Annotated in this window: 45 protein-coding genes and 3 tRNA genes (1 of these 48 running past the window's edge); 36 read left to right on the forward strand and 12 right to left on the reverse strand. The window is 42.6% G+C overall.

Features of this window, described 5'->3' with window-relative positions; all coding sequences use genetic code 11:
* Positions 1 to 109: 109 nt before the first annotated feature.
* The 18 genes from ACS8FB_RS00970 to ACS8FB_RS01055 all read left to right on the forward strand — a co-directional run bounded on the left by ACS8FB_RS00970 (position 110) and on the right by ACS8FB_RS01055 (position 20,898).
* Entirely contained in the window at positions 110 to 772 is a 663-nt protein-coding gene (locus ACS8FB_RS00970; protein WP_439260602.1) for a tetratricopeptide repeat protein, read from the forward strand.
* A gap of 21 nt (positions 773 to 793) precedes the next feature.
* Positions 794 to 1,306, forward strand: coding sequence for a type VI secretion system contractile sheath small subunit (gene tssB, locus ACS8FB_RS00975; protein ID WP_439260603.1), 513 nt, complete (start codon positions 794 to 796; stop codon positions 1,304 to 1,306).
* A gap of 3 nt (positions 1,307 to 1,309) precedes the next feature.
* Complete coding sequence (gene tssC, locus ACS8FB_RS00980) at positions 1,310 to 2,800, forward strand: type VI secretion system contractile sheath large subunit (RefSeq protein WP_439260604.1); 1,491 nt, start codon at positions 1,310 to 1,312, stop codon at positions 2,798 to 2,800.
* Between the two features lie 54 nt (positions 2,801 to 2,854).
* A complete protein-coding gene (locus ACS8FB_RS00985; RefSeq protein WP_025651832.1) occupies positions 2,855 to 3,358 on the forward strand; it encodes an Hcp family type VI secretion system effector in 504 nt (167 codons plus the stop codon).
* An 89-nt stretch (positions 3,359 to 3,447) separates the two neighbouring features.
* A complete protein-coding gene (gene tssE / locus ACS8FB_RS00990) occupies positions 3,448 to 3,951 on the forward strand; it encodes a type VI secretion system baseplate subunit TssE (RefSeq protein WP_439260605.1) in 504 nt (167 codons plus the stop codon).
* Between the two features lie 77 nt (positions 3,952 to 4,028).
* Positions 4,029 to 5,852: a type VI secretion system baseplate subunit TssF gene (gene tssF / locus ACS8FB_RS00995; RefSeq protein ID WP_439260606.1), complete on the forward strand. Its 1,824-nt coding sequence runs from the start codon at positions 4,029 to 4,031 to the stop codon at positions 5,850 to 5,852.
* A complete protein-coding gene (gene tssG / locus ACS8FB_RS01000) occupies positions 5,816 to 6,856 on the forward strand; it encodes a type VI secretion system baseplate subunit TssG (protein ID WP_439260607.1) in 1,041 nt (346 codons plus the stop codon). Before tssF ends, tssG begins: the two co-directional genes overlap by 37 nt.
* A 161-nt stretch (positions 6,857 to 7,017) precedes the next feature.
* Positions 7,018 to 10,047 (forward strand): type VI secretion system ATPase TssH, encoded by a 3,030-nt coding sequence (tssH, locus tag ACS8FB_RS01005; RefSeq protein WP_439260608.1) that lies wholly within the window; start codon positions 7,018 to 7,020, stop codon positions 10,045 to 10,047.
* Positions 10,047 to 11,201 (forward strand): type VI secretion system protein TssA, encoded by a 1,155-nt coding sequence (tssA, locus tag ACS8FB_RS01010; RefSeq protein ID WP_439260609.1) that lies wholly within the window; start codon positions 10,047 to 10,049, stop codon positions 11,199 to 11,201. The genes tssH and tssA overlap by 1 nt, the downstream gene beginning before the upstream one ends.
* 132 nt (positions 11,202 to 11,333) lie before the next feature.
* Positions 11,334 to 14,276, forward strand: a complete 2,943-nt coding sequence (locus ACS8FB_RS01015; protein WP_439260610.1) for a contractile injection system protein, VgrG/Pvc8 family — start codon at positions 11,334 to 11,336, stop codon at positions 14,274 to 14,276.
* A gap of 2 nt (positions 14,277 to 14,278) precedes the next feature.
* Positions 14,279 to 16,105: a hypothetical protein gene (locus ACS8FB_RS01020; RefSeq protein WP_439260611.1), complete on the forward strand. Its 1,827-nt coding sequence runs from the start codon at positions 14,279 to 14,281 to the stop codon at positions 16,103 to 16,105.
* Positions 16,102 to 16,848: a hypothetical protein gene (locus ACS8FB_RS01025; protein ID WP_439260612.1), complete on the forward strand. Its 747-nt coding sequence runs from the start codon at positions 16,102 to 16,104 to the stop codon at positions 16,846 to 16,848. Before ACS8FB_RS01020 ends, ACS8FB_RS01025 begins: the two co-directional genes overlap by 4 nt.
* Before the next feature lie 60 nt (positions 16,849 to 16,908).
* On the forward strand, positions 16,909 to 17,619 hold the full coding sequence (locus ACS8FB_RS01030; RefSeq protein ID WP_439260613.1) for a hypothetical protein: 711 nt from the start codon (positions 16,909 to 16,911) through the stop codon (positions 17,617 to 17,619).
* 68 nt (positions 17,620 to 17,687) lie between these two features.
* Positions 17,688 to 18,134: a hypothetical protein gene (locus tag ACS8FB_RS01035; protein WP_439260614.1), complete on the forward strand. Its 447-nt coding sequence runs from the start codon at positions 17,688 to 17,690 to the stop codon at positions 18,132 to 18,134.
* A 172-nt stretch (positions 18,135 to 18,306) separates the two neighbouring features.
* Positions 18,307 to 18,753, forward strand: coding sequence for a hypothetical protein (locus ACS8FB_RS01040; RefSeq protein ID WP_439260615.1), 447 nt, complete (start codon positions 18,307 to 18,309; stop codon positions 18,751 to 18,753).
* Between the two features lie 3 nt (positions 18,754 to 18,756).
* The gene (locus tag ACS8FB_RS01045; RefSeq protein WP_439260616.1) at positions 18,757 to 19,245 is read left to right on the forward strand and encodes a hypothetical protein; all 489 of its coding nucleotides are present in this window, start codon (positions 18,757 to 18,759) and stop codon (positions 19,243 to 19,245) included.
* Positions 19,242 to 19,817, forward strand: coding sequence for a hypothetical protein (locus ACS8FB_RS01050; protein WP_439260617.1), 576 nt, complete (start codon positions 19,242 to 19,244; stop codon positions 19,815 to 19,817). The genes ACS8FB_RS01045 and ACS8FB_RS01050 overlap by 4 nt, the downstream gene beginning before the upstream one ends.
* A 16-nt stretch (positions 19,818 to 19,833) precedes the next feature.
* The gene (locus ACS8FB_RS01055; protein WP_439260618.1) at positions 19,834 to 20,898 is read left to right on the forward strand and encodes a hypothetical protein; all 1,065 of its coding nucleotides are present in this window, start codon (positions 19,834 to 19,836) and stop codon (positions 20,896 to 20,898) included.
* Positions 20,899 to 21,296: 398 nt separating this feature from the next.
* On the opposite strand, the gene ACS8FB_RS01060 is transcribed toward ACS8FB_RS01055, so the two are convergent.
* The 3 genes from ACS8FB_RS01060 to ACS8FB_RS01070 all read right to left on the reverse strand — a co-directional run bounded on the left by ACS8FB_RS01060 (position 21,297) and on the right by ACS8FB_RS01070 (position 25,101).
* The gene (locus tag ACS8FB_RS01060; RefSeq protein ID WP_439260619.1) at positions 21,297 to 22,604 is read right to left on the reverse strand and encodes a lytic murein transglycosylase; all 1,308 of its coding nucleotides are present in this window, start codon (positions 22,602 to 22,604) and stop codon (positions 21,297 to 21,299) included.
* 358 nt (positions 22,605 to 22,962) lie between these two features.
* A complete protein-coding gene (locus ACS8FB_RS01065; RefSeq protein ID WP_439260620.1) occupies positions 22,963 to 23,862 on the reverse strand; it encodes an SMP-30/gluconolactonase/LRE family protein in 900 nt (299 codons plus the stop codon).
* A 75-nt stretch (positions 23,863 to 23,937) separates the two neighbouring features.
* Positions 23,938 to 25,101, reverse strand: a complete 1,164-nt coding sequence (locus ACS8FB_RS01070; protein ID WP_439260621.1) for an iron-containing alcohol dehydrogenase — start codon at positions 25,099 to 25,101, stop codon at positions 23,938 to 23,940.
* A 456-nt stretch (positions 25,102 to 25,557) separates the two neighbouring features.
* Here ACS8FB_RS01070 and ACS8FB_RS01075 point away from each other — a divergent pair, with 456 nt between their 5' ends.
* Positions 25,558 to 26,610: a TRAP transporter substrate-binding protein gene (locus tag ACS8FB_RS01075; RefSeq protein ID WP_439260622.1), complete on the forward strand. Its 1,053-nt coding sequence runs from the start codon at positions 25,558 to 25,560 to the stop codon at positions 26,608 to 26,610.
* A 102-nt stretch (positions 26,611 to 26,712) separates the two neighbouring features.
* On the opposite strand, the gene ACS8FB_RS01080 is transcribed toward ACS8FB_RS01075, so the two are convergent.
* From ACS8FB_RS01080 to ACS8FB_RS01090, 3 genes are all read right to left on the reverse strand, one after another.
* Positions 26,713 to 27,075: a DedA family protein gene (locus ACS8FB_RS01080; protein ID WP_439260623.1), complete on the reverse strand. Its 363-nt coding sequence runs from the start codon at positions 27,073 to 27,075 to the stop codon at positions 26,713 to 26,715.
* Between the two features lie 155 nt (positions 27,076 to 27,230).
* Positions 27,231 to 27,307: transfer RNA gene (locus ACS8FB_RS01085), tRNA-Asp, on the reverse strand.
* 50 nt (positions 27,308 to 27,357) lie between these two features.
* Positions 27,358 to 27,433, reverse strand: a tRNA-Val gene (locus ACS8FB_RS01090).
* Between the two features lie 457 nt (positions 27,434 to 27,890).
* On the opposite strand from ACS8FB_RS01090, the gene ACS8FB_RS01095 reads away from it, so the two are divergent.
* The 7 genes from ACS8FB_RS01095 (at position 27,891) to ACS8FB_RS01125 (ending at position 38,196) form a co-directional block, all read left to right on the forward strand.
* Positions 27,891 to 29,531 (forward strand): cardiolipin synthase, encoded by a 1,641-nt coding sequence (locus tag ACS8FB_RS01095; protein ID WP_439260624.1) that lies wholly within the window; start codon positions 27,891 to 27,893, stop codon positions 29,529 to 29,531.
* A gap of 91 nt (positions 29,532 to 29,622) precedes the next feature.
* On the forward strand, positions 29,623 to 31,101 hold the full coding sequence (locus ACS8FB_RS01100) for a tetratricopeptide repeat protein (RefSeq protein WP_439260625.1): 1,479 nt from the start codon (positions 29,623 to 29,625) through the stop codon (positions 31,099 to 31,101).
* A gap of 212 nt (positions 31,102 to 31,313) precedes the next feature.
* Positions 31,314 to 32,915: a 3-deoxy-D-manno-octulosonic acid transferase gene (locus ACS8FB_RS01105; RefSeq protein WP_439260626.1), complete on the forward strand. Its 1,602-nt coding sequence runs from the start codon at positions 31,314 to 31,316 to the stop codon at positions 32,913 to 32,915.
* Positions 32,916 to 32,953: 38 nt separating this feature from the next.
* On the forward strand, positions 32,954 to 33,694 hold the full coding sequence (locus tag ACS8FB_RS01110) for a 16S rRNA (uracil(1498)-N(3))-methyltransferase (protein WP_439260627.1): 741 nt from the start codon (positions 32,954 to 32,956) through the stop codon (positions 33,692 to 33,694).
* 197 nt (positions 33,695 to 33,891) lie between these two features.
* Positions 33,892 to 35,022 (forward strand): Fe(3+) ABC transporter substrate-binding protein, encoded by a 1,131-nt coding sequence (locus tag ACS8FB_RS01115; protein ID WP_439260628.1) that lies wholly within the window; start codon positions 33,892 to 33,894, stop codon positions 35,020 to 35,022.
* Positions 35,023 to 35,072: 50 nt separating this feature from the next.
* Positions 35,073 to 36,749: an ABC transporter permease gene (locus ACS8FB_RS01120; RefSeq protein WP_439260629.1), complete on the forward strand. Its 1,677-nt coding sequence runs from the start codon at positions 35,073 to 35,075 to the stop codon at positions 36,747 to 36,749.
* A gap of 268 nt (positions 36,750 to 37,017) precedes the next feature.
* On the forward strand, positions 37,018 to 38,196 hold the full coding sequence (locus tag ACS8FB_RS01125; RefSeq protein ID WP_439260828.1) for an ABC transporter ATP-binding protein: 1,179 nt from the start codon (positions 37,018 to 37,020) through the stop codon (positions 38,194 to 38,196).
* A gap of 90 nt (positions 38,197 to 38,286) precedes the next feature.
* On the opposite strand, the gene ACS8FB_RS01130 is transcribed toward ACS8FB_RS01125, so the two are convergent.
* On the reverse strand, positions 38,287 to 39,150 hold the full coding sequence (locus ACS8FB_RS01130; RefSeq protein WP_439260630.1) for a methyltransferase domain-containing protein: 864 nt from the start codon (positions 39,148 to 39,150) through the stop codon (positions 38,287 to 38,289).
* 68 nt (positions 39,151 to 39,218) lie between these two features.
* A complete protein-coding gene (locus ACS8FB_RS01135) occupies positions 39,219 to 39,494 on the reverse strand; it encodes a hypothetical protein (RefSeq protein WP_299216460.1) in 276 nt (91 codons plus the stop codon).
* A 346-nt stretch (positions 39,495 to 39,840) separates the two neighbouring features.
* Between ACS8FB_RS01135 and ACS8FB_RS01140 the strand changes: the two genes are divergently transcribed.
* From ACS8FB_RS01140 to ACS8FB_RS01170, 7 genes are all read left to right on the forward strand, one after another.
* Positions 39,841 to 41,583, forward strand: coding sequence for an alpha/beta hydrolase family protein (locus ACS8FB_RS01140; RefSeq protein WP_439260631.1), 1,743 nt, complete (start codon positions 39,841 to 39,843; stop codon positions 41,581 to 41,583).
* Positions 41,584 to 41,966: 383 nt separating this feature from the next.
* The gene (gene gyrA, locus ACS8FB_RS01145; RefSeq protein WP_439260632.1) at positions 41,967 to 44,732 is read left to right on the forward strand and encodes a DNA gyrase subunit A; all 2,766 of its coding nucleotides are present in this window, start codon (positions 41,967 to 41,969) and stop codon (positions 44,730 to 44,732) included.
* 169 nt (positions 44,733 to 44,901) lie between these two features.
* Entirely contained in the window at positions 44,902 to 45,972 is a 1,071-nt protein-coding gene (rarD, locus tag ACS8FB_RS01150; RefSeq protein ID WP_299216451.1) for an EamA family transporter RarD, read from the forward strand.
* Positions 45,973 to 46,203: 231 nt separating this feature from the next.
* Positions 46,204 to 47,274: an EamA family transporter RarD gene (gene rarD / locus ACS8FB_RS01155; RefSeq protein ID WP_299216448.1), complete on the forward strand. Its 1,071-nt coding sequence runs from the start codon at positions 46,204 to 46,206 to the stop codon at positions 47,272 to 47,274.
* 157 nt (positions 47,275 to 47,431) lie between these two features.
* Positions 47,432 to 48,100 carry a glutathione S-transferase gene (locus ACS8FB_RS01160; RefSeq protein ID WP_299216445.1) on the forward strand — a complete coding sequence of 223 codons (669 nt, stop codon included), beginning with the start codon at positions 47,432 to 47,434 and terminating at the stop codon, positions 48,098 to 48,100.
* Positions 48,101 to 48,216: 116 nt separating this feature from the next.
* Positions 48,217 to 48,462 carry a hypothetical protein gene (locus ACS8FB_RS01165; RefSeq protein WP_439260633.1) on the forward strand — a complete coding sequence of 82 codons (246 nt, stop codon included), beginning with the start codon at positions 48,217 to 48,219 and terminating at the stop codon, positions 48,460 to 48,462.
* A gap of 40 nt (positions 48,463 to 48,502) precedes the next feature.
* On the forward strand, positions 48,503 to 49,618 hold the full coding sequence (locus ACS8FB_RS01170) for a ribonuclease Z (RefSeq protein ID WP_439260634.1): 1,116 nt from the start codon (positions 48,503 to 48,505) through the stop codon (positions 49,616 to 49,618).
* Position 49,619: 1 nt separating this feature from the next.
* On the opposite strand, the gene ACS8FB_RS01175 is transcribed toward ACS8FB_RS01170, so the two are convergent.
* Positions 49,620 to 50,594 carry an ATP-binding protein gene (locus ACS8FB_RS01175; protein WP_439260635.1) on the reverse strand — a complete coding sequence of 325 codons (975 nt, stop codon included), beginning with the start codon at positions 50,592 to 50,594 and terminating at the stop codon, positions 49,620 to 49,622.
* Positions 50,595 to 50,662: 68 nt separating this feature from the next.
* Between ACS8FB_RS01175 and ACS8FB_RS01180 the strand changes: the two genes are divergently transcribed.
* The gene (locus ACS8FB_RS01180; RefSeq protein ID WP_439260636.1) at positions 50,663 to 51,676 is read left to right on the forward strand and encodes a serine/threonine-protein kinase; all 1,014 of its coding nucleotides are present in this window, start codon (positions 50,663 to 50,665) and stop codon (positions 51,674 to 51,676) included.
* A gap of 81 nt (positions 51,677 to 51,757) precedes the next feature.
* Here the strand turns inward: ACS8FB_RS01180 and ACS8FB_RS01185 are convergent.
* The 3 genes from ACS8FB_RS01185 to ACS8FB_RS01195 all read right to left on the reverse strand — a co-directional run bounded on the left by ACS8FB_RS01185 (position 51,758) and on the right by ACS8FB_RS01195 (position 55,270).
* Positions 51,758 to 51,842, reverse strand: a tRNA-Leu gene (locus tag ACS8FB_RS01185).
* A gap of 248 nt (positions 51,843 to 52,090) precedes the next feature.
* Positions 52,091 to 53,806 (reverse strand): sigma 54-interacting transcriptional regulator, encoded by a 1,716-nt coding sequence (locus ACS8FB_RS01190; protein WP_439260829.1) that lies wholly within the window; start codon positions 53,804 to 53,806, stop codon positions 52,091 to 52,093.
* 141 nt (positions 53,807 to 53,947) lie between these two features.
* Positions 53,948 to 55,270: a two-component system sensor histidine kinase NtrB gene (locus ACS8FB_RS01195; RefSeq protein WP_439260637.1), complete on the reverse strand. Its 1,323-nt coding sequence runs from the start codon at positions 55,268 to 55,270 to the stop codon at positions 53,948 to 53,950.
* Positions 55,271 to 55,409: 139 nt separating this feature from the next.
* Between ACS8FB_RS01195 and rimO the strand changes: the two genes are divergently transcribed.
* Both rimO and pyrH read left to right on the forward strand, forming a co-directional pair.
* The gene (gene rimO, locus ACS8FB_RS01200; protein ID WP_439260638.1) at positions 55,410 to 57,032 is read left to right on the forward strand and encodes a 30S ribosomal protein S12 methylthiotransferase RimO; all 1,623 of its coding nucleotides are present in this window, start codon (positions 55,410 to 55,412) and stop codon (positions 57,030 to 57,032) included.
* 233 nt (positions 57,033 to 57,265) lie between these two features.
* Positions 57,266 to 57,671: the 5' portion of a UMP kinase gene (gene pyrH / locus ACS8FB_RS01205; RefSeq protein ID WP_058369103.1), read on the forward strand. Its footprint extends 320 nt past the window's final position; only the first 406 of its 726 coding nucleotides appear in the window; the start codon lies at positions 57,266 to 57,268; its stop codon lies off the right edge, out of view.

Genomic DNA, 57,671 nt, shown 5'->3' on the forward strand with positions numbered 1-57,671 from the left:
TCAATCCAATACTAATAATAGCGAGTAACGACTTACAATGAACAGTATCAAAAGCAGGATAAAAGTTAGTTTCAAGCTGCCTAAAGCTGTCTTTTCGGGTCTGCTTATTATGGGTACTGCTATAGGTACAGCACATAGTGAGCTTGTCATACAAGAAAAAGATCCGAGCTCAAGCGTTATTAATCAATTCGCTAAGCTTAAAAATGCTGATGCAAGATCACCGCAGCTGCATCAATTAGTTTCAGACCTAAATCACAGACTGTCAGTCAACCCAAATGACTCTTTAGCATGGGAGATTTTGGCACAGATTTATTACAATAATGGCTATACTGCTTATGCTGTCTATACAGCAAGCGAAGCAATCAATCTGGGTCACAGCACCGCCAAGCTTAAAAAGATACTCTTAAATAGCAGTGCTATCGTCTCTCAAAAGCAATTGCAATCAGACTACTTAACTGATGAGGTTGATGCAGACTTTTTAAAAGAATATCAGCACGCTCTTAGCAAAATCTACGGTGAGATCTACGGTTTTAATTACGATGAGTCTTTACCAAAACCTCCAGCGCCTGTCATAAAGCCAAGAGCGGTAAAAAACAAGACTAAATCGAGAAAACAGCGCCGTACATCCGTCAAGAAAAAAGCTTCTCCTGTCAAAAGACAAGCAGCAGTGAAACAAAGGCGCGCTCCTACCAAACCCGTCAAAAAGCAGTCTCCCTCTAAAAGTAGTCTTTCTATAGCTACTGACCCATTTAAAAATGTACGTTCAAAATAGCAATTGCTGAGGTAACTTATTATGGCAAAGCAAGACAGTGTGCAAAAGAAACTCGCAAAAGTACGTGCTCCTCGGGTACATCTTACTTATGACGTCGAAGTTGGCGATGCGATCGAAACCAAGGAAATTCCCTTTGTCGTTGGCGTGCTGGGTGAGTTCTCAGGTGACTCTATGCTTGAACAACCGCGCTTTAAAGACAAGAAGTTTGTTGAAGTAGATTTGGATACTTTCGACGAGGTAATGTCAGGACTAGCGCCGCGCGCGACCTTTAGAGTTCAGAATGATTTGAGTGACACAGGTGGCGAATTTGCGGTTGATTTAGCATTTAATAGTATCGACGATTTTCGTCCTGAAGCTGTGGCCGATCAGATTGAGCCGTTAAAACAGTTGGTACAAGCGCGAGATCGATTAGCAGATTTACGCAATAAGATTTCGGCTAATGAAAAGCTTGAAGATTTACTGGACGATGTGCTTAAAAGTACTGAGCAAGTCAAAAAAATGGCCGAACAAAATCAAACTGACGGTGAGGATTAAATGATGAGTGCTCAAGCCCAGCAGAACATAGCAACCGATTCGTTGAATAATGAAAGCTACGACTTACTCGAAGAAATCGTCAATAAAAGTAACGTTGCCAAGTCCGATGATGAAAAGAACCGCGCGAAGTCGCAAATCGCAGAGCTGGCCAATGAAGTTATGCAAGGCACAGTAACATTATCAGATAATCTATCGGCATCAATTGACGCGCGTATTGCTCAGATTGATGCGCTGATCTCTAAGCAGTTGACTACGGTTATGCATGCTCCTGAGTTTCAGAAGCTAGAGTCTAGCTGGCGCGGTCTACATTATCTATGTAGCCAAACGCCATCAGAATCCATGCTTAAGATACGCATGATGAACACCACCAAGCGCGAGCTTACCAAAGACTTTCAATCTTCGATAGATTTTGATCAAAGCACGTTGTTCAAAAAGATATATGAAGAAGAGTTCGGTAGTTTTGGCGGCGAACCCTATGCAGCAATCGTTGGCGATTTTGAGTTTACTCGCCAAAACTCCGATATGTATCTGCTTGAGCAATTGTCTCATGTGGCAGCAGCTTCTCATGCACCATTTGTATCGGCTGCATCAGCTGAGATGTTTGGATTAGATTCATTTACTGACATCGGACGCCCTAGAGATTTATCCAAAATATTTGAAACGGCAGAATACATACGCTGGCGTGCTTTTAGACAGTCAGAAGATGCACGTTACGTGGCTCTTATGGTGCCTAGATTTTTAGGGCGTCTGCCTTATGACCCAAAAGAAGGGACAGTGGTTGAAGGTTTTAATTTTACAGAAGAAGTCTCGGGTAATGATCATAGCGACTATCTATGGGTGAATGCCGCTTATGCATTTGCATCGCGTCTGACTGCTGCCTTCTCAGATTATCGCTGGTGCGCAGCTATCCGCGGCGTTGAAGGCGGTGGCTTAGTTGAAGGGTTACCTGTCCACACTTTTAAAACCGATGATGGTGATTTGGCACTTAAATGTCCCACCGAGATATCTATCACTGATCGCCGTGAAAAAGAGCTGAGCGATTTAGGTTTTATTCCATTAGTCCATTGCAAAAATACCAATTATGCGGCCTTTTTTGGCGCGCAATCAGTACAAAAAGCCAAAACTTATCAAAACGATGATGCTAATGCCAACGCTGTGTTATCGACCCAACTACAATATATCATGGCAGTATCACGTATTGCCCATTACCTAAAAGCGATGATGCGCGATAAGGTTGGTAGCTTTTTATCGCCTGGTAATGTTGAGTCGTTTTTAAACGACTGGATTTCTCGTTATGTCTTGCTAGACGACGGCGCCTCTCAAGAAGCAAAAGCCCAGTACCCACTGCGCGAAGCTTCTGTACAAGTTGTAGAAGTGCCAGGTAAGCCTGGCGTCTACAAGTCAGTGGTCTTTTTGAGACCACACTTTCAGCTTGACGAATTATCTGTTTCTTTGCGTTTAGTCACTCAACTGCCGCAGTCTAGCAACAGCTAATCGTTTATTAAAATCCAACGTTAAATTTAAACTTCTCAAAACAAGGTATGTGATATGAAAGATATTTATATTCAGTTCCGTGGTAAATATAAGATTGACGGCGAGTCTCGTGATAGCGAGCATAAAGGCTGGCTTGAAGTAAATACATGGGACCATTTAATCCGTCAACCAAAGTCAGCGACAGCAAGTAGCGTTGGTGGTCACACCTCTGAGCGTTGTGAGCATGCTGACATGACGTTTATGAAAGATTTGGATTCTACTAGCCCTAAGCTATGGGAAGCTTGTTCAGCTGGTTATACTTTTGATGAAATTCAAATTGATTTCTATCGTGCCAACGGTGATAAGCGCGTTAAATATCTTGAAGTTAAACTTAAGCATGCGCTTATCGCTAGTGTTGAGCCTACTGTACGTTCAGAAGGCGTGCCAATCGAAAAAGTCGGTATCAAATATGCAGCAGTTGAGTGGACTTACACGCAACAAGATATCGATGGTACTGCTAAAGGCGCTGTGACTAAGAAGTGGTCGCTAGCTAATAACACTGCCACGTATACTGCTTAAGATCGGTAGTCTTACGTGATATGTATATATTGTGATTAGAAAGAAAGGTTTATATTTAGGCCTTTCTTTTTTTATTTTCTAAGATGGGAATGACTATATTAATGAATTACGCTGCTAAAGCATCTAATAAAGAAATCGGGTTTCGTCCAAACTTGTTTGAGCAGTTATTTGATGACCAGCCTCGTCAATTAGCGCATGAGCTTGTTGTGCGTCGTCTAAATATTGAGGAGTTAAAATCTTCTGTTGCACGAGACTTGGAGTCTTTATTGAATACGCGCTGTGTAGTGTCCGATAAGCTGCAAGAATATAAACATGTGCGCTCATCTATTTTGAATTTTGGAATACTAGACTTTGTAGGGCTAAGTAGTGCTAATCCAGCGGATTGCGATTACATTTGTCGTCAAATAGCACAAACAGTGGAGCAACAAGACACCCGTTTAAAAAACGTTAGAGTTTCACTGGATATTGGTGCCGTAGATGTTAATCAGCTTTGTTTTTCTATTGAAGCCTTACTGAAAGTTTACCCAGCACAAGAGCTGGTCAGTTTCGATGCTTTCTTTGAGCCAAGCTCTCAACGTTACTTAATAAAATAATCATTATTAACTTAATGAAATAACTACTATTACCGCTCAATCTATACAGTTAGCAGTGATAAATATATTGAGGCACCATGGACAGTCTACTTCCTTATTTTGAGCATGAACTTAGCTTGTTCAATAAGCAGTCGAAAGAGTTTGCCAAAAAGTACCCAAAAATTGCCAATCGGCTATTGATGGGACACGATACGGTAGATGATCCGCATATCGAACGGTTGATACAGGCTTTTTCGCTGATTAGTGCGCGCATTAATAAAAAGCTGGATGATTCATATGCAGACTTTACCGAGTCGTTATTGGAAGTTGTGTATCCCGACTACCTTAAACCTTTCCCTTCAGTATCCATCGCCCAATTTAATCTAGGTGTACAGGGCAATGCGATGAGTGAAGTTGTCTTGGTACCTAAACATACCGCGTTCTCTACCCAAAAAATAAATGGCACGCCTTGTCAGTTTCAATCAACCCAAGACGTTACCTTGCTACCACTAGAAATCGATGCTGTTAGTTTTGAGACTCATCAAGAAGTGTATGACAATCAGCATGGACTGCTCAATGGTTGTATTAGTATTAAGTTTAAAGTTCTTAACCCAAGCTTTAATTATCAAGCGTTACAGGATCACCCGCTGGATTTATATATAGATGAAGATGCCAGTCAAGGTACTAGCCTATGGGACTTGCTATGGTGTGATGTCAGACAAACTCATCTCCACGGTAGTCAAGTTAATAAAGTCGTTGGCAGTCCGTTTGAGATTATTGGCTTCGACCCTGAGCAGCAGATTTTGCCGACCCACAGAGTGAGTAATGCTGCTTCCGCTTTATTAAAAGAATATTTTTATTTTCCAGAAAAATTTAACTTTCTACGCTTAAATCTTGGTCATGCTTGCCCTGAACTAAAAATTGATAGCAGTGGTTTTGAGATTCGTTGTTATTTTAAGTTTGATAAAAAGAACACTATTCGCCTAAAAAACCTGCAACAGCTGAGTGCAAGCAGTATCAAATTATTTTGTACGCCAGTCGTAAACCTATTCAAAGCAGCAGCCAAGCCCATTCAAGTGACTCATCGTTCCATCTATTATGATTTAGTGCCCGATACCCGCGCGCTCTTTCAGCATGAAATTTATGAGGTCAATAAAGTTATAGAATCCAAACAAAATGATAATCGTTTAGTACAGCGTGAGTATCATCCATTTTATGCGCTGAATCATTATGAGCAGCAAGATGACGGTCGTTATTATCATATTAAGCGTGATAAGGATATGGCTGAATTTAAGCAGGGTTTTGAATATCAGATCATGTTTGTAGAAAAGAGCCGCGAAGATTTATCAGGTGCGGTCAGTATGAGTGCTTCTTTGCTATGCACCAATAGAGACTTGCCTGCCCAAGTGGTGTTCGGTCAAAGTCGTGGTGATCTGTTTAGTGAAGGGATGACTGGCTTTAGTAGTCTGTCATTGTTGAAGCAACCAACCAGAACCGCACGTTTTGAATACACCGGTGAAGAGCGCTGGCGACTGATATCACTCATTAGTTTAAATTTTTTATCACTTGCCGCCCAAGACGCTGAGCTGATGAAAGAGTATCTATCACTGTACGACATTACGCAATCAGCCTCAAATAAACTTTTGGTCGAAGGCATTGTCTCTGTTGCGACCAGTATTAAAGCTCGGCGTATTCAACGTTTGCCACAACCAGGATTTGTGCGTGGAACCGAGATTGATATTCGCATTAATCAAAAAAACTTTGCTGGTGTTAGTATCCGTCAGTTTGCCCATTTATTGGCTCATGTTTTTGGTTATCACGCCAGCTTAAATAGTTTTGTTGAAGTGGTCGTTAGTGATGCCGTAACCAAAGAGGAGATTTATAGATGTCAGCCACGCAGTGGTCTCAGTCCTCTTATTTAACGGATTTAATCGCGACGCCGCAAGCCTACGATCTATTGCAGGCACTGCGTTTGATTCGTCATGAAGCCTGTATGGGGCATGCATCTATTGAGGTGCGCTACCGTGCATCATTGTCTTTGGCGTATCCACAAGCTGAGATTGAGTCGATGTCACTAATCGCACAAGACAATATGGACGACAATGCTAATCAAATAGATGCCAGTCAAATAAAGACCAGTCAAGTAAAGGTTAGGCAATTAGAGTTGTGCCCAGCGGTCATCGGACTGACTGGCCCAATGTCTGTCTTACCAGCGATGTATACCGATCAGCTAGCATCGCGAGTGCATCATGCAAAAGATAAAGCGGCACCTGCGTTTTTAGACTTGTTTAACCATCGTCTGACGGATTTATATGTTCAAGCGAGCTGGTTTTATAATTTGCCGTTGCAGTATGAATTAAACGATAAAAAGGACAGCTACCTTTTAAGCCTGCGAGCGCTTGCGCGTCAGCCCAAGAAATTGACGGCAATAGACAGCTTGATTGCCTATGCTGGCATGATTGCCCCAGGGCGTCTGACTGCCGATCAATTAGCACATGTATTGTCACATTTTTTGGATAGCACAGTCAGTGTTCAGCAGTTCGTTCCTGAGTGGTTTGATCTACCAGCTACCGAGCAGACAGCGCTTGGTGGACAGTATGCAGCGCTTGGTGTGTCAGCATTTTGCGGCGCGCGTGCCGTGCAGTTCGACAGTAAGATTAGGATAGTATTTCATCAATTGGATGCTAAGCGCTATCTCAGGTTATTGCCTGCAGGCGATATGTATCGAGTCATCATTGATTTTATTCGTAAATGGTGCGGTGTGTGTTTGGCGGTCGAAATGCAGCTAGAGCTGGACAAACAATATATTAAGCCTTTGTCGTTATCTGCAGAGGGTTTTGGTGGTTTGGGGCGCGGTGGTTTTTTAATATCGCAGCCTGCTACTCAGCATCACGACGACACCCGTTATGCGTTACCTATTCAATGAAAGTTATAGCACAGTAAAAGGGTTCACAAGAAGAAGGTTATAGATCAGGAAGACAAGAAACAACCTTCGCCAATTCAGTTAGAGAGTTGTCAGTTAAAGAACTGGTATTGGATTTATAAATATAATTTTAAATCAAATGAGAATGCTAAAGGAAAAGATTTATGAGCCAACTAAAAGCTGTTATTACTCGTTTAAGTCCAAGCTGTCGACAGTGTTTGCAGCAGGCAGCTAGGCTTTGTATCAACAACGGACATCGCGAAGTCGATACCATCCACTTGCTACATGAACTCATTGTTACACCACATAACGACGTGGATCAGATATTAAAATTTAGTAAGATTAATCAACAGCTATTATTATCACAGCTAGCAGATTTACTAACTGGTTTTGGTCAGGCAACAGGCTCAACCCCTGTATTTAGTCAGAGCTTGATGGCTTTGTTAGAAGATGCGTGGGAGTTAGCGAGTAGCCTACATGGACAAAGTGAGAACAAAAACAGTCCGCTAGAAATTCGCTCAGGTCACATATTATTGGTTCTATTGACTTATGAGCGTTACCAGTCACTACTCAAAACCTTGCCGGAGCAACTACAGTATATCGATCGCTTTACCTTCAAAGACGATTATGATCGCCAATGTTTCGGTAGTACCGAAGGTAGTGGCTCAGTTAAGTCAGACAAAGCTGCGTTAAGCGAGAATGCCAATTTCGGTAGTTCAAAGTCTGATGGTACTGATTCTGATAACAGTCAAGATCAGTCAGAAATAAGCCAGACCACCAAGCAGCCCACACCTGCCTTGGATAAATATACTTATGATCTAACCGCCAAGGCCAGAGCTGAACAAATAGACCCAGTCATTGGTCGCGAGTTTGAGATTCATCAACTGATCGATATTTTGATTCGCCGTCGCCAAAACAATCCTATTTTGACGGGTGAGGCAGGCGTTGGTAAAACTGCTGTGGTAGAAGGCTTGGCACAAAAGATAGTCGCAGGTTACGTCCCTGATCAATTAAAAGATGTGACGATACGCAGTCTCGACATGGGGCTACTGCAAGCAGGCGCAAGTGTCAAAGGTGAGTTTGAAAACCGCTTAAAGCAAGTCATCGAAGAAGTTCAAGCTTCATTACACCCAATTATCTTGTTCATCGATGAGGCGCACACGCTTATCGGTGCTGGCGGGCAGGCTAGTCAAAATGATGCGGCAAACTTACTTAAGCCGGCACTGGCACGCGGTGAGCTAAGAACGATTGCTGCTACTACTTGGTCAGAGTACAAAAAATACTTCGAAAAAGACGCTGCTTTATCGCGCCGTTTCCAAGTCGTCAAAGTAGATGAGCCTGATATCGATACGGCGGTCGCGATGATTCGTGGTTTGAGTGCCAAGATGCAAGCGCATTTCGGTATATTAATAGACGATGATGCGCTACAAGCGGCGGTCGAGTTATCAGCACGTTATATCAGTGACAGACAATTGCCCGATAAAGCGGTAAGCGTGTTAGATACGGCGGCTGCACGCGTAAGCTTATCAAAGACTGCCATGCCCAATCAGCTTGATAGGCTAAAAGCTAAGGGTGTACAACTAGAGCAACACATTAATAATCTCAGCCAGCAGCTTGAGCGTATTGGCAGTGTTGATGAAAAAGAAAAAGTTAGCCAACAAATTGCCATACTCGATGAGCTGCGCCAGACGAATCAACAAAGCATTTCTGATATGACGAGCCGCTGGCAGGAGCAACGCCAGCTTAATGATCAACTTGATGCGCTCAACCAGCAGTTGAATAGCGAGCTAGATGACTCTAATACTCTTAGTGCAAAAGCGCGCTTAGAAAAACAAGTAGAGTACCAAAATATTGAGCAGCAATTAAAACAAGTACAAGAAGCAGAGCGTCTTATACATGCGGTACTAGATCGTCAGGTCATCAAACAAATTATTTCAGATTGGACAGGTATCCCGTTGACGGATATGGCAGGTAACGAAAAAAACCACATATTGACCTTGGCTGATACTTTGCAAGAGCGCGTCATTGGACAAGACCATGCTGTTGCCGCTATCGTCAAGCGTATTCATACAGCGAAAGCACGCTTAGATGATCCTAATCGTCCGCAAGGCGTGTTCTTATTAGTAGGGCCAAGCGGCGTTGGGAAGACAGAAACGGCATTGGCACTATCTGAAGTATTATATGGAGGAGAGCGTAATCTAATCACGATTAACCTGTCCGAATATCAAGAAGCTCATAGTGTAGCGTCTTTAAAAGGCTCGCCACCAGGCTACGTTGGTTATGGCGAAGGGGGCGTATTGACTGAGGCCATCAGACGCCGACCTTATAGTGTTCTATTACTTGATGAGGTGGAAAAAGCCCATCCGGACGTCTTGGATTTATTTTATCAAGTGTTTGATAAAGGGGTGATGGAAGATAGCGAAGGGCGTTTAATCGACTTCAAGAATACGCTTATTTTGCTGACCAGTAATATTGGTTCATCCGCTATTATGCAGCAATGTATCAACACTGATCCTACTGTTACTGATTTTAGCTTACCCGATAGTGACAGCCTAAGACAGGCAATCAATCCACATTTATATAAAGCCTTTAAACCCGCATTTTTGGGCCGTCTGACGGTGATACCTTACTATCCGTTGACTGATGACGCGCTAGCGGAAATTATTCGCCTTAAGCTAGATAAAATCACTGGTCGTATTCGTGATAATTACGATGTCCCTTGTATCGTCGATGCTGAGGTTATTGAGCTGATTTTATCGCGTTGTCATGAGGTTGACTCTGGTGCACGCAATGCGGACGCTATCATCAGTCATACGTTGCTACCACAGCTGGCAGGTCAGCTACTTGCTCATGATGATAGTCAAAGTGTACTGAAAAAGATTACGGTATGCGTCGATGAGAACGATGATTTTGCTTATCGTCTCGACTGCGATGCTATTGTGGCTCTCAATCAAATGGCGCAACACAGTGAAGATGAGACTGATACTAATTCTGACACTGAGAATAATACTAATCTTAATTCAAAAGGTCAGCTTGAAAGTAGCAGTAATGATCAAGTCAATACAGTAGCAACCAAGCAGCTAACTGCAAAACAGGTGGCTAGCAAAAAGACCTCTACAAACAAAGCTACTACCAAAAAGACTCCAGCGAAAAAAACGGCAACCAAAAAGATTACTGAAGAGGATTTATCATAATGAGTGTTGACCATTCTTCTTTAACCAGCATAGAAACTCTTATAGCGCCTATTGTGGATAGTCATCAAGGTGTCGGTGAAGACCTGACCTTTGACCCACGCATCGATGCTATCGTTGCTGCCCGTCAAGAAGATGATCCACTGCTGGCGCAAGGCAACTGGATCACTGAACTCAAAGTCGCTGATTGGGACTTTGTGAAAACTCAATGTACAGACTTGCTGACTAATACCAGTAAAGATATGAAGCTAGCATTATGGTACGTCGATGCACTCAGTCATACCGATCATCTAGCAGGCATTAATCATGGGTTACGCTTGCTACAGGAGTTAAATGATGAGTATTGGCTCACCATGTATCCACCACTAGATGGTGAAGACGATAGTATGGATATCAGAGCAGGTTTGCTCTCGTGGTTTGTCAAGGCTTTAACAGATGATCTCAAGCAACTACCGCTCTCTGATACTAAGATTGGCAATTATAATTATAATTACTATTTGACCGCACGTGACCATGATAAGCAGCGTCAGCAAAATCCAGATAGTGAAGACAGTAATCAGTTAACACTTAGTGATTATAACCAAGCTATTAAGAACAGTAGCGAGTCTTGGCAACAAGCCTTAATGACTGAACTTGGTAATATAACTACTCAGTGGCAGACCTTAACTGATCAGCTTAACGATCTCATGGGTATGGATGCTCCGGTTTTTGCGCCGGTGACTGATTTATTAATTGCACTCAAACAACATTTGCACCCGTTGATACCTGAACAATTTGATAATGCAGACAAAACTATTCAAGAGGGTATGACTGATGCGAATATCTATGATAATAGTAATGAGGATGTGACATCAAGGAATGCTGGACAGCCATCTGCCTCAACAAACGTCGTGTCAACAAGCTTTAATCCTACCAATCGCGATCATCAAAGCAACCGTCGGCAAGCACTCAAACTGTTAGGGCAAATACAAGACTACTTTGCAACCAATGAGCCGCACAGCCCAGTGACGTTTTTACTCGGTCGGGCGATTGATTGGGCAGATATGCCACTGGACCAGTGGCTCACTCATATTATTAAGAACGAAGATCAGTTATCCACACTATCGGACATGATTGGTATTCAGCCCAAACGTGAGTCATCAGATGATAGCTATTGATTCGTTTGTTAATTGGACAGTTGGTTGGGATGTACTAGAGGTTGGGCTGTTTGTTAGCTTGTAGTCTATCCAGAATATTTACACCTTGTCATTTTAAGCTTTAAACCTTGGACTTATAGAGAAGGGCACTTTATGGTATGGACTCAAACAAAGCGGAATGTGCAACTGAGTAGTGCTCATTCTGATATTGCCACCAGTCTCATTCAGCAGGCTGACTTGGTTGAAAGCTTACTGGGGTTGCCTTTGCCCGACAGCGTTTGGGGTAAGCCTGCGCTTATGCCAACGCCTGACGCTTATCCAAGCCCTTATCATCAAGATCAACGAGCGCAGACCTATCAACAGCGTCAGCTCGCTCTGTTTTGTGGCTACCGTATTAGCATGACTTTACTGCATCCTCAAGCAGGACTGGATATAAAGCAGTGGCTAGGGCAAAGTCTCTCGATACATTGGCACACGGGCGATACGCTACTGCCAAGCCAAACCCGTCACGGTGTCATCACCGAAGCTATTGCCCTTGGTAGCAACAGTGGCATGGCCGCGTATCGTATTATCTGCGAGCCTACTTTAAGCCAGCTACGCCTAAACAGTCATAACCGCCGTCATCATCATCTCAGCTTAAGCGAGCTTATCACCGATATTATCAGTCCATACGATATAAACGTTGAGATTGACGAGCGCTTAAGTAGCGCCAGCAATTACCATATACAGCACAGCGTCCAATATAACCAAACGGATCTGGCTTACTTGACTCAGTATTTGGCGCTTTTTGGCATTACTGGCTACTATCGTCATGAGGCGGACAAGCACACCCTAGTACTCATTCCCAACGACCATAGCGACTTACGTCCAGATCATAACGATATCCAGAGTATCCTTAGTCAAAACCTCGCCAGTCTCGCCGATAGACAAGACCGTATCACTGCCATATACCCACAAATAAGCCAGCACACCCAGCAAAGCGCTATACATCGCTATGACAATCGATTAGTAGGCACCTATACTGGCAACAGCACCAGCGAGCAAGCCATAGATACAGACAGCCCAAGCAGCCACAGCCGCTTCCTGCACAGTCATAGCTACCTAAATGACGACGGACTAACTGCGCTTGCTACCCGCTATCAGCAGCACGCCCAACAACATGCCAACCTTGGCAGTCTAACCGGCAATATTCGCCATCTGAGTCTACCAAGCGCCCACTACATCGACGGCAACCCGTATCTCACCGAGCCCCTAAGCCTAGTCTCCATCCATCATAGTATCAACAACCACATACCCGTAGACTGGCTCGGCGTAGCACCCTTTGACCCCTTAACCCTACAGCCCAACCCCAATCTAAAGCGCCAGCAGACCGATGACGATGACATCAACAACAATAATAATGACAATGACAACGTCCACCATATCACCGCTTGCTATCTGCCATTTCCGCATCATCACCATATTCCTTTTGGTGAACAGCTTACTAAACTTGGCGCACCGCATCCGAGTCTCACAGGACTCATGAGCGCTAGCATCATAGACACCAATAGCAGTAGTGCGGTAGATAATGACCGCAATCATCGCGCTCATATCCGTTTTCATTGGGAGGATGAAGAAAGCACTGACCAAAGCGCCCAGTGGATACCCATCGCCAGCCACTTAGTCGCCGACCACATGGGCCACACCCATCCTCTGCGCCACGGCCAACACGTCCTGATCGACTTTATCGGTGGCGATATTACCCATCCGATTATCATCGGTAGCACCCACAACGGACAAGGCAATGATAATGCCCAGCACAACCGCATTGCCAGTGACACAGACTTCATTGACGCCACCAGTCCTGTTTGGTTTATCAACCAAAGCCATGCCCATCCTATCGACGGCATCAAAACCCAAAGTATTGACAGCAGTCGCACTGGAGACGCCAATAAAGACAGCGCTACCAACGGCTACAACCAGCTTATGTTTGACGCCCACCCAAACAGTCCGCAAATCAACCTCTACAGCACCAGTTTTCAGTCCAGCTTGAGCTTAGGTCATCTGTACCAACACAGCGACCACACCCGAGGACAAGCGCGCGGACAGGGCATTAGTCTTGAGACTCAGGCCGCTGCCAACATTCAAGGCAGCAAAGGCATTCATATCAGTAGCAGTCAAACTGCCAGCCAAGCATCAAACGCTCATATGAGCCATAACAGTCATAGCCGATTGCAGACCGCCAACCAGTATCAAAGCGCCTATCAAGACTTAGCAGCGGCGCATCAACCTGTCGGGCTGGATAACAGCAGCAGTGATAAGCAAAACAACAAAGCAAACAATAAGCAAAACCAAGAACAGGCAACGCCCTTTGCCAAGATAAGTCGTGACACCAATGACAGCACCCTCAATGAGTCAGGACAATGGCAACAACCCCACCTCTTGATCGACTCACAGCGCCATCTTGCCCTGCTCAGCGGACAACACAGCCAGCAGACCAGCACGCAGAGTAGTCACAGCCATGCGACAGATAGCATTCACTACCACAGCCAAACCCAGATGAACCAATTAGTCGCTGGCGATATTCACTACTATTCAAACAAATCACAAACCCATACCGCCGCGTACGGCGATGTGACATTGCACGCCCATCAAGATGAGATGCGTCTGGATAGCGAGCAAGTGCTACGTATCCATAGCCGCGATAGTATTGAGTTTATCGCCCCTGATACGTTGACGCTAAAAGCGGCAGGGAGCGGTATTGAGATATCGGGTGGTAATGTGACGTTTATTACGCCCAAGCAAGTTGGGTATAAAGCGAGTAAGGTGGATTGGGGGAGTGGGGGTGGGGGAGCTTTAAACCGAGTCCATTTGTTTCAGGCAGAGATATCGGATGCTCCGATCTATACCACTCAGTTTCAACTATTAGACTCTGATAAAAAGCCTCAACCAAACATAAAATATGTAGCATTCTTAGAAGACGGAAAAGTTTTATCAGGTACTACTAATGCTAGTGGAGAAACTCAACAGTTTCAAACTGAAAATCCAGAAGAAATAGCAGTGCATTTTGCTACTGAATTATTGAGTGGTGTTAAAGTTACAAGGTCGGGAGATTAAACGTGAGTGAACAAACTGTAAGCGGTACTTTTAAGCTTGAATATAAGAATTCAAATGGTAGGCATGATTTTATCGACGCTCATTATAGAATAGTAGATAAAAGAGGAAGAGTATTAAGAACCGGTAAAACTAATGAGGATGGAAAGACTGAATCAGCCACTATAAAGAAAGGCGAACCAATTTATATAGAGTTGAAAGACTTATCTACGAATACATGGGAGTCTGCAAGCCCTCGAAAAAACATGGGTTATACACCAAATAAATTAGGACAGAGCGCTACTGTTCTGGTTTCTAACTGCTATTTTCAAGCTAAACTAATGGCTAATAAATGGGTCAATTTTAAAAAACCATGGAAATATGAGGTAATATTTCAAGGTGACAATAATAAGAAAATCACATTGAAAGGCACATTAGATGAAGAAGGTAAGACTAAGATTTATGATTCGCAAAAGATGCCAATGGCAAAAAACCATGAGGATACAGCAATAGCAAGATTTAAAGATCTTGTTGAAAGTAGTCAACCCAATGTTGAAATAGTATTTATTGAACCTATTACAGGTGAGAGGTTTACTGACTCTAAACGCGTTATTCCTATAGGTGCTGATAAAAAATATCGTGAGTTTCAGATTCAGCTAACTCCGAGCACTACGAAGGTTTATAGCGAAAAAAGCACCGTTCAACTGCAGGAACAAAAACAGCGAAGAACAATCATACTTGATGTAGATATAACAGCGGGAGCAACGTATACGGTAACTCGAGAAGATAACAAAAAATTCTTCGACAATAAATTAGCGGAGACGAAAAAATCTGTTTTCAAAGACGGCACACCGCATACTGTCTATATTCCTAAGAAGTACAATGGGAAAGTACTACTTAAAAAAGGTAGTAAGACTATTGCGACTTTTCCATTAGAAGCCTTAGACCCGAATGATACAAACGCACCTGTTGTGTTCTGTTTAAGCAATAAGTCTACTAGTATACCAAAACGGAAAGTATCGACAAATGGTATCGATGAAACAGAGCCTATGATGTGGCATTTTCAGACAAAAGAATCACTAGCAGAAGGGCTTTATGAATTTGATGAAAAAAGTAAAGGCTCAACCAATGATCTAAAAAAAATTGCTAATACTGTCTTTGGTTCAATAGCTTTTGATGGCGTTTTACTACCTACAGTAGGGGAAGCGCAAAATGCACTAAAAGCTAACAACAGAAGTTTTATCTATGACGCATTTAGAAAACTCAAAGTTAACGCAGATGACGACGATCTTAAACGTTTAAGATTTGCCGTAAAAAAAAGTAAAAATGGTAAAATGATTATTACTTTCAAGGGCTGGTCTGGCTTACGTAGTTTCATCAATAATACTCATTACGCTTTGAACAATGCTAAGGTCGGTATGATATCAGCAGCAGCTACTATCAATGCAGCAATTGATGCAGGATCCTATGGTATTGCAGGAGCTACTACAGTAAAAGCTGCTGGTAGAAGTCTAGGAGGTTTTGGTTTTGCACTAGTAGCTACTTTTGAAATTATAGAATTTATGTTATCTGATGATCCTTTGAATAATTGGTCTGATTTGTATGTAAGTTTAGGTATGTCTGCTGTAAAGACAGTGTTAGCAACAGCTGTAGGTGTTGCAGTTGGAGCTATAGCAGTTGCTTCTGGAGTAGGGGTTGTAGTAATAGTTGCAGGAATTGGAGCAGCAGTTTTAACTTCATTTGCTTTAGAATACGTTGACAGAAAGTATAATGTGACGAAAAAAGCTCAAAATATAGTTAATTACTTAGAATCGAGTAATTTAGGATACTTAGAGGCTAATAAAAAGTTATGATTACAAAAATAACAATTAAAATACCTGACTCAAATGAATACAAAAGATCGTTAGATTCTAATTACTCTGGGAAATGGTATTCTTTTTTATCTTTAGCGTTCGGATTGCCTTTTCTATGGCTCGGCAATGAAATAAGTGGAAATAAACAAAATATTACAATTTACTTGTCTGTATTCTTACTCATTTATTTGTTTATACCAGCATTATATTATATGAAAGGTTATTTTAGATTCTTCTTAAACTCTTGGATAGTTGGCCTTATTACGATAATTCTGTTTCTGTGTAATGCCATTCTAATTGCGTATAATGTCAATGCTTACGCACCTTACGTTAATATATATGCAATAATTATTTTTGTGATCGTATACATAATAAATATTATTAAGGAAAGAGGAAAACTGCAAAAATATAAGTCTATTATACTAGGTTCTATAAAAGATGAAGAATTTCACATAGATGTATGGCTTGATAAGCTCAAGAGCACTGGAGTCGATCAAGGTATGGACTTTGCTTTATCTGTCATGTTAATCATAGGTGGAGTTGTTATAGTAGGTGGTAGTATATTTGGCAGTGGTTTAATGACTGTTAAAATTTTATTAAATAGCGGTTTTGATTTTATTGTAGAAGCAATTATGAGTTTGGGAGTGCTTATGATAAGTATGCTTATATTATCAAGGTTCACTAATGAAACGTTAAAGTTAATAGCTGCCTATCAAGTAAAAAAAGAGTTAATACAAGAGTAGTAAAGACTACAGCAATGATAACGAGAACGGGATCCCTATAGTTACCTCGTCGCCGACCACATGGGTCAAACCCATCCCTTGCGTGACTTAACCTTTTTTATTGCTTATATCAATGAAGATAAAGACATCAGAGCGGTGATATTTGATAAAGACGGCAAAACCATTACCGGTATGTTTGCACTTGCCTTTCAAGATGAAGTTTTTGATAAAAGTTTAATCAGTTATTTTGAGGTTATCCGTCGTTATATGGAAGGTGACGATCAGCAACTAAAAGAAGTTAAAGAAGCCATACGTTACATCTACCCTATACATGAAAAGCGTGAAACCCCACTGATGTCATTTAAGCGTTTGATATTGAACGTAGTACACTACTCTCACGAAAATATGGAGTATCCAAAACGAACTTTTAGGTTTTACCTAGTGATTTTAATTACTCTGCCTTTATTAGCACTGCGCTATGTTGGCCGTGTGATTTCAATGCTGACCAGCTACCGCCATCGGCTTAGCAAAGCTATCGAAGCAGAATGTCAGATCGATCCTAATGACCCTTATGATTTAAATAAACACTTGCCAGAGGGCAACCTTGAACAAAGTAACCAGCCTATTTGGAAGACTGTTGTTTACAGTGTAGGCATTATTATTGCTACTATTATCATGCTATTTATCGGTGCATTTATTATAGACATGATAGGCGCGGCGAGACCACATGGTAACTATCCGAGCATAGTCGATAAGCTCTGGTATGTGGTTAGTTTGGGGTGGTTGTTCTAATGAATCATTGGCTACCTTTTTATTACTATATGTGATTGCTTAGACAAAAAGTAATTAGGAATAATGTAGTGCAATTACGCGACGATTTCGCTAAACATATCAGTGAGCTGCACAATCCTATTGACCGTCCTTATACCGCTAGTATAGACAAAAGTTTATTAGAGAGTATTGAAGATATTGAACATCTTAATAAAGAAATTCACGACGTCAATCCTGATTACTTAACATTCTTACCTGCGTACTTTTGGGTGTTTTATTTTATTATTGGCTGGGTTTATTTTTCTGTTTTTATGTTTGTTCTCCTTTCTACTGACGGTCTTTTACATTTACAAAACTCTAATATACCTCTATTAGTTTTAGATATTTCTATAGCATTATTTATATTTATTCATTCCTGCATGTACACCTTTAATTCTAATCCTCTATCAATTCATTACCAAGAAACCGTTTCGCACCCAATACTACTTCTTAAAGCAGCAGCAAAAGATAGCCTACTACTATCGTCCGCTATGTAAAATCAGACAACCCTACGAGCTAAAAATAGTAGACTACAAAAACGTTCATCCAGACCTGCATCAAGACAAAGGCAATCGAGCATATACACCGCTTAATCTGTATGTCGCTAATCCTGAGACCGGAGATATCACCCATCATCTAAAATTAGAAGACTATAACGTCAATCCTAGAGTGCAATGGGCATTTATCCGCACCTATATGGAAAGCCCAAGCGAAGCGCTACCCATAGATCATGAAGAATGCCGAGCTTATCCTACGGATACCAGTGGCTCATTATTTGCCTGTAGTGACATCCTCTACCGTAAGCACGGAGTGCTGAGTAATGAACATGACGGGGCAGGGTCAACTGTGATGTTACTCATGTCTTCATTGTATGTCCTAGGACACCTATTCCAAGGCAGTCACTATCAATGCGTCAAACGCGCTATCTTACATCCTGACGTGCAAAAGCTACTAACTTGGGACGGTCAAAACAACCCGTATCCCATTCAGCCCATCACACCAGAAGCACAGAGAGCCTTCGAGGGTAAAAACTGGCAGGTGAATATCAGATGGATAGTGGCAATAGTGATTAACATCAGTTTATTTGCTTGGGCTGTGGTGGCTTATAATAGTTGAGCAATGATGGCAATTACTTGGGGCATAAGCCTTATCATCCAGTGGGTCGCCTTTTGCTATGACAAAGGACATATTCTACCTGTCCACTATTGGCTAGATGCTGGCGTATTAGGTAAGACTAGCTTTGCAAATAAGCTGATATATCGAGCAGGGTGGATTGGGGTAGTTGGCGCGACCTTTGAGGTGGGAAGTTTAGCGATTTATGGTTATCGTAAGTTTAATGATGGGAATATTGAATCTTGGATTTTTAGTGGTACCGCTGCTTTCTCAATAGGTGTCTCAGCTTTTGCTGGATTCAATCTAGGCTTGTTAGCGATAGCATCGCCCGCCACCGTGCTACCTGCACTGCCACTATTAGCGATTATGTTTGCTGGCATGACCCTAAGCTACACCTTTCAGCGCCTAGCCTATAAGTTTGATGATAAAAACAATACCTTAATAGAATACTGGCTAGACAATAGCGTATTTGGTCATAAAGCCATAAAGCCATGAAGACACAAGACTATCATTTGATGAACCCATTTCAAGACAAGCCTGCTTTTAACAGTTTAGCAGAGGATATTAGCGGCTTTATCACCGCCTCTACCTTATTTTTAGCCAATAACCGTTTGCAGACCTTTCAAGGTAATGTGCCTATAGAGCATAAAATAGACGCAAACAGTGGAATAAGGCTACCGCCAGTCTTTGGCAGTAGGCGCGAGCACCTTACCTTATTTGAAAGTAAGGTTGTCATTGGCAATTGGGACAAAGCAAGTCAGTTGATCATAGAAGTCGTCGCTGATAAAGCTGGTAGAGAACAAAGCCTATATAAAGCAACATTCTATCACTCTGCCAGTGGCAAACCCTCTGCTAGTAATATCGCATCATCAGCTATTGAGCAGTTAAGGCCTGTGGTGACTAAAGGAGAGTCAGACGATCAGTATATTATTGATACTCAGCTATTAAAGTTTGAACCTCGTAGTATTAATAATGCAAAAGTGATTGTGACTTATACGCCTGATACTAGCCGCAATCCGTCATATCCTTTAAAAGACGTTGGCTATTTAGATAACGACAAGTATTAAGGGTTGCGAGAAAATAATGATTTATAATCCTCCAAACAATACTCATCCTATCGGAAAGCTATTAAGTAAACCTTATGAAGAAACTATACCTAGTTATCGAGAAAAAGTGCCTAGTATAGAAAAACTTAGCCGTGATGTGCATGAGGTCAACCCAGATTATCTACTGTTTCATCCAATTATTAACTCGTATCAATTGGTTGGATTTTTAATGGCTTACGCCTTTAGTTGGTTGTTTGGGCAAGGTCTATTCATATTCTTAGTAGTATCATTTAGTTATTTGATTATTGAAGAGTTTGAATCATTGTCTTTATTTCCCATTGGTATGCTTATTTTATTTTTAATAGTTTTTGGTTATGCGTCATACTTAGTTTTGAAACAACTTAAAAACAAAAAGTCTTATTCCAACAAACTCATATTACTAAAACAGACCCAACAAATCGCTTACTACGAACATAACCGCAAACAAGCACCTATCTTTCATTTAATAGACTATAGGGATATTACCGCCTCAGTCAGGCGTAACGAAGGTTTAGTCTATGAAGTACTGAATCTGCACGTCATCGATGAATCAACAGGAGAGACCAGTTTATCTATTAACTTTGAAGACATGCAACTCAACCCTTATGACCAGTGGACGTTTATCCGCACCTATATGGAACGCCCAGCAGATGAGCTGCCACTTGATCCGAGATATGCCCACGCCTGTCCCACCGATATCAGTACCTCACTCCTTGCCTGTACTGATATTGCCCAAGAGAAGAAAAACAAAGGCTTAACAGGACTACGCCATGAAGTCACTATCATAGGATGGTTGCGAGCCTGTACAGTTAGCTACTTAGACCTAGCGGAGGGTAATATCTACCAATCCAGTGCCAACCCAGCACTACATCCTGAAGTGCAACGTCGGCTCATGTGGGATGGTCAGAACAATCCCTACAACATCTTGCCCGTTACACCCGAGCGCCAAGCGGCTTTTAATAATGAGAACCAAACGGTAAAGCTGAAATGGTATTCAGGCATTGCTATTAATGCCACATGGTTTATTGGGTCGATATTGTATGTGATGCTTGTGATTGCTTAAATAAAAATTGGAATGTATTAACCCAGATACCATTGGCAGATTAATGACAGCACTGAACAAAGCGTCATGGACAGCACGTACTTATCAATTTCATTGTGGGCGACATCACCCATCCCATCATTGTCGGTATGTAGTGGTAACTTATAATAGCTAACGAAGTCACAATTTTAGACAATATTTTGATTACAAGCTGCACCTTTAACTTAGTTTTTCTGCTTCGTTATGATGATGACTAGGTAGATATCGAGTCTGAAAGTCCTAGTTTAGGGTATGTGGTTATATATATAGGTTAAGTATCAAAAAGGAAGTGACAGTGTTAGATACTGTCACTTCCTTTATTTTCTTAATAGGTCGACTATATCGAGCCATATATTACTAATAGTTAATTTAAGATAGCCTCACCAACTAGTCAACGACGAGGCGCTACTTTGACTGATAAAACCGTCTGGCGTTTGTCCATTGTTAGCCTGCCAGCTTTGAAACGCCTTACGAGTATTGGTGCCAATAATTCCATCAGCGCCTTTGGTATCATAGCCTGCACTGGTTAAGCGCTGTTGTAAACGGGTCACTTGCGCCGTTGATAGTGGGCGCTCATAACGTGGCCATGATTTACGTAGGCCACTTTTTCCAACGATTGCATTACCTAATAAGCTGACCCCCAATGCATAGTTTGATGAGTTATTATAGACTTTTATCACATCGAAGTTAGGGCTAAGCAGTAGGGCTGGGCCGTCTTTACCAGCAGGTAACCAAAGCTCCATCTGCGTATTGGCATCTAAGCTTACATCATCAATGGTATCGAGACCGAGGGCTGCCCATCTAGCAGCAGGCTGCTTGGTACTGACCGTAGAGTAATCAAAAGATGCTGGCAAGGTGACTTCGTAGAATGGTGCCAGACCGCGTACCCAGCCTGAGTTGCTCAGGTAGTTGGCGGTTGATGCCAGCGCGTCGGCCGTTGACCATGGATTGCGATGACCGTTACTGTCGCCATCGACACCATGTTTTACCCAAGTATCAGGGATGAACTGCGTCTGTCCCATACCTCCTGCCCAAGAGCCTTCAAGTTGAGACCAAGATACATCGCCACGCTGTAATAGCTGCATAAGTGACAGTAATTGAGTCTCAGCGAATTCTTGACGGCGTCCATCATAGGCAAGGCTTGCAAGTGCACTTGGTAAATAGCTGTTGCCAGTGACTGCACCAAACGAGGACTCCATACCCCAGATCGCAGCAATAATCTCTGCATTAACACCATATCGGGATTCTAAACTTGATAAATACGAGCGTTGCTCTGCAAATTTACGTTTACCAGTTGCGATGCGTCCATCTGACGCCGCTGAGTCTGCATACTCCCACGGCATTTTAGAAAACTCAGGCTGACCTGAGTCGAGTGAAATAACTTGCTCGTTTAGGTAGGCTGAGCTGAGTAAACGCTGAACATCCGATGAGCTATATCCGGCAGACATAGCACGCATAGAAAAGTCTGACTTCCAATCTGAAAAACTGCGGTAGCTAGGTTTAGGGGTAATGACCGTCTGTTGTTGAACAATAACAGGAGCAGGCTTTACTTTGATAGTTTGAGTCTGTGTCACCTGAACGTTGCCTTGACGCACAGGCTTAGTTGGTTGTTGCGTTGTCGGTTGAGTGGCACAACCAGCTGCTAATAGTATAGGCAGTAAGATCGCATATTGCTTATTTAACATCATAAAAGGTCTCGAATATCAATAAATACTAGAACAATAGTAGAAAAATAGGTCAAATTTAAAACAAGTTTGAGGTCATAAAGGATCGGTGCTGAGAGCTATTATGAACCAACAACGAAAAATTACTGTAGCAATAAACAGAGATAAAGTCGATGGTATAAATACGGTTATTATTGATTTTGAAACAGTACATTAGCAACGAAATACCACTAGGCTAGTTTTGTTTTTAAGTATGATATTAGGTTTGTCAAAGGACATAGGAAGAAATGCAGCGTCATTACGTTGCTGCATTTATGGTACATATTATCGAAAGCTAAGAAATACTATGATTCTTACGTTTTTAAATAAAGTTTATTCGTTATTATGGTGTCCCAGCATGATCGACTTTGACTTGTGTAGACAGCATACGACCTTTAGTCTCAGCTTTACGCGATGCCTCATCCCAGTCGGGGGCTGCACACATAAATAGTGTTTTACCATCCTGTCCACCAAGAGCCACAGCAAAAATACCGTCAGGTGCGGTATCGATAGTTTCTAAAATTTTACCACCCTCGCTAATACGTACAGCACGCTGATTTAAAGTATCTGCAATCCAAACAGCGCCTTCGCTATCTAGTGCAAGGCCGTCTGGTAGAATTTCGGCGTTTCCTATACGCACACCAAGGTTTGGCTCATCGCCCAATTCGCCAAAGCTTGCAAAGTCACGTTTTTCGCCAAGTGTCCCATCTTTATTAATATCAAATTGCGAGATTTTATTGCCAAATAGTTCGTTGACGATTAAGGTCTTTTCATCGGCTGATATCACCATGCCATTGGGAAAAGACAAACCTTTTGCAACCACTTGTGAGCTTCCATCCGGTCTAACCAGTACCAGTCCTGCGTGCTCATGATCAGCGCCGCCCATCAAGTCAAAGCCAAAGTTACCGACGTAAGCGTTTCCATTGGGAGCGACCACCATATCGTTAGCATGTCCACCGCAATGCTCCCAAATGTCAGCGTGCACGACTAATTCGCCATTGTCTTCTAAGCGTAAGACTTTACGGTCTTTCATCGATACTACCAGCATACGACCGTCAGGCAACCAACCTAAACCAGAAGGTTGCTGTTCAATATGGACAATTTTTTCTGCCACACCTTGATCATTAACGCGGTAAACCCCCTGCGTATAAAAATCAACAAACCATAAAGCGTTTTTATACCAGCGAGGGCCTTCTAGATAATGAAAGCCATCAACGACAACGTCTAACTCATATTTCGACATAATTATTTCCCTTAATTAGTGGTTATCTTCCTTGATAAATAAGTGCAATTATTTTACATAATGATTGTTTTTCTTTTAGAGTATCTCCTTATATATCGTTGTCACTTCATCTAACGTCATATCCTTAGGATTGGTCGCAATCAGTCGAGCATAAGTATTCGTCACTATGTCTGCTAGAGCAGAGATATCCTGGTCTGTAATATCTAATTCACTCAAACGATATTTAAGGCCACTCATCTCTAAGAAACCTCGCAACTGTTTGATGAACTGACTTGCCGCATCAAAATCATTCATACCAGAGGTTTGAGCAGGCATGACGGCACGAGCCAGCTCTGCATAGAGAGGTGCTGCTGCTGATAAGTTAAAAGTAAATACCCCGCACATAACAAGAGCATTGGCATGTCCATGTGGAATATGGAAGTTAATACTAAGCGGGTAGGAGAGTCCATGTACAGCGGCTACGGAAGAGTTGACGAAAGCAATACCGGCTAGCGTGGAGCCCAGTAGCATATCAGCACGAGCGTCGATATCATCGCCTTGATTTAATACTTTCTCAAAGTTATTCCAGAGCATCTGCAAGCCTTGAAGCGCTAAGGCGTCTGAGATAGGATTCTTTTTCGTACGGCTGGTATAAGCTTCAACACAATGCACCATGGCATCAAGTGCTGTTGCAGCAGTAATGTGGCGAGGTAAATTAAGGGTTAGCGTCGCATCTAAAATGGCGACATCAGGTAGGATTTTTGGGGTATAAATCGCTTTTTTGCTGCCATCTTTTGCCGTGATGACTGATACAAAGGTAGATTCTGCGCCAGTACCAGCGGTGGTCGGTATCGCAAACAGAGGTAGCTTGTTAAAACCACTGACATCTTTATCCAAAATATCATTAACAGACTCAAAGTCGTTTGGATATAAAGCGACAATTTTTGCAGTATCGATAGAGCTACCACCACCTAAACCAATAACCAACTCACACTTATTGTCTCTAGCAATTTTGATAGCGTCATTGACGACTTGAACAGGCGGGTCAGCTACAACGGCATCGAAGACAACTACTTGTATGCCAGCTTCTTGCAACGATTGCTGAGCAATATCGACATAGCCTAGCTGAGTGATGCCAGCATCCGTAACGATAATAGCCGATGTTGCAGAGTACTGCTTGGCTAATGCACCGAGCTTTTGGCGCATACTGTCAGCTTCGCTAACGATATGACCATTGGTATAAAATTCAATCCCTATCATGTGTTCTTCCTTGTGTAGAGGTACTTCCATGTATAAAGCAGTACTAATTGTAATGTAGTATTCATGGTTCTGTATACATAAGTTCCTTACTTATAAGTTTTCCAGTATGAACTTATACTAAGTTTTTATAGTGCTTTATATCTAATTTATTAAGATTTTATTATTATTTTTGATGCTTAACGTTTGTAATAAGGAGCAAATTACTGAGTATATGATTAATAATAATACCTGTATAAACACGTCATAAAATGATTTGACAGCTATCATTATAGCTGCTAATTTTAAATAGCTTTTTAATTTAGAAGCATTATTGATAATGCTTCTAAATTCTATAGAAGCTTATTTAACAATGAATATCATATGTACTGCATAAAATCTGAATCGACAAGCTCCCTATTATCCAGCCAATCAATAAAATAACCTCTAATTTTTAATCACTATCAAAAGGAATTAATAGTGAAATTTGCTCTTCTGTTCTCTATAACGGCGCTTACAGCTGTCAGCTTATTTGGTTGTTCTAACCAGTCTGATAGCAGTAGTGACGCAGCCTTATCTCAGGAAACCACCGTTCTACGTTTTTCACACTTTTATCCATCGACCTCCGATATCAATGAGCAGATATTTGAACCATGGGCCAAAAAAATAGAAGCAGATTCCAACGGACGTCTTAAGGTCGAAGTCTATCCTTCAGCAACGATTAGTAAAGCAGATACCGCTTATGAGTCTGCAGTAAAAGGCACGATTGACATTGGCTCTCAGGTACAGGGTTATACCAGCGGTCGATTCCCACTGTCTCAAATCGCAGAGCTTCCAGGTTTGTCTAATTCGTCCACACAGACAGGCTGTATGTTACAAACGCTTTATGATAATGGTGCTATTGCTAGTGAGTATGATGACTCACACTTACTGTTCATGTTTGCGACAGGACCTGGGACTCTACATAGCACGAATAAATTAATTGAAACTCCTGAAGATATGAGAGGTATGCGTATTCGCAGGCCTTCAGCAGTGGCGGGTGATATCATCGAAAGTATGGGAGCTTCTCCTGTAGGACTACCTGCTAATGATATATATACTTCTCTACAGCGCGGTGTCGTTGATGGGTTGAGCTTTCCATGGGAAGCTATGGCAACTTTTAAGCTTGACGAGCTGACGAAATATCATACTAATATGCCATTCTATAGTTCCGCCTTGATGGTAACTATGAATAAAGATAAATATGAAGGCTTGCCAGAAGACTTGAAACAAGTTATTGATGACAACTCAGGTATGGCACTTAGCAAGAAAGTAGGAGCCATGTGGGATAAGACGTATTCGGTACAATTGCAAGCAGCTCGAGATAAAGGTGATGAAGTTATTGATATTCTAGATCCACTCAACGATCCAGACTGGAAAGGGCCTCTTGAAAAGGGCACACAGAAGTATCTAGATGATGTCAATGCCTTAGGCTTGGATGCTGATGGTGTTTATGAAAAAGCCAAAGCTGCCAGCATCGCTTGTAAAGTCTAATGACCATAATCCTTTCTTTTATCCAATCCTGCAGAAGTATTATTTGTTTTTCTAAAATTAGTTGCATATATATAACAAAATTTAACTATATAACTTAGGAGTTTAATCAGAAGATCGTTGCTCAACAAACCAGCCAACGACAATAACCACGACCAATCCACCAAAAATATTAGAGTAAGGTGCTAGCGTCGTTTCAACCACTTGATAGTTTTCACCAAGATAATAACCTGCAAGCGTTAATACTGTCGTCCAGAAGCTAGATCCTAATGCCGTTAGGATCAAAAAAGGCAATAGCGGCATTTTATTCATGCCAGCAGGTATCGAGATAAATGAGCGAATACCGGGTACCATTTTCCTAAAAAATACTGCTTTTTTACCGTGACTATCAAACCAGTCATTAGTCGCGGAGATATCATCAGGCTTCACAAATACGTATTTGCCATATTTCTCTGCGAAGGTTATCAATCAGGTACGCCAGTTTTGTTACCTATAAATCTCAATTAAGGTATGTTATGTCAATCTGTATAGGGTAAAGAATGTAAGACACAAAAAAACCTCAAACAATCTAATGTTTGAGGCGAAACTTGCTTAAACTTTACAGTTTAAATTCGTTTTAAATATGGCGCAGCGGACGGGACTCGAACCCGCGACCCCCGGCGTGACAGGCCGGTATTCTAACCAACTGAACTACCGCTGCTTAGGTCGTCTTAGCATCTTGCCTTTATAAAAGGCCCACTTGCTAACAAGTGGTGGGTGATGACGGATTCGAACCGCCGACATTCTGCGTGTAAGGCAGACGCTCTACCAACTGAGCTAATCACCCTGAGAACCGTTAAAAAATTGCACTGCAATTTTAGGTTCGCAAGAGAAATTCTTTAAATAGAATTTCTGTATTGCTTCGTTAACATAAGCTGTCACACTCAGGTTAACTTAATCAGCTAGGGTTGTTTAATAAGTCCCCTTGCTGTGGGTGTGTATTATATAGATTTACATCTGCCTGTCAAATAGTATTTTATAAAAATTTCAAATAATCCAAAATAGACTGTAAACATAAGCTATGGTGATAGTAGTTTATAAGAATGAGCAATCAAAGAATCTTGGATAAATATGTATTAAGCAAGGGTGCTATTATAATACGAGAGTGAGATGATTTGATAAGCTGCATTCGTTAAAGACGGCTTGTTGCCTTTATCTATTGTTTGATAATAAAAAACTACTATACTACCAAGCCGTAGATATCAATTATCAATGTTTTCTATCCATATTTTGTTCTGCGTAGGGTGAGGGAGGCAGTTATAGAATCTTTAGCGACTGAGCAGCACCTTGCATCGTGGTCTTGGGGTAGCTTTGCAGGGTTAGGACTGCTATTACACATCATATTAATGGTGATCATGACTTTGCGTGTGGTCTCGGTACAGCGCAATATTGGAGTGGCGATTGCCTGGATAGCGGTTCTATACACCCTGCCAGTGTTTGGGTTTATAGCTTATATTCTAGTCGGCGAACCGATGATCGGTCGTCGTTATCGGCAGCGTGTGGATCAAGCAAGCTTGCTAATGAACGACATAGCAGCACGTGAGCGGATGGTGTTTGATCAAGGACAGGATTTGTTGCCGATTAACTATCGGGGCGTGAGTCGTATCGGTACACGCTGGACAGGGTTTGGCGTGTACGCTGGACATAGGATGCAACTGCTAACTTCATCTAGAGCGTTTTTTAATCATCTGATTAGCGATATCGATAATGCTAAGCGCACCATTCTTATAGAGTTTTATATTATCTACCCCAAAGGCCAAGTCCTAGAGGTGCTGAAGTCTCTAGCTGCTGCCGCCAAACGCGGGGTAGAGTGTCATATATTAATAGACAGTGTCGGCAGTTTTAGCTTTTTTAATAGCTCTGAGCATCGAGCGTTAGAGCGAGCAGGCGTGTTCGTACACCAGTCACTACCGGTAGGGTTGTTTAAGACATTATTTAAGCGCTCTGATTTGCGTAATCATCGTAAGATTGTGGTAATCGACGAATATATCGGTTATACCGGTAGTTTTAATTTGGTGGATCCCAAGTTTTTTAAACAAGACAAAGGTGTTGGTCAGTGGGTTGATGTGATGATGCGCAGCGTTGGTCAGCAGCCAATTAGCATAGCTACGGCCATGGCTAAAGTTGTCATTACTGATATCGGTGCTGAGAACAATGACAATCTAGATGCATTAGATAAGCGGGTAAATAGCTATACTCGTAAGTTGTATGTATTGAATCCGACCATCAATGATATTAACAGCCGAATTCAGGTGCTCGTTGATGATGTGGATAGTTATATACCTACTGTACCAGGCTCAAAGTCGATTGCGATACCGCAAATGCCTGTGGTTGATGATGTTGTTGCACAGCTCATTCCTTCAGCGCCGCAGGTGACCGCTCATGTCATTTATAATACCTTAGTGACTATTATTCACCGCGCCAATAAGCGTATTCAAATTACGACGCCTTACTTTGTACCAGATGAAGCACTGTCAGGAGCGCTGGAGACAGCAGCAAAGCGCGGTGTCGATGTGACTTTAATTATTCCAGAAAAGGTGGATTCGTTTTTGGTGCAGCATGCGTCACAAGCGTATTATCAAGAACTGCTTGAAGCTGGCGTAAAGATTGCATTGTTCCAAGGTGGACTATTACATGCTAAAACGGTAGTTATTGATGATGATTATTGCCTGTTTGGTACAGTGAACATCGATATGCGTAGCTTCTATTTAAATATGGAAGTAAGTTTGGCGATATATACACCTGAAATGGTTGCTCAAGTCGCTGACTGCCAAGATGCTTATTTGCAAAGCTGCCGATTTTTAAGTCTAAAAGAGTGGCAGCAGCGTCGCGATTCTGAACGTTTATTCGATAACGTAGTGCGTCTGTTTAGTCCTTTATTGTAGTCGTTACCGTCTTTGTATAACTGATTTGTATAACCGATGCCTAATCTAGTAATGCCATTTGTGATTTTTATTCAGAGGATATGCCCATTCCATGCTTGCTACGCCAAACGCTACTTTAGCTAAGATCCCTAAAACGTCACTTGATTATATGGCGGAAGGCTACTGGCAAGATTTTATAGCAGATCGTCCTATCGCAGGGGGTATCGCTTATGAAAAGCAGCTGCATGAGTGTCAATTAGATGAATCGCTCGCCAGCTTACAGCGAGTAGACACGCTGATTTTGCAGATACGCCGTGATATTACAAAGGCAAAAGACCAGTCTGAGGGCTTAGGCGAGGTTGCACTGCTGGCTGATGAGCGCTATCGCAACTTATTACTGTTTTTAGCATTTTATGCAGGGCGAGTGCTGGCGCGTCAGTGGCAAAGTGAACCACATTGGTATGAACAGTTTGAACTAAAAAAGCATTTTGATACGCTACCGTTGATTGCAGAGGATTTTTATCAATCCATGGCTGTGGTATATAGTAATAACTCTAATGATAGTGCAGATATATTTTTTGCGTTAGAGCCCATGGGCCTGCGTCTATTTGGGTATATTGATCGGCAGTTTCAGGCGGTACAAGGTGGGCAAGTTGCTAGCGGATTGTATCAAGCGGTAAGTGCGCGACTACCAAAAAATAATGGTATTGATGAGAGTGTTACAGCTGAACCAAATGTAGAGCATTATTCTGAATCAGTAGATGTTAATCCCAGATTGATTGATGATGAAAATTTTCAAAGTCAACGGCTACCAGTCCAAGCTACCGAACATAGAGAAATTCCTGTTACCAAGCTAGCCGTAGCACAGCAAGCTGAGCCTTCAATAGTCGATGTAGCAGCGAGTGTCAAACCTAAAATATCTGAAATGCCTACTAATTTCAGTGCGACTACCACCCAACTGCAAACTGTTAGCCCCTTAAAGGTCTCTATAACGCCAGAAATATTTACTCAGTTACTTATAGAGTTAGATGAGATTGAGGTGCCACAAGCTACTGGCCACGATGACTATCTGCAAGCGTGCAAAATACTGGATCAATTCGAGCACCATATTGCGCGGCAAAATAAGCCGCGTGACCAAGTGACGTTTTCAGAGCACCATCAGGCAGCACGGCAGCAAGCACTAATACGTCTGCAAAATTCTGCCGAATCTGGTAATACCACTGCGATGTTACGCTTGGCTATGTACGAGTTACTAGGTGAAGGGCAAATAGCGGATGCAGAAGCCAGCAAAGTAGTAGGGACTGACTGGGTTAAACAAGCGGCGAACAGTAAAGATGTTCGTGCCCAGCGCTTACTTAGTAAGATGTACTATCAAGGTATCGGCGTGCCGCAAGAGGTGAGTAGCGGTCAATATTGGTTGGAGGAAGCGGCTAAAAATGGACATACAGAAGCAGCAGATCTGGTGGCTGAGTGGCAACAAGCTCAAACATTAATCACATCGCAAAAGCAAGAGCAGCATAGTATTAAGCGTTATCAAGTGTTGGTAGGAGTAGTGGTGCTTGGTGCAATATTGCTCATTGTATTTATATAACAATCAAGCACTCACTTATCGCGTTGTAAGGTTTTAGACTAGCTATTTAACGATACCATAAGACGGTAATTAGTAGACCATACGATTTTCTGCGCACATTTTCTGCGCACTTAGTCACTAAGTTGTATGGCTTTTTCATGATTTACGGTAAAATTTATCAACGGTTGACTGTCTAACTTGTCATTTTATCTATCACAAAACTGGGCTTCTCCATGCCATCACCTTCTGTACCACCGTCTACTGAATCTGAGCCATTAGCGGCTCAAAAAGATTTTGATAACGATACGCTGGATAACCATTCGCTAGATAACTGTGCGTTAAGTAGTACTGCGCCAATCAAACGCGCCACTCGCATGCCACCTTGGTATTATCAGCTTGCTATCACGCTACTAAAGCCATTGTATCGCATTCAAGTTTGGCGTCGTTCGCGCAGTCGTGACAACTATCAACAAGAAGTTGCGCAGCGCTTTGGCAAGCAGTATCCACCGCGTCCGGTATCAAGCGACACTTGTAATGACAAAACAATTTGGTGTCATGCCGTCTCGTTAGGAGAGACCAATACAGTCGCGCCCTTGCTCGATGCTCTATTGGCACAAGGCTATAATATATGGCTAACCAATACCACACAGACGGGTTATGCGCGCGGTGCCAGTCGTTTTGCTGAGGAGATTGCTCAAGGTCGGATGAGTCACAGTTATGTGCCAGTAGATACGCCCGCCGTTATCGAGACATTTTTGGCGCATGTACAGCCTGTCGCTGCGTTGTTTGTCGAAACTGAATTATGGGCAAATATTTTAGCCACTTTATCGCAAAAAGACATTCCTAGTATTCTGGTAAATGGACGACTATCAGCGGCATCTTTTAACCGCTATCAAAAGATAAGCGCCGTAAGTGCTAGCATGATGCAAAACCTCAGTTTAATCATCGCGCAAGATAGCGACTCTGCTAAACGCTTCCGGCAGTTGGAAGCAGATAGTGCGCAGATACGCGTTGCAGGCTCACTTAAATGGGTCATCAATACGCCTAAAACTACCAATTCCAAAAACGTCACTGATTCCAAACTAGCGACTAATAAAGTCAAAGAAGATGGCGCTATTAATGAGTTGTCGAATCTGTCTGATTCGCAGTTTGTAGACCGTCCAGTTTGGATAGCAGCGAGCACTCATAGCGGTGAAGAAAGTATGGCATTAGCGCTACACCAGCAACTATTGGATATAGCGGAGCTGTCTACGGCCCTACTTATCATCGTACCCAGACACCCTGAGCGCTTTGATGAGGTGGCTGCGCTCATTAACGAAACAGGTTTGCAAATGGCAAGGCGTAGTCAAGACGAAGACATCACTACAAAAACGCAGGTTTATCTGGCTGATAGTATGGGCGAGCTGATGCGATGGTATGCACAAGCAGATGTAGCGCTTGTTGGTGGTTCTATCGTTGATATCGGCGGCCATAATCCTGTGGAGCCTATGAGTGTGGGCACGCCAGTACTTATGGGACAGTATACCCAGTCATGTCAGAGCGTCGTAGATAAGCTGGCAGGTGCTGGTGCTTTATATCAACCAAACAACCATTTTTATCAAGCAATCGGCAGTGACGAGCATCTAATAAACGACTCTACAAGCGATGATGAGATGATATATCAACAGCTACAGTTTTGGCTGCGTCATTTAGAGATTGCCAGAAAAGCGGGACAGGCAGGTAAGCAGATGACCATTCAGGAGCAGGCAGTATTGACCCGACAACTAGCGATGATAGAAGAGACAATTGAAAAGTTTTCTAGCGTGTATCCTCAGGCCGACCAGCCATATCTCTAATCGTCGTTCACTCTTATTTTTATTAAGCGATCTGCTCTATGAATTGTATTTTGTTGCCTGCATCTGATATTGCACCGCCTTATGCACAGATTAACTCGCCTGTACAAATCGAACACATCAATAAGGTATTAAAGCTACCAGTTGGTGCGACGCTCAAAATCGGTCAGCTTGGTGGCAATCTTGGTACAGCAGTTATTGACGATATGTCACCTAGTAACATACAGCTACGTGAGGTACAGCTCGATACTCCGTCGCCAGCCAAATTAGAGGTTACTGTGATTTTGGCATTGCCACGACCTAAAGTACTACGGCGCTTGATCATGGACATGACCGCATTGGGTGTTTGTCATATTATTCTGATTAATAGTTACCGTACTCAAAAGAGCTATTGGCAAAGTCCGCTACTGATGCGGCTTAATGAATTTGTATTAGAAGGTTTGCAGCAAGGGGTCGATACGATAGCGCCGCGCATTTCTTTACAAAAACGTTTTAAACCGTTCGTCGAAGATCAGCTGCCCAGTCTGATTACTCATGACGCTATAATCGCTCATCCTTATAGCGATCTGGCCTTTTCGCAATATCTGCAACTGCCTGTAGAGTCTATATCTTCTGCAAGAGTTCAGCGGCCAGATGTGGTTTGCATCGGAGCTGAAGGGGGCTGGGTTGATTATGAGATTGAACTGCTATGTAAGCAGGGATGCAAAGCGGTAAATATAGGCCCTCGAATCTTACGCACAGAAGCTGCTGTAAACGTGATTTTGGGGCAATGGCTAATATAAAATGAATAGAATAAAACTCTCTATAAACTGTACTTTTTGGGGGCAAAACCAGTCGAAATAATGTATTGATAATTAATCTCATTTCTATTAGTATATTGTTTCTGGTTTTTATCATTGTTTTAGCAGTATAAACGCCTACCTAATTGCTTATCATCTAAACTATCTCATTTATCTTTTATACTATTATGGAGAAGACCATGTCATCGAACGCGGTTGCTGAACGTCTGTCGCTAACTCGCCCTGTTAAGGCTACCTTATCTGTTGCTGTCTTTGGCATGATGATGGGTCTAGTGGGTTGTAATAACGCATCTACTCCAGCTGAAGACGCAGAGACGCAAACGCCGACCACTGAAGAGGCCAGTAATGATAGTACCGTGGCGACTGCAGGTGATGATCAAGTGGTGACGATTTATTCGTCACGTAACGAGCAGCTTATTAAGCCATTGTTAGATAAATATACCGAAGAGACAGGCGTAAAAATCGAGCTGGTTACTGATAAGACAGGTCCATTAATGGCACGCTTGCAAGCTGAAGGTCAGAACACACCGGCCGACATGTTATTGACAGTCGATGCTGGGAACTTATGGCAAGCTGCGCAGCAAGGATTATTGCAGCCAGTGGCTTCTACGGTACTTGAAAGCAATGTTCCTGCTAAATACCGAGATCCAAAAGGTCAGTGGACAGGTCTGTCGCTGCGTGCACGCACGATATTTTATGATCCAAACAAAGTCAGTGCTGATGAGTTATCAACGTATGCAGATTTGGCTGATCCAAAGTGGAAAGGTAAACTGTGCTTGCGTACCTCTAAAAAGGTCTATAACCAATCGCTTGTCGCCAGTATGATGGAGCATTTGGGCGAAGAAAAGACAGAAGAGGTTATTCGTGGATGGGTCGATAATCTAGCGACTGACGTATTTAGTGATGATACCAGCATGTTAGAAGCCATCGCTGCAGGTCAATGTGAAGTTGGTATTGCTAACAGTTATTACTATGGCCGTATACTTGATGAAAAGCCTGACTTCCCTGTCGAGATATTTTGGGCAAACCAAGATACAACAGGCACACATGTAAATATCTCTGGCGCTGGTGTGACCACCAACTCAGACAATCCAGATGGTGCGCTTAAACTAATAGAGTGGTTGTCCTCTGATGAAGCTCAAGGTATTTATGCCAGCTCAGACAAAGAGTATCCAGTAAAAGAAGGCGTTGATGAGTCAGACATGCTCAGATCGTGGGGCACGTTCAAACAAGACGATATCAATGTGCAAAAATTTGGCGAACTACAAACACAAGCGATCCAGATGATGGATAAAGCAGGTTATAAATAATCGGTTGCTGGGTTTAGTTTATAAGCGTCTGACAGGGTAATATCTATATTATGACAATGACAAAAGCGTCTGCTAGTGAAGACAGTACTGTCAAAGATAGCCCTGCCAGTGACACTCGTGTTATTCGTCAAGAGCGTATAGTCGGTAAGCGTATTATTTCAAAATCAGTCTTAGGGCTGATTTCGTCGTTTATGCTCATCCCAATTTTAATTGTTCTTTTTGCTTGGACGCAGCCAGTTGCAGATATCTGGTCGCATATGACAGATTATGTGCTACCGCAAGTCCTCAAAAATACGGCCATCTTACTGCTTATGGTGACCGTTATTGCTGGCAGTATTGGTACGACGTTGGCATGGATAACGAGCATGTACCGCTTCCCAGGACAGCGGTTTTTTTCGTGGGCGCTAATGCTGCCCTTAGCCATGCCAGCTTATGTGCTAGCGTTTGTGACAGTGGGAATGGTTGATTTTAGTGGACCGTTACAGACGGGACTACGGGATTTGGGGATTAGCACCGTGATACCCTCAGTACGTAATGTCTGGGGTGCTGGGCTAATATTGTCACTGGCGTTTTATCCTTATGTATATCTGCTGGCAAGGCAAGCGTTTTTATCTCAAGGTCGGCGTGCGATAGAAGCAGGTCAGATGCTGGGGCTTAGCCGCAGTCGAGTGTTGTTTCGCTTGGCTCTACCGCAAGCGCTGCCTTGGATTATCGGTGGGCTGTTGTTAGCGACGATGGAGACTTTGGCAGATTTTGGTGCCGTCTCGGTGTTTAACGTCGATACCTTTACTACGGCTATTTATAAAGCATGGTTTGGGTTTTTTAGTTTAACCACGGCAGCGCAATTGGCCGCTTTATTGATCGGTGTGGTATTTATTGTGGTATTGTTTGAGCAGTATTGGCAAACAAGACGTGGCAATGCAGTCACTCAAGGGAGCAATCGCCGTTTAGAGGCCAGTACACCTGCAAAGCTTACAATGACGCTGCTGTGTACGCTCGTATTTTCAATTGCCTTTCTCATACCATTTTTACAACTGTTCTATTGGACAGCGACGAATTTTCGTCAAGATTTCGATGCACGTTATATCGATTTTGTAACCAATAGTTTGATGATTGCCAGTATGACGACGCTACTTATTGCTTTGCTTGCTATCATCGTTGCATGGATTAAACGTCAGTATTCTGACAAAACAACGAAGCTGATGACCACTTTAGCCAATTTAGGTTATGTCGTACCAGGCACAGTACTAGCTGTAGGGGTTTTTATTCCGATTGCTTGGGTTGATAATCAACTGATCGCTATCGGAGTCACCTCAAAGCAAGTGCTATCAGGAAGTGTTATTGTCATGCTACTTGCGCTCTCAACCCGTTTTATGACGGTCAGCTTCCAACCTATCGACCGTCAGCTACAGCGTTTGACGGTCAATCAAGAGGCGGCTGCAAAGTTGCTCAGTGACAGTCCATTACAGCGCTGGCGTCAGGTGGTATTGCCGATACTCAAACCAGGTATGTTGACTGCACTATTAATGGGTTTTGTAGAAGTCATGAAAGAGATGCCGATTACACTTATGACACGGCGTCAAGGCTGGGATACGCTGGCAGTACGTGTGTTTGAGATGACTAGTGAGGGGATGTGGGCAAGGGCTGCGTTGCCAAGCTTACTTATCGTACTTGTCGGACTGATTCCAGTATGGATATTGCTACGTCAAAGTGACAAAAATAGCTAGCGTAGTCATAGTATGTTAAATCTACTATATCGGCATTCTGATTTAACGTACTATGTCTTGTAGCGTACTATATATAGCTATGTTCAATTGACATTCATCATTACTTTTATCGTATTATTTATTTTATCTCTATCGCTCATTGGTAACATCTATGCATACCGACCTGATCAAAGACTCAGCAGACCGAACAGATCACTCCAAACCAAAATCTATTGGCAAAAAAGTCATGCCTACCAATACTCGGCAAGCCTCTACCTGTGCGGTTATTATGCCGCAGTCCAAGCACTATGAATCAGCGGAGACGCATGATAAGCCTTATCTTAGTGTGAGAGGCTTAGTCGTCGGTTATGATGATACCACTGTCGTTGATAAGATGTCTTTAACGCTGCAGCAAGGTGAGATTGGTTGCTTTTTAGGCTATAGTGGCTGCGGTAAAACCACAGCATTACGTGCCATCGCTGGGCTAGAGCCTACGCGCCAAGGCTTTATTAGCTTGAATGGTCAGCGCCTAACAGAGCAGACAGCACGTACATCTTTTGCCGTTGCACCTGCTAAGCGCGGCATGGGCATGGTATTTCAGGACTATGCATTGTTTGGTCACCTAAGTGTGGCAAAAAATATTGCTTTTGGTCTAAATAGTTGGTCAGTCGCTGACAAAAAAGCACGCGTGACTGAGATGTTGAATCTGGTTGAGTTAACTGAGCATGCCAACAAGCGTCCAAGTGAGCTTTCAGGCGGTCAGCAGCAGCGAGTTGCTTTAGCACGTGCCTTAGCGCCCAAGCCCCAATTATTGTTACTTGATGAGCCCTTTTCTAATCTTGATGTAGTACTGCGCGAATCACTGGCGATGAATGTACGTGATATTCTTAAACGTACCAACACCACAGCGATACTGGTGACTCATGATCAAAATGAAGCCTTTGCAATTGCAGACAAAGTAGGGGTGATGCACAGAGGTAAGCTGGTACAGTGGGCCACGCCAAGTGAGCTATACCATGAGCCAATTAGTCCGTTCGTTGCTGAGTTTGTTGGTGAAGGAGCCATGATAGATGGCATCATTAAAGAGGGACATGTCGAGACCGCGCTTGGTGATATCTATCGACGTATGGAAGTTTACGATGAACTGGGCCAGCCGCAGTATTGCGAGTATGACTATCCTAATGGCACGCCGATCAAAGTGTTGGTGCGTCCTGATGATATCATTCACGATGATGACAGTACGCAGACGGCATTAGTCGTTGGACGTGTGTTTCGCGGTGCCAACTATCTATATCGTTTGCAACTCGATGATGGACAGACGGTTTTATCCTTAGTCGCAAGCCATCACAATCATGAGATTGGAACGCATATTGGCATTTTACCTTTGCTAGAGCATGTGGTTGTATTCGATGAAAAAGAGATTAATGCCACGACTTGGTCAGAATACGATAGATCATTTATAGATTAAGAAATAAGAGCGTAATTGATACTGATCAATATTCCAATGCAACAATATTTTCAAGGCAATAAAAGGGCTACGACAAAACGGCTATTAAAATTAAGTTTTGCGAGTGGCCATTATATGCAGATAACGGCCAAGCCACTTATAAGGCTCTTGCTGCGAGTAGCGTAGCTCCATTCTAATGACTGCGTCAGGGTCGGTATGCCCGCCACGCTTTAATGGTGCATAGTCATGAAACACGCGCAGACCACTTTCTAATACGATTTGATACTCATGTTGTTGTAACCATGACTCAACTTCTTGCTTGGCAACAGGATAATTGGGCGTCAAACTTCTATTGTTATCTGCTTGGTAGTCAGCCTTATCAAGTAAGGTATCGAGCAAATTAAAATTACCCATGATCAAGTTTCGATAGTCAAAGCTTGCCGGATTGTAAAAACACAATGACAAAATACCATCAGTCGCAAGATGCTTATCGAAGAAGTCCATTACCGCTTTTGGGTCTGCAAGCCACTCAAGTAGTGCATGACACAGTATGACATCAAACTTATCTGTAGAATCTGTCGTTAGTTTACCTGTTCCTAATTTAGCTTCAAGTGCCTGATATGGACAGACATACCATGTGATATCTAGGTCTTTACCAGTTTGCTCTGCATTCGTTCTGGCTTTGTCGATCATATTAGCAGATATGTCATTAATGACGACTGTATGGCCTTGAATAGCAAGTTCTGTTGCAATCTGAGCAAGCCCAGCGCCTACATCTAAAATACGCAATGGTCGCTTGAGCAGATGGCTAAATTGTTCGACATAACCAAAGATATCACGGCGTAAGACAGCCAGACGAATATCACCCTTTAAACCACCATATACCTTTTTTTCAAAATGATCGGCAATCGCATCAAAACTGCGGTCGGTACGTTTATCGTCTAGTGCTGTCAATTGGTTGTCGTCATTTATCATTACTTTTGAGTCTGCTGTTTATGGAGGTAGAAGATAATGTTTTATAGATATAGCAATGATCATTGGCTTTATCGTCGTCTATTAATTACCCATTTGAATACCAGTTTTGCTAAGGTAATAATGACAAACACCACGACGATAAATACCCAAATACCATTGTTTTGTAAATTGTCTTGATAGGCTTGTGCTAAGTAACCAGATAATACCATCGCAATCAGTAGTGAGCCCCAGCGCACAAAGGGTAGCGCGCGATAATGATGGCTTGGAAAGCTGACAGCATAATCACTAGAAAAGCTGTACAGTATCATAGCCAAAATCCAGACGATAACAAGGATGATATCCATAACGATAAATGCCTATTTTATAGGGATTAATAAGAAAGATTATAACAAGGACTTATAATATAAAAGGGTAGTGTAACGAGTAGAAATTTTTTGTCTACCATAACCGTAATTTTATCCATTAACGTCACATTTTAGTCTGTATGCACGCATCAGATATGGGCAACTAACAAATAGTTATATGACAGCAGATTACATGGTTTTCGGTAGCTTTTCATCACAGTTTACGGTATAAACAGTAAGGTGTAAGAGATAACAATGGTCATGTTATTTTTATATAAAGTAGGTTTTGGTCAACTGCCAAGGATGTCTGACAATTTTCGTTTTATCACTGCTAAGGATAGCAATTATGTCTAAATTTGAATCCAATCTTAATAAAGACAGCAAGATCGCTCCAGTTAATGCTATGGATGTTCAGCAAACAAGCTCTATTAGTATCCTAACAAAATCAACCAAACCAATTATGGTGCGAGGTGTGCTATCAGTCGCCGTAGCAAGTAGTTTACTATTGATGGCCGGCTGCGGAGACGATGACACCACGATCACTACTGAGTATATTACATCTGTTCAAGCTGTTAACGCATTTGATAAGGCCCAGATAGATGGTGGTTTTGGTCTGGAGAACACTGCAACACCTGCGGCAAAGTGTGACATCAAAGTAGAAAAAGTCAGCTATCCAACAGTGGGGGCAGCAGGCGAGCGTACGAATGCAACGGCGGCATTGATGTTACCAAGTGGTGATAGTGCCGACTGTCAGGGCGACCGACCTGTATTGCTCTATGCGCATGGCACCACTACTGACAAAGCCTATGATTTTAGTCAAGTAGGTAATCCGCAAAATTCAGCAGGATCAGAGGCAACCCTTATAGCAGCAAATTTTGCGGCGCAAGGTTATATCGTGGTCGCGCCCAACTATGCAGGCTATGATGATTCTGAGCTTGATTATCATCCTTACCTAGTGGCAGATCAACAGTCAACTGATATGGTCGATGCCTTAGATAGCGCACGTGTGATAATCAAAAAGCAGCAGCGTAGCAAGGATACTAAGTACATCAATATCGACGACTCTGGTGAACTGTTTATTAGTGGTTATTCGCAAGGTGGCTATGTGGCCATGGCCGCAGCAAGGCTATTGGAGCAACAAGGCAAATCTGTGACAGCGATAGCGCCATCATCAGGGCCGTATGCATTAGCTGCTTTTGGCGATACTATATTTTCAGGCAACGTCAATATTGGCGCAACTCGGTTTGCACCGCTACTGGCAACTGGCTTGCAAAAAAAGTATAAAAACATCTATCGAAATAGCACAGATATCTTTACGACAAACTATTCAAACACTCAGCTACCAAGCTTATTGAGCTTTGGAGAGCTGGTAGCGGCTAACAAGCTGCCAGATAACGCATTGTTTGAAAATAATCCCCAAAACAACCCTACACTTGATATGTTACCGCCACCGACTGTCCCTTTTGCGTTCTTAGGGTTTGCGGATGATAATTATTTGATCAAAACGGATTTTCGCACCATGTACGTAGCCGACGCGCTGCAAAACCCTGATAGCCTTCTTGCTGGAACGGGTGCGCTTCCAGCAGACAGTCCACAAGATAACTTACGTAAAGCCCTAAAAGCCAATGATCTACGCGGCTACATACCTAAAATGCCAACCTTATTGTGCGGTGGTAATCAAGACCCAACCGTATACTATGACCTAAATACTGGTTCGATGTCGGCTATATTGCAACAAGCAAGCATGAGTCCAGCTGCCAATCTAAACATTACTGTATTAGATGTGGACGCAACCAATGACGATGATCGTAATCAAAACACAGTGACATCAATCGGCAGTGCTGCTATGAGCAATGCTTGGATGAATACAGATACAATCGATAATATCCAAAATAGATTTGCCACGACTTTGACGGCAGTTCAAAATCAAGCTATTGCAGATGCGCAGTCAGTAGGAGTCACCAACCCAGATTTACTAGCGCAAGCAGCAGGTGCTGCGGTACTGGCCAGCTATCATGGCGGATTGACCAGTACCTCTTGTACCCAAGCTGCGCGTGAGTTTTTTGAACAGAACTTTAGACAATCATAAGAGGACGCACGTAATAAAATTGTTCGTACGTAGGCGTTGAACAGATAATAATAACAACGCCTAAAAACTGCATATACTCTGGTGCAGTTTTTTTTGTTTTATCGGTAAAAAATAAATACTACTACGCACGCTCAATCAGCATTTTTACTAGATTTTAATGACCGTGAAATGTCCCTAAATCAGCAAATTTGTGCTAAAATAGCTTCTTTTATTCAACCTTAAAACTATCACCGTTTTCCTACTATTTTACCCGCTTGATGGTGCTTTTTTATAGTCTGTTTCTCATTAATATTGACGCTTTTATGCGCCGTTATTTTTGTATGATTGTGAGCGTCTCCAACTGAGTCAAATATTAGAAAAATAATGTGAGTGAAGGAGTGTATATGAGCGAATCGGTCAGTCCTATTGGCATCGTAGATGAACTAAAGCAGTCCTATCTGGATTATGCGATGAGCGTGATCGTCTCGCGTGCGCTGCCTGATGTGCGTGATGGGTTCAAGCCTGTACACCGCCGCGTGATGTACGCCATGCACGTGCTATCAAACGATTATAACAAGCCCTATAAAAAATCAGCACGTGTGGTCGGTGACGTCATCGGTAAGTATCATCCACATGGTGATAGTGCGGTCTATGATGCTATCGTACGTATGGCGCAGGATTTCAGCTTGCGCTATCCAATGGTTGACGGTCAAGGTAACTTTGGCTCGATTGATGATGATCCTCCGGCAGCGATGCGTTATACCGAAGTACGTATGACCAAACTGACCCACCAGATGCTCGCTGATTTGGATAAAGACACGGTCGATTGGGAAGACAACTACGACGGCTCTGAGCGCATGCCAAGCGTGATGCCAGCGCGTATTCCTAATTTATTGGTCAATGGTGCAACAGGCATTGCGGTCGGTATGGCGACCAATATGGCGCCGCACAACCTGACTGAGGTGATTAATGCCTGCCTAGCTTATGCTGAAAACCCGCAAGTATCAGGCGAGGAGCTGATGAGTCATATCTCAGGCCCTGACTTCCCGACGGGCGGTATCATTTATGGTCGTGCGGGTATTTTAGATGCTTATCGTACGGGTAAAGGTCGTCTGCATATACGGGGTCGCTATCATATCGAGCCGATGAGTGACACAGGTGTCAATCGTGATCGCGAGCGTATCGTCTTCACTGAAGTGCCGTATCAAGCCAATAAAGCTAAGCTCATTGAACGTATTGCTGAGCTGGTGCGTGATAAAAAAATCGAAGGCATTACTGAGATTCGTGATGAGTCTGACAAAGAAGGCATGCGCATCGCCATCGACTTACGCCGCGGTGAAACGGCTGAAGTTATCGTCAACAATCTATTTCTTCAAACGCCGCTTGAGTCTAGCTTTAGTATTAATATGGTGGCACTTGACAATGGTCAGCCAAAATTACTGACTTTGCGTCAACTGATTGCCGCTTTTGTGCGTCACCGTCAAGAAGTCGTCACCCGCCGTACTATTTATGAGCTAAATAAAGCGCGCGTACGTGGTCATTTGCTTGAAGGTTTGACTGTCGCTTTAGCCAATATTGACGAAATCATTGCGACTATTAAAGCCTCTGCTAATCGCGGTTTGGCACGTGAAAGCTTGTTAAACAACACTTGGGGCTCAGGTAGTGTGGTTGCGATGCTGACAGCCGCTGGCAGTCAATCAGTCCGTCCTGAATATATCGAAGGCGAAGATCCTAAAGCGCCGTTTGGTCTTATTGATGGCACAACTGCAGGTGAACAACGCTACCGCTTGTCACTAGAGCAGGTCAATGCCATCTTAGACATGCAACTGCATCGTTTGACGGGCCTTGAACAGGATAAATTGACCGAAGAATACCAAGACTTATTGCGTGAAATCGCTCATTTAGAATCTATTCTTGGTGATTTTGATAAGCTTATGACTATTATCTCCAACGAGATGATTGAGATTCGTGATAATTTTGGGGATGAGCGACGTACCGATATTATTGACTCACGTACTGATTTTAACCGTGAAGATCTTATTCCTGAACAAACCGTCGTCATGACTGTCTCACGTACAGGCTACGCCAAGACTCAGCCTATTGATGATTATGTCGCGCAAAAACGTGGCGGTAAAGGCAAGTCTGCAACCGCGATGAAAGAAGATGATGTGATTGATCATTTAGTCGTGACCTCAACGCATGCAACGGTACTGTGTTTTACTGATACTGGACGTGTTTTTAGTTTACGTGGTTTTGAAGTGCCTATTGCCAGTCGCGGCTCTCGCGGTCGTCCACTAGTCAATCTGATTGGTCTAAATGGCGACGAAACGGTAACAACTATTTTACCAATACCGCAGACCACGTCCGAGGTAACGGGTCATTTTGTATTCTTTGCCACAGCCAATGGTACAGTGAAGCGGGTAGAGCTAGAGCAATTTGCCAGCATTCGCTCTAATGGTCTGATTGCTGTTGTTTTAGAAGATGGTGACAAGTTGGTCAGCGCACGCATTACCAATGGTAGCCAAGATGTTATGCTGTTTGCCTCAAGTGGTAAAGCCATTCGTTTTGATGAAAACGATGCACGCTCGATGGGTCGTACGGCGAAGGGCGTCCGTGGTATGCGTCTCGCTGATGATGAGTTTATCAAATCATTAGTCGTTATCGAAGATGACGTACGCGAAATCCTGATTGCCTGTGAAAACGGCTTTGGTAAGCGTACCTTTATTGATGAGTTTAACACTCAAAACCGTGGTGGCGGCGGTGTCATCGCTATCAAGACCAGTCAACGTAATGGCGCTTTAGTACGTGCCACCAAGGTTGAGCCTGAAGATGATATTATCCTAATTTCAGACAAAGGCACGCTTGTACGTACACCAGTAGAACATGTTGCAAGTGCAGGTCGTAATACTCAAGGCGTCACACTCATTCGGTTGTCTAAAGATGAAAAACTGGTGGCGATGGCACGTGTTGAAAACGAAGAGAGCGACAATGAGCTGATTGATGCGATGAAACAGGATGGAACGTTTGAGTCAGAAGAGCAAGTAAACACAAGTGGCTCAACTGACAATGCCGCGAATACTGACATAAGCGAGTCTATTGATATTGCAAATGATCATAAATTGGATGACAGTACAGCAAATAATAGCAATGACGTTATCGATGAAGAGTAAGCGAAATGAATGTCTGATTGAATAGCTTTTTAGTTTAGTTCTTCGTAACTTTGCTACAAAAAAGCCTCTGACATTATTGTTGGAGGCTTTTGTTTGTTTCTTCATTTTTTGATGTTTTAAGTTGTTTATAAATTATGCCCATAAAGTTCTATTTTTTAAGGCGTCTGTTATGCTCACTACCAATCAAACTTTTCAAGGAACCGTTGCATCGGTAACATCAAGTTTTTTATTTGCGTTCATGTTCTTGTTTGGGTTATTTATGATGCCCTTGTCAGGTACACAGGTCGCATCATGGCGCGTGCTGATGATGTTATTGAGTCTAGTATTATTGGTTAGTCTTACCAAGCAGTGGCAACATGTCTTTGATTATTTAAAAACGCTAAAAACGCCCAAAGATTGGTTATTATTTCTACTACCAACACCAATACTCGGCGGACAGATTTGGCTGTTTATGTGGGGGCCTGTCAACGGCTACGGTCTTGATGTTACTTTGGGCTATTTTTTATTGCCACTCATCATGATAGTAGTTGGGCGCTTTTTTTATCACGAACATATGAGTATCCTACAATGGGTAGCCGCACTATCTGCAGCGATAGGGGTTGGTTATGATATATTTCAATACGGTTCGATATCATGGGTCACCTTGTTTGCGTGTTTGGGTTATCCGCCATATTACCTACTACGACGTAAATTGGCGGTACCGCCAGTGACTGGTTTATTGTCTGATCTTACTTTATTGGCGCCTGTGGTGTTAATCATGCTTTATGTTAGCGGTGGCTTTAGTATGGCGATGCAGACCAGTAAGTTTTGGTATCTGTTACCATTACTTGGCGCGTTTAGTGCTCTAGCGATGTCGCTCTCTATGGTTGCTAGTAGTAAATTGCCTGTTTCGTTGTTTGGCGCGCTCAGCTATCTTGAGCCTATGCTATTGTTTGTATTTTCTATCACGATATTGGGTCAAAGTCTTCATGAAGGCGGCTCTTTATTTATGTATGGTATGATTACTTTGGCGTTAATTTTCATGATTTTAGAAAGTAGTTTGGGTTACGTAACGCGTCGCCGTGACAACCGACTTCATGGCTATAACGAGCCACAAGTGGTCGGCTTCCCTCCGCGTCGCCGTCTGATAGACCGCCGTATAAACGGTGTGCTGACAGCCCATCGTTTTCGTAGAATTAGAAAGTATCAAAGCAAAATAGATAAAATGCAGCGAAAAATAGAGCGATTAGATGTAAAGTAAGTGTTTGCCAGAAATTAATAGGTAAATTGACGGCCCAGTTAAGTAGACATATTGCTTATATGGTTTGACTTTGACATAATGCCGACCATGATGTAAGCCGAACACATCAAAAGCGTTCAACTTAGATTGCGCGACGATCTTATATACAAAAGCCTCAGACGTTCTCGTCTGAGGCTTTTGTTTTTTTTAAAAATTGCCATGGATGTGCCCCAATCGTTAAAGGCTGTTGTGATGCTGACTATTAACCAAACTTCGCAGGGTACAATCACTGCTGTTGCTGCAAATTTTTTATACTCATTACTGTTCTTATTTGGCCTACTGCTACAACCATTATCAGGTACGCAGGTCGCTTCGTGGCGCGTGCTGACAATGTTTTTTAGTCTGGTGTTGCTGGTAAGCGTACTAAAGCAGTGGCAGCACATTTTTGATTATCTAAAAACACTAAAAAACGCAAAAGAGTGGTTTTTGTTTATACTACCCACACCGATTTTAGGCGCGCAAATCTGGATATTTATGTGGGCGCCAGTCAATGGCTTGGGGCTTGAGGTAACGTTGGGTTATTTCCTATATCCGATGATTATGATCGTTGTTGGTAGGTTTTTTTACAATGAAGACATGAGCTTGCTGCAATGGGCTGCGATACTTTTTGCAGGCGCAGGTATTGCTTATGATATTTTTCAATACGGGGCAATATCTTGGGCGACTTTATTTGTTTGCTTGGGTTATCCTCCTTACTATTTACTACGTCGCAAGCTGGCAGTACCGCCTATCACTGGTCTGATCTCAGACCTTGTATTGTTGTTACCGGTGGTACTGGTTGCACTATATATGAATGGCGGTTTTGAGGTAGCAATTACTAATCACAAGCTTTGGTATCTACTGCCGTTATTGGGTATTATCAGCACCGCTGCGATGTCACTAACGATGGTAGCGAGTCAAAAGCTGCCTGTCTCACTATTTGGGACTTTATGCTACCTTGAGCCAATATTCTTGTTCATATTTTCAATCGCAATTTTAGATCGTAACTTACATGATGGTGGCTCTATACTAATGTACAGTATGATTTTTATCGCACTGCTGATTATGATTGCTGATAGCGCACTGGGTTATATGGCGCGCAAACGTGAAGACCGTCTACATGGCTACAATGAGCCGCAAGTTGGCAGTTTTCCGCCACGTCGCCGTTTAAAGAATCGCCGTATCAAAGGCGTATTGGCTGCACATCGGTTTCGCAAAATTAGACGTTATCAATCCAAAATGAATAAGATATCGGATAAAATTGATCAGCTATATTCAAGATAAAACCGCAAAAATACGAGATATAAAACGCATCATACAGTCATTAATTTTGACTGTTTTTGAATGATATGACTGTATTAAAGCATGGCTAAGTGCGCTATCATCAATAGCATTAATAAGTTGCTTTGCTTAACTTACCAACCATTATTAGGGTGAATCCATGTTACATCTGCATCATTTAGAGAACTCACGCTCGTTTCGTATCATATGGCTTTTGGAAGAACTAAACGCTGACTATCAGCTGACTTGTTACGAGCGTACTAAAGCTTACCGTGCGCCTGAAAGTTTAAAGAAAATTCATCCACTTGGTCATACTCCTATCTTGGAGGTGAACGGACGTGCGCTGGTCGAATCAGGATTTATCATTGAGTATTTACTCAAGCATTATGATAAAGAACAACATCTTAAACCTACTGATGACAATGAAGAGGCATGGGAGTCTTATACTTTTTGGCTACACTTTGCTGAAGCATCAATCATGCCGCTGTTGGTCATGCGTTTGGTATTTACCAAAGTGGTCGAAAAATCACCAATGCTTATCAAGCCTGTGAGCAAGAGTATTCGTAAGCAAGTCGAAAACAATATGATTAGTGATAGTCTGACAACGATGCTAAATATGATGGAGCAGCAACTACAGCACAATCATTGGTTTGCAGGTGAAGCTTTTAGTGCTGCAGACATTCAGATGCATCTTGTGGTCGTTGCTACCAATGCAGGAAGTGGGCTCGACAAAGTAAAATACGCCAATATATTAAATTGGTTAAAACGCTGCGAAGCGCGAGCAGCTTTCAAGCAAGCTGAAGTCAAAGGTGGCCGTGTCCAGTTCTAGGACTACTAGATTTATCAAAGTGCTTATAAATGCTAGCTATTGCTATGTTGATTGCGTTTGGGGCATGTTAAGTTCAATATGTCCCATCAATAAATAGTCCTCTAAAAGGTAAGACAATGACAGACTCTAATAACTTGAATAAACCCTCTAGTTCCGATAAGGATCAGCTGGCACGGCAGCAGCTTGCTTCTCAGCAAGTAACTGTTAAGGCGTGGTCGCAAAAGATATTAGTCGTTTTATTATGTATAGCAAGCTTCTATGGAGGTTGGAAGTCGCACGAATCTAGCATGGTCAATCAATGCTTTGCTAGTGGTGGTCAAATCGTTGAGGGTGATAAAACCATTCTTTGTAAATTGTCGTAAACTCTTTGAATATGAATAAATTTTGCGATAACGACGACTTATGCTGCAACTAACTTTTTTAGGAACATCAGCTGGTGTGCCGACCAAGCAGCGCAACGTAACAGCGCTGGCGATTGAGTGCCTTAATCCTTATCTGTCAGGATCTAATCAACAGCAGAGTAAAAAATCGCGTTCATGGTTACTCATTGATTGCGGTGAAGGTACACAGCAGCAACTGCTCCATACCAAACTATCAATGCATCAGCTTACCGCTATTTGTATAACTCATGTGCATGGCGATCATTGCTATGGTTTGCCAGGATTGCTCGCTAGTGCTGCCATGTCAGGACGTACCGCGCCGCTGATTCTTATCGCACCCAAAGCCATTAGCAAACTATTAGATGCTGTAATACTAGCTACTGAGTTACATTTGCCATTTGCCATCGATTTTATGGCGATTGAAGATTTGCTATATCAGCCAAATAATGAAAATAAAGGTCAGGTAAGTATCAGCTTGGATAAGCAGCAACAGCTTGCGATAGATATTCATCCTCTATCACATCGCGTGCCATCCTATGGTTTTGGTATTACTCAGACTATCAGTCGTCGCACGCTCAATACCGATAAATTGCTAGCAGCTGGTATTCCAGCTAGTAAGGTGTGGGGGAGGTTGCAGCAAGGTGAAGATGTTATAACCGAGGACGGTAAGCAGTTACGTGCAGCAGATTACGTCGATAACGACGAGCAACGTACAAGGGTTGTAGTGGCTGGTGATAACGATACGCCAAGTCTTTTAGCTTCTGCGCTACAAGATACCGATTTATTGGTACATGAGGCGACTTATACCAATGAAGTCTTAACCAAGATTCAAGCTAAAAATCCAGATTTTGACCCCATGCATAGTAGTGCACAGCGAGTTGGCAAGTTTGCACAAGATATAAGCTTACCCAATTTGGTTTTGACGCATTTTAGTGCTCGTTATCAGCGTTTCGATAATCCAGATAGCACGACGCCTAATATGGCGCATATCCGCTTAGATGCAAAAAGCGTTTATCACGGCAACTTATGGTTAGCGGCAGATTTTGCGCAATATAGGGTAGATGGTGCAGTAGAAGTAGTTGAAGGTCAAGCAGACAGCCGCGTGCAGTATGTAGGATCTGCACGCGACAGCAAATGAGTTAAGACTGACTATCTGCAGAAGCCAATTGGGATTGTCCTATCCAGTAACGACTAAACTGATAAGCGACGCGTCCCGAACGTCCGCCACGCTCTGATGCCCAACGCAGTGCCGCCGCTCTCACGATTTCATCAAGCTCTTTATCATTACTATTGTTATCACTATTAGCATTCATAACATCGCTAGTAATTTGTACTGGCTGCAAGCTTAAATAATGCTGAACAATTTGCAAATACGTATGCTGATTCATTGGATAGAATGATAACCACAAACCAAAGCGATCAGATAGCGATACGGTCTCGTCAATGGTTTCGTAAGGGTTGACCTCATCGGTATTTCCATCGTAAATATTGACGTTGTCTTTCATCAATTGTGGCAATAGATGTCGACGATTACTAGTCGCATACACCAATAGCTTATCTTGCTCAGAATCGAGCGAACCATCCAATACACTTTTTAACGTACGATAGCTTTCATCTTGACCGTTAAACGCGAGATCATCACAGTACACCACATAGCGACTACCACAATCAGCTGGTAGCTCGTTAATGGCTGCGCGAATCTTGTCTAATACCAACAAATCATCGCGAGCAATCTCAATAACGCGTAAGCCTTCGCTATGATAGGCTTGCAGTAACGCTCGAATCAGTGATGATTTACCTGCGCCGCGTGTCCCAGTCATCAATACGTGATTGGCTGGATAGCCTTTAAGAAATTGGCGCGTGTTTTGTACCAGTTTTGACTTTTGGGTGTCGATACCATGCAAGTCATCCAAACTCAAAAATAAGTTAACGGCTAACGGTTCTAAATGTCCGGTGCGTCCACCAACCCAGCGATACGCCAGCTGTGCAGGATCAATTTTGATAGTAGGGGTCACGTGCTCTGCTAAATATTGACTTAATAAGTCCAATAAAGGGGCAGGTAGGGCGTAATCAGTGGACGGTTTATCAGTAGATGGATTGGTTGGTTGGGACATAATGACTCTAATAATTAAGGTTACGTTTCATTTATTTTATAATGGTTTTAGAAGGGCTGAGTGATACCATGAAAAATAGTGCCAGCAATCCGCCTACAATACAAGCGATAACGCAAACCTTGCGTAGGCAAGCGGAAGAGCTATTGCCAGAAGTGAGTAATGTGCTAACAAAACTAGGCTGTTATGAGATAGCGCATCAACGTATTAGTCAGCAAAACAATGACCAAAAGCATCATGTCAGAGCAATTAGCTATCAAGGGCTAACGCATGCGCGCCATTTGAAATTTGGTCGTATCATGATTAAGTGGGAGCTTAGTCACGATAGTAATCATGCGTTGTCTACCTTACAACGTGAAGTTGCGGTCTTAATAGCTGTGAGCCATTCTCGGTCAACTGGGACTCAGAATACTCTTCAAACTATAGTACCACCAGTATTAGCTTTCGAAACCGTATATATGAAATTTTTAGCGCAAAGATGGCAGCTTAATCTCCTTGCTATGCCTTACTACGAGAATGGTAACTTGGCGCCGCAGTTAAGCAATAAGAATTACCCATTATTAAACAATGAGAGAAAACAGCAAATCATAAAGCAGGTTGCGCATTTAATAGCGAATATTCATAAAGCTGGTTGGCTGCATAATGATATTAAACCGAGTAATATTTTGCTAGATGATTTTTTGCCGAATAGTGCGGATAATAGCGGCATAGTGCCTAATTTACGATTGACCGATTTTGCCTTAGCAGAGAATATTTACAGACCCAGCGTAGCAAACCCTGCCGGCACGCCAGCTTATCTTGCACCAGAACGTTGGCAAGGGCAGGGCGCGACGATACAAAGTGATATCTACGCCTTTGGAATAATACTGTATGAGATATTGACAGGCAAGCGACCGTTTAAAATCGATAATCAGCGTAGTGAGCCACTAAAAGAGTGGGCGATTCAGCATTGCCAGCAGTCTATTTCAACCTTACCGCTAGAGTATCAGCGCTATCAAAGAATCATTAATAAGGCTTTGGCGAAGCGAGTAGAGAAACGGTATGAGAGTATGGAGGAGGTGTTAGAAGATTTGGAACGTGTTTAAGTCAAAAATAAAATCGCAGACACAAAAAAACCTGCTAAAAAGCAGGTTTTAATATTTGGTCTAAGATGTACTATCCGAAAATGGTGGGGCTGGAGAGACTCGAACTCTCACACCTTGCGGCGCCAGAACCTAAATCTGGTGCGTCTACCAATTCCGCCACAGCCCCATTATCAAAACTTTATCATCAAAAGCGTTTAAACTCAAACACCATCTAGATAAATAACTGATTCGGTAGTGCGTCTCAGTGGTTGGCTATTATATAGAGTTTGAATAGTTTGGCAACCCCTTTTTGCAAATAATTTTAAATTAATCACAATTTCTTGTACTCGAATTTATAAATGTTTGATTTCACTACGACTTTCAAAGGAGCTTTTTTAAATACGTAATGTTAAATCTATTCTTGAACTTGTTTAATTATGACTCTTCTGACTGATTGTCTGATGAGTCAATATCGAGCAGATGGAGTTTACGGGTTAAGGTGTTGCGTCCCCAACCTAATAAGTTAGCCGCCGCAATCTTTTTGCCGCCGCTATGCGTGAGCGCTGCATTCAATAATACGCGTTCGAAATCGGGTGTTGCGGTCTGCAAGATATCGGTTTCACCCGCCTGTAGCGATTCTTTCGCCCAGTCTGCTAGCACTTCTTGCCAAGTTAATGTCGCAACCGAGTAAGAGGTAGACTCTAAAGGCTGCATTACGTCATTACGATGAAAGTCATTATCATAAACGTCATTACGTGGTTGATTAGATCGTTGCTGCAAAGAATGATGATGATTATCCAAGAGCTCAGGTGGTAAATCTTCGACCAAAACCGTGTCACCCGTTGCCATGACCGTCAACCACAAACAGACATTTTCGAGTTGACGCACGTTGCCTCGCCAGTCAAAGGCCTGCATGAGGTGCAGTGCTTGGGGGTGCAGCTGCTTTGGTGCAGTGTTCATCTGCTCAGCGGCGCGCTGCATAAAGTGTGTAGTAAGTGCTGGAATATCCTCACGGCGTGCGCGCAATGGTGGTAATGGCAAACGAATGACGTTGAGACGATAAAATAAATCCTCACGAAACTTGCCTTGCTGTACGAGATGCTCTAGGTTTTGATGAGTCGCAGCGATGATACGTACGTCAACCTTGATAGGCTGCTGCCCGCCAACGCGATAAAACTCACCATTTGCTAGTACCCGTAGCAAGCGTGTTTGTGTACTAAAGGGCATGTCGCCGATTTCATCCAAAAACAGCGTGCCACCGTCTGCTTGCTCAAAGCGTCCTTGCCTGCGCGTGGTAGCGCCTGTAAAAGCCCCTTTTTCATGGCCAAATAGCTCAGATTCAATCAAATCATGAGGAATGGCTGCCATATTGAGTGCGATAAAAGGCTCTTGCTGCCTTGGTGAGTGTTGATGTAGGGCGCTTGCGACCAGCTCTTTGCCGGTCCCTGATTCACCAGTGATTAGTACGGTGATAGGAGAATGTGCCAGTCGTCCAACGGCTCGAAAGACCGTTTGCATAGCCTGTGACTGTCCAATAATACCATTAGGGTTGTTGTTAGACTTGTCAGTAGCTTTATCTTTTAACGAATCCTTGTCTTTGACCGAGTTGTCAGAGCTGTTGGTTGGTTTGGTTGTTGGATTTAGCTTGCTCTCTTTTTTTGCCTGAGCTTTGACATCGGTTTCGGCTTGCTTATTATTTATCTGATGAGTTGGCTGATAATTGATAGCTTTATAAATCGTTGCGACCGCATCATCTAGATCAAAGGGTTTGGGTAGATATTCAAATGCGCCTGTCTGATAACTGTCAATAGCAGAGCTGATGTCTGAATGAGCAGTCATAATGACGATAGGTAGCTGAGGAAAATGCTTATGTACCCATCCACTAAACGACAAGCCATCCATCATTGGCATACGAATATCAGTTAATATGACATCCGGCAACTGCGTCGCTGATGCATGTTGTTGTAAGACATCATTAAGCTGGGTCCATGCCGCCTGTGCCTGCGTAAAGCTGACAACCATAAAGCCAGCGTCTCCAAAAGTATCAGCCAATATCAATCGCAATGCTGCGTCATCATCGATCAACCATAGAATGGCAGGGTTGTCGTTGGGTGCATTATCGACCGTTACTTTAATCGTTTGATTATTCATTGACTCATCATTTGGCATCTGAGTAACGCTTTTGTATTTAGGGTGGTTATATTTAGTCATGTGTTAGGCCTGATGAGCAATTGTTTCAGGATTATCGTTTAATTCAGTAGAGTAATTCTAATATTTATTTCGCTATTACATTCATGTGTCAAGTGCTGGCTGATTAAAGGGTAAATATAGCGTAAAGCGCGTTTGTCTATTTTGATTGTCATCTTTAAATTGAATGGAGCTAACGTCAATCATACCATGATGTCGGCTGATAATATCTTGAACGATAGACAGCCCTAAGCCTGTGCCTGCTGCACGGCTAGTTACCATTGGGAAAAATATTTGCCCGATTAGCGCTGGATTAATTCCTGAGCCGTTATCAGTAATAGTGATTTGCAGTACTTGTTTGTGTTGTTGACTGCCAATAGTATGCTGAAAAGCAACGCGCGTTTGGATATGTAATTGCGGTTTATAATTGTCATCTTCAGCTTGAATGTTGCTCACTTTTGAATTATCAGACTCAAAGTTATTCGGCGAATATTGCTCTGTCATCGCCTCGCAAGCATTATTGACTAAATTTAGAAATACTTGGATTAACTGGTCTTTATCGGCATCTAATTCAGGCAAAGATAAGTCATAGTCACGTTTTAAAGTCACTTGCGAGTAATTATTCATCACCAAAGTTAGCACATGCTCTAGTGGCTCATGAATATTGACAGCTTGCCAGTTTGGCAATTGATTGGAGCCAAGAAGCTGACCGATGAGCTGGGTTAAACGGTCGGTTTCTGAGATAATAATATCGGTATAACTACGTAACTTATCAGTGGTTTTTTGCAGGTTTTTATTAATATTTTTTTCACTAAATTTGACAAATTGTCGTTGTAATAATTGTGCAGCACCGCGAATACCTGCTAACGGGTTTTTTACCTCATGGGCGACTGAACGCAGCATATGACGGGCGACATCGTATTGCTGCTGTTGGCGTTGTTCTTCTGTGATACGGCTTTGACGGTCTTTGCCCCACATCTCAATAATAAAATAAGCTTGCTGCTGATAGGTGACTGGTGTGACACTATAATCGATTGATACCGCTACGCCGCTGCTCGGTTGTAAAGTTACTTTATGGTCATGATCAATAAAAGGTTGTTGGTATTTTTGCGCTTGACTAAAGCGGTCATTCAAAGAGGAGGTTGGACGTTTTTGCCTTACAGTATTGGGTTTTAGATGGTTGTCTGAATACTTATTTGAGAGGTTGTCTACGTTGTCACTCAAACTTTTTTTGAGCCCTTCAGGTGCTAATAATGTCAATATAGACTGGCCCAATAACCGTTCGCGACTGACTGCTAACAACTGCTCAGCTTGACCATTGAGCCATGTAATTATCAGATCATCATTGACCCATAAGACAGCAGTATATAAATGCTGCACAATAAAAGCTGAGTCTGGTACGTCATTAGGTGCTACTGGAGATGCCATAAATATAAGAAGCCTAGTCACAAATCAAATTTAAGTGAATATTTAACCATAAATCAATACTCTAGCGCGGCAAAACTGGTGATTGTCATAAAAAAAACGTACAATGCGTTCAGCCAATTTATCTTTAGCAAGGTTAGCCATGCCCAATATTTCTACTCAGTCTTCTGGTTCTACGCTTTCAGACGATAGCCCAAACTCAAATTCAGACTTAAATTTGAACACAGACGCTTCAAGTGCTGATGTCTCATCAAAACAGATACAAACGATAAAAGATACTGCAACGGTGTTTAATCCTGCTCACTCGCAAACGCCACAAGAACAGGAACCTGCGCCCGCCCAACCTTACCATCATAAAGCCAATCATAATCAAAACCGCAGCATTGCACAAAGTAGCGATGCGACTGCTGACGCTCCAGCAACCAGTGCGCCAAAGATTGGGTTTGTGTCTTTAGGTTGCCCAAAAGCCTTAGTGGATAGCGAACGTATTATTACAGAGCTTAGCCGCGATGGCTATCAAGTTGCAAGTGACTATGACGGTGCAGAATTAGTAGTGGTTAATACTTGCGGCTTCATTGAGTCGGCGGTACAAGAGTCGCTTGATGCAATCGGTGAAGCTATCAGCAAAAACGGTAAGGTCATCGTGACAGGCTGCTTAGGTAAAGAAGCAGAAAAGATTCGTGAAATGCACCCAGCAGTGCTAGCAGTGACTGGTGCACATGCTTATGATGAAGTAATTACAGCGGTCTCCCAGCATGTACCGAAGCCGAATCGTAGTCTTGATGCAAACTACGACCCAAAGATAGATTTGATCGATGAGGCGGGTATTAAGTTAACCCCAAGCCATTATGCTTATCTAAAAATATCAGAAGGCTGCAATCACCGCTGTACCTTTTGCATTATCCCAAGCTTGCGCGGCGATTTAGCATCACGCCCGATTGACAATGTGATGACTGAAGCATTAGCACTCAAAAATGCTGGCGTAAAAGAGTTACTTATTATCTCACAAGACACGTCTGCTTATGGGCTAGACCTAAAGTATAAAACCAGCTTTTGGAATGGCATGCCGCTAAAGTCAAAATTCTATGACTTATGCCAAGCATTGAACGACTTAGGTATCTGGGTGCGTCTGCATTATGTTTATCCATATCCACACGTGGATAAAGTCGTTGAGCTCATGAGTGAGAAAAAACTATTACCTTATCTAGACATACCTTTTCAACATGCCAGCCACCGCATCCTAAAGGCGATGAAGCGCCCCGCACATAGTGAGAATACCCTGGCACGCATTAAAGCATGGCGTGAAATTTGTCCCGATATCGTCATTCGTTCGACCTTTGTCGTCGGCTTCCCTGGTGAGACGGAAGAGGATTTTCAATGCTTGCTTGATTGGCTGGTTGAAGCACGCCTTGATCGCGTTGGTGCTTTTACGTATTCAGAAGTAGAAGGCGCGGTTGCTAATGATTTGCCTGATCACGTACCTGAAGACGTTAAACAATCTCGCTATGAGCGCTTGATGGCATTACAACAAGACATCTCAGCACAAAAACTACAAGAAAAAGTCGGTAAGACTTTAACGGTATTGGTTGATGAGATTGATCATGAAGAAAATATTGCAATTTGCCGTAGTTATGCTGATGCACCAGAGATTGACGGTCATGTCTATGTAGATGATATTACCGCCAAAGTGAAAGTCGGGGCGTTCTTAACCGTCACTATCGATGATGCTAGCGAATATGACTTATTTGCCAGTTACCAAGGCTAATTAAACGTTACAAAAAGCGCTACATGAATTTTGAACATCGGTGTCCACTGAGTGACTAAATAAAAACTGGCACGGATTACCGATGAAAATTGCCCAATTGTGAGTAGTTTTTGCTACAATTAGCGCAATTTGGCCTACTAGCCTGTTTTGGACTATCAGTTCTAACCTGTGCTCCAATTCTATTGGTTTTAACCATTATTTAATGATAAATTTAACGATAAAAAGGTGCCCTCATGTCTGACAAAAACCCTCGTTTCTCGCGCATATTGCTCAAATTATCTGGTGAAGCCCTAGCTGGTGGCAAAGATATGGGGATTGATACTGAAGTGCTTGATAAGATGAGTTTGTCTATCGCGCACTTGCGTGGTCTTGGGGTTCAGGTAGGTATTGTCGTGGGCGGCGGTAATTTGTATCGCGGCGCGCAGCTACAAAAAGAGGGTTTGGTTGGCCGCGTTACTGGTGACCAAATGGGTATGCTGGCAACGGTCATGAATGGCCTTGCGATGCGGGATGCGCTTGAGCGCCGTAATATTAAGACACGTTTGATGTCAGCATTGCCAATCGGCGAAGTCACTGAAAGCTATAGTAGCCGAAATGCGATTCGTTACCTCAAAAATGGTGAAGTTTGTATTTTTGTTG

The sequence above is a fragment of the Psychrobacter sp. 1U1 genome (assembly GCF_051847535.1).
In the GTDB taxonomy this organism is placed as follows: Bacteria; Pseudomonadota; Gammaproteobacteria; order Pseudomonadales; family Moraxellaceae; genus Psychrobacter; species Psychrobacter saeujeotis.

Bases quoted from the DNA above. Each gene is read 5' to 3' on its own strand.
- ACS8FB_RS01160 (WP_299216445.1), top strand. From the start codon at position 47,432: ATGTTACATCTGCATCATTTAGAGAACTCACGCTCGTTTCGTATCATA.
- tssE (WP_439260605.1), top strand. From the start codon at position 3,448: ATGACTATATTAATGAATTACGCTGCTAAAGCATCTAATAAAGAAATC.
- ACS8FB_RS00970 (WP_439260602.1), top strand. From the start codon at position 110: ATGGGTACTGCTATAGGTACAGCACATAGTGAGCTTGTCATACAAGAA.
- ACS8FB_RS01180 (WP_439260636.1), top strand. From the start codon at position 50,663: ATGAAAAATAGTGCCAGCAATCCGCCTACAATACAAGCGATAACGCAA.
- ACS8FB_RS01110 (WP_439260627.1), top strand. From the start codon at position 32,954: ATGAATTGTATTTTGTTGCCTGCATCTGATATTGCACCGCCTTATGCA.
- ACS8FB_RS01030 (WP_439260613.1), top strand. From the start codon at position 16,909: ATGGGTCAAACCCATCCCTTGCGTGACTTAACCTTTTTTATTGCTTAT.
- ACS8FB_RS01050 (WP_439260617.1), top strand. From the start codon at position 19,242: ATGAAGACACAAGACTATCATTTGATGAACCCATTTCAAGACAAGCCT.
- ACS8FB_RS01105 (WP_439260626.1), top strand. From the start codon at position 31,314: ATGCCATCACCTTCTGTACCACCGTCTACTGAATCTGAGCCATTAGCG.
- rarD (WP_299216451.1), top strand. From the start codon at position 44,902: ATGCTCACTACCAATCAAACTTTTCAAGGAACCGTTGCATCGGTAACA.
- ACS8FB_RS01140 (WP_439260631.1), top strand. From the start codon at position 39,841: ATGTCTAAATTTGAATCCAATCTTAATAAAGACAGCAAGATCGCTCCA.
- gyrA (WP_439260632.1), top strand. From the start codon at position 41,967: ATGAGCGAATCGGTCAGTCCTATTGGCATCGTAGATGAACTAAAGCAG.
- tssF (WP_439260606.1), top strand. From the start codon at position 4,029: ATGGACAGTCTACTTCCTTATTTTGAGCATGAACTTAGCTTGTTCAAT.
- ACS8FB_RS01125 (WP_439260828.1), top strand. From the start codon at position 37,018: ATGCCGCAGTCCAAGCACTATGAATCAGCGGAGACGCATGATAAGCCT.
- ACS8FB_RS01065 (WP_439260620.1), bottom strand. From the start codon at position 23,862: ATGTCGAAATATGAGTTAGACGTTGTCGTTGATGGCTTTCATTATCTA.
- ACS8FB_RS01060 (WP_439260619.1), bottom strand. From the start codon at position 22,604: ATGATGTTAAATAAGCAATATGCGATCTTACTGCCTATACTATTAGCA.
- ACS8FB_RS01045 (WP_439260616.1), top strand. From the start codon at position 18,757: ATGATGGCAATTACTTGGGGCATAAGCCTTATCATCCAGTGGGTCGCC.
- tssC (WP_439260604.1), top strand. From the start codon at position 1,310: ATGAGTGCTCAAGCCCAGCAGAACATAGCAACCGATTCGTTGAATAAT.
- tssB (WP_439260603.1), top strand. From the start codon at position 794: ATGGCAAAGCAAGACAGTGTGCAAAAGAAACTCGCAAAAGTACGTGCT.
- ACS8FB_RS01130 (WP_439260630.1), bottom strand. From the start codon at position 39,150: ATGATAAATGACGACAACCAATTGACAGCACTAGACGATAAACGTACC.
- ACS8FB_RS01175 (WP_439260635.1), bottom strand. From the start codon at position 50,594: ATGTCCCAACCAACCAATCCATCTACTGATAAACCGTCCACTGATTAC.
- ACS8FB_RS01055 (WP_439260618.1), top strand. From the start codon at position 19,834: ATGATTTATAATCCTCCAAACAATACTCATCCTATCGGAAAGCTATTA.
- ACS8FB_RS01115 (WP_439260628.1), top strand. From the start codon at position 33,892: ATGTCATCGAACGCGGTTGCTGAACGTCTGTCGCTAACTCGCCCTGTT.
- ACS8FB_RS01120 (WP_439260629.1), top strand. From the start codon at position 35,073: ATGACAATGACAAAAGCGTCTGCTAGTGAAGACAGTACTGTCAAAGAT.
- ACS8FB_RS01100 (WP_439260625.1), top strand. From the start codon at position 29,623: ATGCTTGCTACGCCAAACGCTACTTTAGCTAAGATCCCTAAAACGTCA.
- ACS8FB_RS00985 (WP_025651832.1), top strand. From the start codon at position 2,855: ATGAAAGATATTTATATTCAGTTCCGTGGTAAATATAAGATTGACGGC.
- ACS8FB_RS01135 (WP_299216460.1), bottom strand. From the start codon at position 39,494: ATGGATATCATCCTTGTTATCGTCTGGATTTTGGCTATGATACTGTAC.
- ACS8FB_RS01195 (WP_439260637.1), bottom strand. From the start codon at position 55,270: ATGGCATCTCCAGTAGCACCTAATGACGTACCAGACTCAGCTTTTATT.
- rimO (WP_439260638.1), top strand. From the start codon at position 55,410: ATGCCCAATATTTCTACTCAGTCTTCTGGTTCTACGCTTTCAGACGAT.
- tssG (WP_439260607.1), top strand. From the start codon at position 5,816: ATGTCAGCCACGCAGTGGTCTCAGTCCTCTTATTTAACGGATTTAATC.
- tssH (WP_439260608.1), top strand. From the start codon at position 7,018: ATGAGCCAACTAAAAGCTGTTATTACTCGTTTAAGTCCAAGCTGTCGA.
- rarD (WP_299216448.1), top strand. From the start codon at position 46,204: ATGCTGACTATTAACCAAACTTCGCAGGGTACAATCACTGCTGTTGCT.
- ACS8FB_RS01190 (WP_439260829.1), bottom strand. From the start codon at position 53,806: ATGAATAATCAAACGATTAAAGTAACGGTCGATAATGCACCCAACGAC.
- ACS8FB_RS01025 (WP_439260612.1), top strand. From the start codon at position 16,102: ATGATTACAAAAATAACAATTAAAATACCTGACTCAAATGAATACAAA.
- ACS8FB_RS01170 (WP_439260634.1), top strand. From the start codon at position 48,503: ATGCTGCAACTAACTTTTTTAGGAACATCAGCTGGTGTGCCGACCAAG.
- ACS8FB_RS01015 (WP_439260610.1), top strand. From the start codon at position 11,334: ATGGTATGGACTCAAACAAAGCGGAATGTGCAACTGAGTAGTGCTCAT.
- ACS8FB_RS01070 (WP_439260621.1), bottom strand. From the start codon at position 25,101: ATGATAGGGATTGAATTTTATACCAATGGTCATATCGTTAGCGAAGCT.
- tssA (WP_439260609.1), top strand. From the start codon at position 10,047: ATGAGTGTTGACCATTCTTCTTTAACCAGCATAGAAACTCTTATAGCG.
- ACS8FB_RS01165 (WP_439260633.1), top strand. From the start codon at position 48,217: ATGACAGACTCTAATAACTTGAATAAACCCTCTAGTTCCGATAAGGAT.